51 protein-coding genes (1 of these 51 running past the window's edge) are annotated in these 57,671 nt (G+C 36.8%); 33 read left to right on the plus strand and 18 right to left on the minus strand.

Annotated elements, in window-relative coordinates; all coding sequences use genetic code 11:
• Both M900_RS00135 and M900_RS00140 read left to right on the plus strand, forming a co-directional pair.
• A partial coding sequence (locus M900_RS00135) for a hypothetical protein (protein ID WP_034730539.1) occupies positions 1-290 on the plus strand: 290 nt, incomplete at its 5' end.
• Positions 291-366: 76 nt separating this feature from the next.
• Complete coding sequence (locus M900_RS00140) at positions 367-1,326, plus strand: hypothetical protein (protein ID WP_021272862.1); 960 nt, start codon at positions 367-369, stop codon at positions 1,324-1,326.
• 152 nt (positions 1,327-1,478) lie between these two features.
• Here M900_RS00140 and M900_RS00145 read toward each other — a convergent pair whose 3' ends face one another.
• Entirely contained in the window at positions 1,479-2,117 is a 639-nt protein-coding gene (locus M900_RS00145; RefSeq protein WP_021272838.1) for a hypothetical protein, read from the minus strand.
• Positions 2,118-2,319: 202 nt separating this feature from the next.
• Between M900_RS00145 and fusA the strand changes: the two genes are divergently transcribed.
• From fusA to M900_RS00195, 10 genes are all read left to right on the plus strand, one after another.
• A complete protein-coding gene (fusA, locus tag M900_RS00150; protein WP_021272821.1) occupies positions 2,320-4,485 on the plus strand; it encodes an elongation factor G in 2,166 nt (721 codons plus the stop codon).
• A gap of 158 nt (positions 4,486-4,643) precedes the next feature.
• A complete protein-coding gene (locus M900_RS00155; RefSeq protein WP_021272820.1) occupies positions 4,644-5,234 on the plus strand; it encodes a hypothetical protein in 591 nt (196 codons plus the stop codon).
• On the plus strand, positions 5,234-5,623 hold the full coding sequence (locus tag M900_RS00160; RefSeq protein WP_021272843.1) for a hypothetical protein: 390 nt from the start codon (positions 5,234-5,236) through the stop codon (positions 5,621-5,623). Before M900_RS00155 ends, M900_RS00160 begins: the two co-directional genes overlap by 1 nt.
• Before the next feature lie 226 nt (positions 5,624-5,849).
• Positions 5,850-6,230, plus strand: a complete 381-nt coding sequence (locus tag M900_RS00165; protein WP_021272816.1) for a response regulator — start codon at positions 5,850-5,852, stop codon at positions 6,228-6,230.
• A gap of 65 nt (positions 6,231-6,295) precedes the next feature.
• The gene (locus tag M900_RS00170) at positions 6,296-7,195 is read left to right on the plus strand and encodes a LysR family transcriptional regulator (RefSeq protein WP_021272857.1); all 900 of its coding nucleotides are present in this window, start codon (positions 6,296-6,298) and stop codon (positions 7,193-7,195) included.
• A gap of 62 nt (positions 7,196-7,257) precedes the next feature.
• Positions 7,258-8,349, plus strand: coding sequence for a hypothetical protein (locus M900_RS00175; protein WP_232422274.1), 1,092 nt, complete (start codon positions 7,258-7,260; stop codon positions 8,347-8,349).
• Positions 8,350-8,416: 67 nt separating this feature from the next.
• A complete protein-coding gene (locus M900_RS00180; RefSeq protein WP_021272844.1) occupies positions 8,417-8,833 on the plus strand; it encodes a hypothetical protein in 417 nt (138 codons plus the stop codon).
• 117 nt (positions 8,834-8,950) lie between these two features.
• Positions 8,951-10,753: a hypothetical protein gene (locus M900_RS00185; protein ID WP_021272826.1), complete on the plus strand. Its 1,803-nt coding sequence runs from the start codon at positions 8,951-8,953 to the stop codon at positions 10,751-10,753.
• A gap of 41 nt (positions 10,754-10,794) precedes the next feature.
• Positions 10,795-11,550 (plus strand): DUF3050 domain-containing protein, encoded by a 756-nt coding sequence (locus M900_RS00190; RefSeq protein WP_021272841.1) that lies wholly within the window; start codon positions 10,795-10,797, stop codon positions 11,548-11,550.
• Between the two features lie 98 nt (positions 11,551-11,648).
• Positions 11,649-12,839: a hypothetical protein gene (locus M900_RS00195; RefSeq protein ID WP_021272828.1), complete on the plus strand. Its 1,191-nt coding sequence runs from the start codon at positions 11,649-11,651 to the stop codon at positions 12,837-12,839.
• A gap of 27 nt (positions 12,840-12,866) precedes the next feature.
• Here M900_RS00195 and M900_RS16740 read toward each other — a convergent pair whose 3' ends face one another.
• The 3 genes from M900_RS16740 to M900_RS00210 are packed head-to-tail and all read right to left on the minus strand — an operon-like array spanning position 12,867 to position 16,770.
• Complete coding sequence (locus tag M900_RS16740) at positions 12,867-14,396, minus strand: cytochrome c biogenesis protein (protein ID WP_021272831.1); 1,530 nt, start codon at positions 14,394-14,396, stop codon at positions 12,867-12,869.
• Positions 14,397-14,408: 12 nt separating this feature from the next.
• Positions 14,409-16,034, minus strand: a complete 1,626-nt coding sequence (locus M900_RS00205; protein ID WP_021272822.1) for a cytochrome c biogenesis protein ResB — start codon at positions 16,032-16,034, stop codon at positions 14,409-14,411.
• Positions 16,035-16,089: 55 nt separating this feature from the next.
• A complete protein-coding gene (locus tag M900_RS00210; protein WP_034730544.1) occupies positions 16,090-16,770 on the minus strand; it encodes a heparan-alpha-glucosaminide N-acetyltransferase in 681 nt (226 codons plus the stop codon).
• A 47-nt stretch (positions 16,771-16,817) separates the two neighbouring features.
• Between M900_RS00210 and M900_RS00215 the strand changes: the two genes are divergently transcribed.
• On the plus strand, positions 16,818-19,142 hold the full coding sequence (locus M900_RS00215; RefSeq protein WP_021272860.1) for a penicillin acylase family protein: 2,325 nt from the start codon (positions 16,818-16,820) through the stop codon (positions 19,140-19,142).
• Here M900_RS00215 and M900_RS00220 read toward each other — a convergent pair.
• Complete coding sequence (locus tag M900_RS00220; RefSeq protein WP_021272850.1) at positions 19,119-19,724, minus strand: hypothetical protein; 606 nt, start codon at positions 19,722-19,724, stop codon at positions 19,119-19,121. The genes M900_RS00215 and M900_RS00220 overlap by 24 nt on opposite strands.
• Before the next feature lie 63 nt (positions 19,725-19,787).
• On the opposite strand from M900_RS00220, the gene M900_RS00225 reads away from it, so the two are divergent.
• The 3 genes from M900_RS00225 to M900_RS00235 are packed head-to-tail and all read left to right on the plus strand — an operon-like array spanning position 19,788 to position 21,280.
• Positions 19,788-20,435, plus strand: a complete 648-nt coding sequence (locus M900_RS00225; protein ID WP_021272854.1) for a hypothetical protein — start codon at positions 19,788-19,790, stop codon at positions 20,433-20,435.
• Positions 20,436-20,485: 50 nt separating this feature from the next.
• Positions 20,486-20,791 carry a cytochrome c gene (locus M900_RS00230; protein WP_034730557.1) on the plus strand — a complete coding sequence of 102 codons (306 nt, stop codon included), beginning with the start codon at positions 20,486-20,488 and terminating at the stop codon, positions 20,789-20,791.
• A 30-nt stretch (positions 20,792-20,821) separates the two neighbouring features.
• On the plus strand, positions 20,822-21,280 hold the full coding sequence (locus tag M900_RS00235) for a GNAT family acetyltransferase (protein ID WP_021272824.1): 459 nt from the start codon (positions 20,822-20,824) through the stop codon (positions 21,278-21,280).
• A 1-nt stretch (position 21,281) separates the two neighbouring features.
• Here M900_RS00235 and M900_RS00240 read toward each other — a convergent pair whose 3' ends face one another.
• Both M900_RS00240 and M900_RS00245 read right to left on the minus strand, forming a co-directional pair.
• Positions 21,282-22,451, minus strand: coding sequence for a hypothetical protein (locus M900_RS00240; protein WP_157680498.1), 1,170 nt, complete (start codon positions 22,449-22,451; stop codon positions 21,282-21,284).
• Positions 22,420-22,782 (minus strand): response regulator, encoded by a 363-nt coding sequence (locus M900_RS00245; protein WP_021272853.1) that lies wholly within the window; start codon positions 22,780-22,782, stop codon positions 22,420-22,422. The genes M900_RS00240 and M900_RS00245 overlap by 32 nt, the downstream gene beginning before the upstream one ends.
• A 104-nt stretch (positions 22,783-22,886) precedes the next feature.
• Here M900_RS00245 and M900_RS00250 point away from each other — a divergent pair, with 104 nt between their 5' ends.
• From M900_RS00250 to M900_RS00260, 3 genes are read left to right on the plus strand one after another with little or no spacing between them, the layout of a single operon-like run.
• Entirely contained in the window at positions 22,887-27,062 is a 4,176-nt protein-coding gene (locus M900_RS00250) for a bifunctional proline dehydrogenase/L-glutamate gamma-semialdehyde dehydrogenase (RefSeq protein WP_021272851.1), read from the plus strand.
• Complete coding sequence (locus M900_RS00255) at positions 27,062-27,862, plus strand: pyrroline-5-carboxylate reductase (protein ID WP_021272842.1); 801 nt, start codon at positions 27,062-27,064, stop codon at positions 27,860-27,862. The genes M900_RS00250 and M900_RS00255 overlap by 1 nt, the downstream gene beginning before the upstream one ends.
• Positions 27,862-28,371: a PaaI family thioesterase gene (locus M900_RS00260; protein WP_021272818.1), complete on the plus strand. Its 510-nt coding sequence runs from the start codon at positions 27,862-27,864 to the stop codon at positions 28,369-28,371. Before M900_RS00255 ends, M900_RS00260 begins: the two co-directional genes overlap by 1 nt.
• Here M900_RS00260 and M900_RS00265 read toward each other — a convergent pair.
• The 4 genes from M900_RS00265 to M900_RS00280 form a co-directional block, all read right to left on the minus strand.
• Positions 28,368-29,504 carry a hypothetical protein gene (locus M900_RS00265; RefSeq protein WP_021272817.1) on the minus strand — a complete coding sequence of 379 codons (1,137 nt, stop codon included), beginning with the start codon at positions 29,502-29,504 and terminating at the stop codon, positions 28,368-28,370. The genes M900_RS00260 and M900_RS00265 overlap by 4 nt on opposite strands.
• 161 nt (positions 29,505-29,665) lie before the next feature.
• A complete protein-coding gene (locus M900_RS00270; RefSeq protein WP_021272837.1) occupies positions 29,666-30,436 on the minus strand; it encodes a Nif3-like dinuclear metal center hexameric protein in 771 nt (256 codons plus the stop codon).
• Between the two features lies 1 nt (position 30,437).
• On the minus strand, positions 30,438-31,589 hold the full coding sequence (locus M900_RS16745) for a tetratricopeptide repeat protein (RefSeq protein WP_021272852.1): 1,152 nt from the start codon (positions 31,587-31,589) through the stop codon (positions 30,438-30,440).
• 310 nt (positions 31,590-31,899) lie between these two features.
• Positions 31,900-34,401 (minus strand): hypothetical protein, encoded by a 2,502-nt coding sequence (locus M900_RS00280; protein ID WP_021272829.1) that lies wholly within the window; start codon positions 34,399-34,401, stop codon positions 31,900-31,902.
• A gap of 181 nt (positions 34,402-34,582) precedes the next feature.
• On the opposite strand from M900_RS00280, the gene M900_RS00285 reads away from it, so the two are divergent.
• Positions 34,583-35,017: a thioesterase family protein gene (locus tag M900_RS00285; RefSeq protein ID WP_021272848.1), complete on the plus strand. Its 435-nt coding sequence runs from the start codon at positions 34,583-34,585 to the stop codon at positions 35,015-35,017.
• Here M900_RS00285 and M900_RS00290 read toward each other — a convergent pair.
• Together M900_RS00290 and M900_RS00295 are read right to left on the minus strand one after the other, a co-directional pair.
• A complete protein-coding gene (locus M900_RS00290; RefSeq protein ID WP_034730548.1) occupies positions 35,005-35,700 on the minus strand; it encodes a M15 family metallopeptidase in 696 nt (231 codons plus the stop codon). The two genes, M900_RS00285 and M900_RS00290, sit on opposite strands and share 13 nt — an antisense overlap.
• Positions 35,690-37,642 carry a hypothetical protein gene (locus tag M900_RS00295; protein ID WP_021272812.1) on the minus strand — a complete coding sequence of 651 codons (1,953 nt, stop codon included), beginning with the start codon at positions 37,640-37,642 and terminating at the stop codon, positions 35,690-35,692. Before M900_RS00295 ends, M900_RS00290 begins: the two co-directional genes overlap by 11 nt.
• Positions 37,643-37,745: 103 nt before the next feature.
• On the opposite strand from M900_RS00295, the gene M900_RS00300 reads away from it, so the two are divergent.
• Entirely contained in the window at positions 37,746-38,339 is a 594-nt protein-coding gene (locus M900_RS00300) for a YiiX/YebB-like N1pC/P60 family cysteine hydrolase (RefSeq protein WP_021272813.1), read from the plus strand.
• On the opposite strand, the gene M900_RS00305 is transcribed toward M900_RS00300, so the two are convergent.
• From M900_RS00305 to M900_RS16750, 5 genes are all read right to left on the minus strand, one after another.
• Positions 38,336-39,151, minus strand: coding sequence for a hypothetical protein (locus M900_RS00305; RefSeq protein ID WP_021272859.1), 816 nt, complete (start codon positions 39,149-39,151; stop codon positions 38,336-38,338). The two genes, M900_RS00300 and M900_RS00305, sit on opposite strands and share 4 nt — an antisense overlap.
• Entirely contained in the window at positions 39,117-42,440 is a 3,324-nt protein-coding gene (locus M900_RS00310; RefSeq protein ID WP_021272847.1) for a hypothetical protein, read from the minus strand. Before M900_RS00310 ends, M900_RS00305 begins: the two co-directional genes overlap by 35 nt.
• Before the next feature lie 227 nt (positions 42,441-42,667).
• The gene (locus tag M900_RS00315; protein WP_021272835.1) at positions 42,668-43,006 is read right to left on the minus strand and encodes a hypothetical protein; all 339 of its coding nucleotides are present in this window, start codon (positions 43,004-43,006) and stop codon (positions 42,668-42,670) included.
• 214 nt (positions 43,007-43,220) lie between these two features.
• A complete protein-coding gene (locus M900_RS00320) occupies positions 43,221-44,153 on the minus strand; it encodes a CoA transferase (protein ID WP_021272825.1) in 933 nt (310 codons plus the stop codon).
• A 3-nt stretch (positions 44,154-44,156) separates the two neighbouring features.
• Complete coding sequence (locus M900_RS16750; RefSeq protein ID WP_021272834.1) at positions 44,157-46,205, minus strand: thioredoxin domain-containing protein; 2,049 nt, start codon at positions 46,203-46,205, stop codon at positions 44,157-44,159.
• A 189-nt stretch (positions 46,206-46,394) separates the two neighbouring features.
• On the opposite strand from M900_RS16750, the gene M900_RS16755 reads away from it, so the two are divergent.
• The 12 genes from M900_RS16755 to pheT form a co-directional block, all read left to right on the plus strand.
• The gene (locus M900_RS16755; protein ID WP_021272846.1) at positions 46,395-47,357 is read left to right on the plus strand and encodes a lytic transglycosylase domain-containing protein; all 963 of its coding nucleotides are present in this window, start codon (positions 46,395-46,397) and stop codon (positions 47,355-47,357) included.
• An 89-nt stretch (positions 47,358-47,446) separates the two neighbouring features.
• Entirely contained in the window at positions 47,447-48,139 is a 693-nt protein-coding gene (cmk, locus tag M900_RS00335; protein ID WP_021272861.1) for a (d)CMP kinase, read from the plus strand.
• Entirely contained in the window at positions 48,136-49,209 is a 1,074-nt protein-coding gene (locus M900_RS00340) for a glycosyltransferase family 9 protein (RefSeq protein ID WP_021272827.1), read from the plus strand. The genes cmk and M900_RS00340 overlap by 4 nt, the downstream gene beginning before the upstream one ends.
• On the plus strand, positions 49,209-50,231 hold the full coding sequence (locus tag M900_RS00345; RefSeq protein ID WP_021272849.1) for a bifunctional heptose 7-phosphate kinase/heptose 1-phosphate adenyltransferase: 1,023 nt from the start codon (positions 49,209-49,211) through the stop codon (positions 50,229-50,231). Before M900_RS00340 ends, M900_RS00345 begins: the two co-directional genes overlap by 1 nt.
• Entirely contained in the window at positions 50,228-50,758 is a 531-nt protein-coding gene (locus M900_RS16760; protein WP_021272840.1) for a DUF4416 family protein, read from the plus strand. The genes M900_RS00345 and M900_RS16760 overlap by 4 nt, the downstream gene beginning before the upstream one ends.
• Before the next feature lie 69 nt (positions 50,759-50,827).
• The gene (locus M900_RS00355; RefSeq protein ID WP_021272815.1) at positions 50,828-52,585 is read left to right on the plus strand and encodes a S41 family peptidase; all 1,758 of its coding nucleotides are present in this window, start codon (positions 50,828-50,830) and stop codon (positions 52,583-52,585) included.
• A gap of 646 nt (positions 52,586-53,231) precedes the next feature.
• Positions 53,232-54,263, plus strand: coding sequence for a 23S rRNA (adenine(2503)-C(2))-methyltransferase RlmN (rlmN, locus tag M900_RS00360; protein WP_021272858.1), 1,032 nt, complete (start codon positions 53,232-53,234; stop codon positions 54,261-54,263).
• 154 nt (positions 54,264-54,417) lie between these two features.
• Positions 54,418-55,080, plus strand: coding sequence for a hypothetical protein (locus M900_RS00365; protein WP_021272819.1), 663 nt, complete (start codon positions 54,418-54,420; stop codon positions 55,078-55,080).
• Between the two features lie 228 nt (positions 55,081-55,308).
• Positions 55,309-55,905, plus strand: coding sequence for a hypothetical protein (locus M900_RS00370; RefSeq protein ID WP_021272839.1), 597 nt, complete (start codon positions 55,309-55,311; stop codon positions 55,903-55,905).
• Positions 55,906-55,940: 35 nt separating this feature from the next.
• On the plus strand, positions 55,941-56,294 hold the full coding sequence (locus tag M900_RS00375; RefSeq protein WP_021272855.1) for a DUF3703 domain-containing protein: 354 nt from the start codon (positions 55,941-55,943) through the stop codon (positions 56,292-56,294).
• Positions 56,295-56,392: 98 nt separating this feature from the next.
• A complete protein-coding gene (gene pheS, locus M900_RS00380) occupies positions 56,393-57,454 on the plus strand; it encodes a phenylalanine--tRNA ligase subunit alpha (RefSeq protein WP_021272814.1) in 1,062 nt (353 codons plus the stop codon).
• Between the two features lie 22 nt (positions 57,455-57,476).
• Positions 57,477-57,671: the 5' portion of a phenylalanine--tRNA ligase subunit beta gene (pheT, locus tag M900_RS00385; RefSeq protein WP_021272845.1), read on the plus strand. 2,229 nt of this gene lie beyond the right edge of the window; the window shows 195 of its 2,424 coding nt (coding positions 1-195); its start codon is at positions 57,477-57,479; its stop codon lies beyond the right edge, outside the window.

Genomic DNA, 57,671 nt, shown 5'->3' on the forward strand with positions numbered 1-57,671 from the left:
AAAAAGTTCTGCGTGGGCGTGATGGAAATGATACTTTTCTTCATTCGCAGTTATTTACATTTGAAACAAAAGAATTGTTTATGAAAGGTGTAAAGAATCAGAGAAAGTTTCTTCGCGATACATTGATGACAAGCTATTTGAGTTACTCATCAATGGAAAGACAGAGAGTAGGCATGACAAAATATGGAAGAAGTATCTGGGTAAAAACTGACAAAGTTGCATTGGGTTTAGAGTTTTTCTCCGGTGAATGGCACATTAGTCAATTGATTGCACTATCTTACTTACGATAAGTCGCTTTTTCTTTTTTTGGCAGGAGAATTATGCAAGATTGATCTCTAGTTTTTATTTTTGTTAATGGATTAGATTATGAATAAATTTTTGTTACTACTGATATTTTCAATTTCGATTTTTGCGAAGACGGATATTTCTTTGAATAGTGATGGTGCGGAGAAATACTTTACACCTCTTGAGATGAAGCAGGCCTTGACTTGGAAAATATACTTCTCTGGAGATAAAAAAGATGGAGTTTCCAAAGTTTTACCAATGAAGCTTTACGAAACAAAAGACTTGAATGGGAAGGTAATAGGAGAAATTAACGAAAAGGGACTTTTCTTCAAAGGGAAAAAAATCTGTCATTTTGAGAAGGTTCACGGAGGTCTAAATCTCTTGATTGATGAGAGACCTTTGAAGAATGATGATTGGGATGTTGTGAAGAGCTATGGGATGAATACAAAGCACTTGTGTGAATCATACCCTTTAAGAAGAGGTTTATATGCTTCAAAGAGTCTTGAGCAATCAGAATATGAGATGGAAGTTATTGTTAGTGATGGAAAGGTTGGAACATATGATCATGAGGGAACATCATATTATTTTAAGATAGATCATATGGAGAAAGAGGCCTCTAGGATAGAAAAAGATACAGAGACAATCTTGAAGGAAAAACTTTCAGATGATGAAATGAAGGCGCTGAATAAGTCCTTGGTAGAACTAAGGAGATTTTTAAAAACGGCAACACTTGAGCAGTTGTATGAGAGAGTTCTCAACGGCAGGGATGGTAATGATGTATTAGTCCATAAGAGGATTTTTACATTTAAGACGAAGAAGGACTTTTTTAATAAGCTAAAAAATAAGCACAATGATATAATTAAGAATGCTATTAAATTAACGTATTTATCTTTTGCTCACTTTGATAAAGGGTCTTATGGAATAAATACTGATGATAATCTCGCATTTGGGATCACTGGCAAAGAGCTATCTGTTTCCTATGCTTTAGTGGGGAGAGAGTGGAAAATTAGCCAATTAATAGCACTTTCCTATTTGAAATGAAATTTAAATAATGATCAGAATATTACTTATAACTCTATATACTCTACTTCTTTTTGCGAAGACGGATATTTCTTTGAATAGTGATGGTGCGGAGAAGTCTATTTATAAAAAAGAAATGAGAGGCTGAAATCGACCTCTCTTTAAAATCCAGTTTAGTCTTCGATATTATCCCAATCAAAATCTTTACCAAGCGTCACACCTGAAACTGTTTTTGTAATCTCTTTCTTAATAAACGGAAATTGCACAGGAACCATCTCATCAAATTCAGTTTCGTATGCAATAGTGATCGTCTTAGGACATGCCCCAAGCAGAGTCGTGAGGTGATAATCCTTTGGCATTTCTGGAATCCCCATTAGGGCATCTTCTTCTTCCATTGCCTGCTCAAGCATTGGGTTCATAGGTGGTTTCTCAGCACTATCTTTAACGATAATGGCCCCTTTAAGCTTCTCCGGTGGAATCTCTGCCGTTAAATTCCAGCTTTGGAAGTTAAAGAAATCGAGATAGAACATCGACTTTTGAAACTTGAATTTCCTTGGCATCAGCAGGGACTGAATAAACTTACGAGTCGAAGGATCTTTGGCCTTACGTGCGAATTTATCTGCCAGTTTCGCATCTTCAATACGAATAATATAGGCCCCAGGGTCTTTAGTTGATAGAAATAGGATAGATTGAAATGCAATACTGAAAAGCGTGTATAATTTGTGCTGATTCAGTAAAATATGTTTGTGCTCTGTTTCAATTATCGTTTTTACCGATTCATATAGATCTTGTTTACTAATATCGCCGCTCATAGAAGTCTCCTCGAACCTATAATATCTAAGGATTTACGGTATTTTTGTCAACTTAGATTTTTCAAAATATTTTGAACGATTTTCAAAATTTTTTTCACCTTCCTAATTGACTCATTCACAGTAATTCACTAAGATGCACCCTGAATATCTTGTAAAATTGAGACATCTTAATTAATTAATCAACTAATACGTGGAGAACGCAATGATTAACAACAAACTTATGGCGAAGACTCGTAACATCGGGATCTCAGCTCACATTGACTCTGGTAAGACAACTCTTACAGAGCGTATTCTTTTTTACTGTGACATGATTCACAAGATCGAAGATGTTCGTGGTGGTGGTGATGGTGCAAAGATGGACCACATGGAACTTGAAAAAGAAAAAGGGATTACAATTACATCTGCTGCTACGACAGTATTTTGGAAAGGTCTCGAAGGTAAGGGTACAACTTATGCTGACGGTGTAGATAAAGATACACGTGTTAACATTATCGATACTCCGGGCCACGTTGACTTTACAGTAGAAGTAGAGCGTTCACTACGCGTTCTTGACGGAGCTATTCTAGTTCTTTGTTCAGTATCTGGTGTTCAGTCTCAGTCTATTACAGTTGACAGACAGATGAAGAGATATAACGTTCCAAGACTTGCTTTCTTAAACAAGATGGACCGTATGGGAGCAAACCCATTCAATGGTAGAGATGCTCTTATTGAAAAACTAAACCACAACGCAGTTCTTATGCAAATGCCAATCGGTGCAGAAGATCAATTCTCAGGTGTTGTAGATCTAGTTACTAAGAAGGCTTATTACTTCGACGGTGATAACGGTGAAAACGTTAGAGTTGAAGAGTGTCCAGCTGATCTAGTAGATCAAATGGAAGAGCTTAGAGCTGAAATGATCGACAAAGTTTCTGAATACAAAGACGAAGTAATGGAAAAATACCTTGAAGGTGAAGAGCCATCTGAGGAAGAATTACACGAGTGTATCAAAATTGGTGTTCAGTCACTTCAACTAACTCCAGTATTCATGGGATCAGCATTTAAGAACAAAGGTGTTCAAGTTCTTCTAGAAGCAGTTGCTAGATACTTACCATCTCCACTTACTTGTGCTCTTCCAACAGCTCAAGATTCTGAAACAGATTCAAAAGTTGAAATCACTCCAGATCCAGAACAAGATCTACTTGCGATGGCATTCAAGATTACTGATGAGCAATTTGGACAGTTAACTTATACAAGAATTTATAGAGGAACTCTAAACAAGGGTGACACTGTTTTTAACACAAGAACTGGTAAGAAAGTTCGTGTTGGACGTATGGTTCGTATGAACTCAAATGATAGAGAGAATATCGATTCAGCTCACGCTGGTGATATCATCGCTATCGTTGGTATCGACTGTGCTTCAGGGGATACTTTTGTTGGTGACGACAGAAACATTAACCTTTCTCTTGAAGGTATTCACGTTCCAGTACCAGTTATTGAGCTTTCAATTTCTTGTAAAGATAAGAACGAACAAGCAAAAATGTCTAAAGGTCTTGCAAAATTCCTTAAAGAAGATCCAACTTTCCACGTATTCACAGATGAAGAATCTGGTGAAACAAGAATCGCTGGTATGGGTGAGCTTCACTTAGAAATTTATGTTGAAAGACTTAAGCGTGAGTTCGGTGCAAACGTAACTGTTGGTGCTCCTCAGGTTAACTACAGAGAGACAATCAGACAGGAAGCAAAATTTGATTACACTCACAAGAAGCAAACAGGTGGTTCTGGTCAGTTCGGTCAAGTTGTTGGTTGGTTAAAGCCACTTCCAGATGATAGAAAAGATAAAGAAGACCAAGTATTCAAGTTCAACAACGAAATTAAAGGGGGATCTATTCCTTCAGAATTCATTGGAGCTTGTGAGAAAGGTTTCCAAGACGTTATGGACAAAGGTCCTCTTGCCGCTTTCCCAGTTATTAACTGTGAAATTTTCCTACAAGACGGTAAGTCACACGACGTTGACTCTTCAGATATGGCATTCCGTATTGCTGCTAGACAAGCGATGAGACAAGCGATCAGAAACGCTTCTCCAGTAATTATGGAACCAGTAATGAAAGTTGAAGTAACAACTCCAGATGAGTACCAAGGTTCTGTAATTGGTGACCTTTCTTCTAGAAGAGGGATGATCCAAGGTTCTGAAACTGATCCAGGTGGAGAAGTTATTATCGTTGCAGAAGTTCCACTTTCTGAAATGTTTGGTTACTCAAATGACCTACGTTCTATGTCTGCTGGTAAAGCAACTTATACAATGGAATTTGCTAGATACGTTGATTGTCCATCAAATATCCAAGAAGAAGTTATGACAAAAAGAAAAGAAAAACTTGCTTCAGACGATTAATCCAAAGCTTAAATTTTTCAATACGAGGGCCCACTTATGTGGGCCTTTTTATTTGTGGCCGACTAATCTTTTTACACCCTTTGTAACTTATTCACTTTAATACAGCTCCGTAGACAAATTGTTTATCATAAACAAAAACCTCTTTATGGAGCCTTTGCATGAAAAGCCTACTGATAACTTTATTGATTGCATCTAATATGTCTTCTTTTGCTATTGGAGGAAGTCTACTTAGAAACTTCACAAAACCTTTTGCTAAGATTGGAATCGGATCTACTTCTGAGAAGTCGGTCAATAAGGTAAAGCATATTAGAAAGTTTTTAAACGCATCTGATCTCAGAAAAAGTGAATTGGATAAAGTTGAAATTAAAACAGTCCTTCCTCATTTTCCTGGCTCGGTATTAGAGAGCAATTACGAAAAAATTACTGAGCTAGAAGACCTTGGTTATGAACTAAGAAATAGTATCGTGGAGTTTTTAGAGCGCGGAAAAGTGAAAAACGATGCCGAAGTACTACTCCTTGCCAGACAGATCGAGGATTTTAATTTTCTTCTCGCCTCTGTTACGGTGTCTCTGGTTAAAGAGCCTAATATTGCTGATGTAAAAGAAGTAATTAATATTATAAGTGATATTACTAAGCATATTCCTGATATGAAAGTAAATGGAAGCTATCTTATCGTTTCCGCATTTATGGATTTTCAAGATGTGTTAACTAAAAGTGCAAAAAATATCACAAAAGGACTGGGTAAATAATGAGAGCTTTTCTAGTATTAATGATTGCAGTTATAACATCTTCTACCTTTGCAAAGGTCGCTGACTCTGCTGAACTTGGATGCCAACTCTACCTTGGTGAACAGAAAGTTTTTCACGACCTAAGAAAATTTAATATCGGTGAAGCAGATGGAAATGGTGTACGTGTCCTGGATGCTTATCTGGCCGAGAAAGAGGGAATCAAAGGCACTTGTACAATAGCTGGTGAAACTCTTGGATGCATTGTTAAGAACTCAAAGGGTAAGACAATTGAAGTTTTTATCGATCTTGATGGCAAGAGCACTGGTGAGGTTGAAGGGGAAGTCGTACATGAAGGCCTTATCTTCGCAAGATCCCATCAGGTAAGCTGTGATATCTTAAACTTGAAATAAGCTAAACTGCTCCCGTTAAATGGGGATGAATTTTCATTCAACCCAAGAGCTTCGGGAGCTTAAAACCCCAAAAATTGGGCAGTTCAGAAAAAATCGAGATATCTACTCAATGATATTCAGTATATTTCAGTTTTATCCCCATTTAAGTGAAGCAGTTATCATAAAATTTATTGTCTAGAATCAAACCTTTCTATAAACTGTATTTAATCCTCAAATTGGAATAGGTATGAGTTTAAATTTGATTATTGTAGATGATGAAGTCGATATTTTTATCCTTTACGAACTATTCTTAAAAAAAGAAATTGCAGCTGGCCAAGTTGCTCTTAAGTGCTTCTCAAGTGCCGGGGACTGCATTAAATACCTCGAGAGCGAGGAGATTAATTGCGCTAAGTCGTTAGTTCTAAGCGATATTAATATGCCTGAGATGGACGGTTACGAGCTCCTTAGCAAGGCGAGAGAACTCTATTCTGATCTACCTATCTATATGGTTACAGCTTACTCTCGAGAGGACTATGTGGAGAAGGCAATGAACCTTGGAGGCCAAGGCCTCATCCCTAAGCCTGTCGACTTTAATGAACTAAAAAATCTAATTTCTTCCCACTTTTAGAATTATCTAGCTTTTTGGCCGATTTTAGTATAAGGTTAAACTAATATATAATATAAGGGCTAAAAATGATTGAAACCAGTCAACTGCATACGCTTGTGGCCGTGGCCAGAGCGCAAAGTTTTTCAAAGGCAGCTGAAGAGCTTGGGGTTACCCAATCTGCTATTTCTCAGTCTGTGAAAAATCTCGAAAACAAGTTAGAAGTAAAACTTTTTAAAAGATCTGGCAAGAAGGTTGTTCTTACTGGTGAAGGCGAGAAGCTATTTACTCTTGCTTCAAACTTCTTATCGCATCTTGATGAGGCCCTTGTTGATATTCAAAATGCCAAGAATACGATGAGTGGAACAGTTCGCATTGGAACACTTATTGGTGTTGGAAAATCTTGGCTCGCACCAGAACTTCTAAGTTTTGCGAAAGAGTACCCTGAGCTATCTGTATCAATAAGTCTCGGCTTTCATGAAGAGCTGATTCGCGAGTTTGAAAACTATCGTCTTGATTTCCTTATTCTTCCTGAAGGAGCACTACCAACAGTTGGAGAGAAGAAACTTTTAAGTGAAGAAACGGTAACTCTTGTATATCCAAAAGGTAACCCGTTTGGGATCACTAAGGATATGACGATTGATGATCTTGCAAAAATTCCTACCGTGCTTTTTGAAAGGGAAGATCAATTATTTCAAAATTGGTGTCGTGCTAAATTTGGGAAACTTCCAAAGTCTAAGAATGTAAAATATACGATTAATTCACATGGAAATATGCTCCAGGCCGTTAGAGAAGGGCTTGGTATTGCTGTTGTTCCAAATCATGTTTTGAAAAGATCTTTTTATAAAGAACAAGTTGAAACTCTTGGTAACTTTTTTGATGTTGATCATGGAAAGTTCTATCTTGTATATCATAAAGATGCGACTGAGCTAGTACGTATCAAAAAGACGCTTGAGAGATTAACGTCGGAGAAGAACCCATTTCTATAAAATTTGATTCTCAAAAATTCTTTGAGCAAATTCCAACTCCTGTTTACGAGTTTCTTGTTGAGATATCTCGTAAGGGATTTTGCCTAACTCTCGTAGGCGGAAGTGTTCGCGACTTCCTATTAACGGGAAGACTTTCTCATGATCTTGACTTTGAGATCAAGCACCTCTTTGAATACGATGAAGCAAGGTGGATGAGAATGCTGCAAAACCTTTTTGATAAACTACAAGATGAATTTAATGTAAGCATCAAGCATAAAGGGGTAGGGGTTTATACACTCGAGTTGTCTGGCTTTGACTTAGAGTTTTCATCTCCTCGTATTGAAATTTTTAAAGCAGGTGAGATTGGGCATTTAAACTTTGAGCCAAAATTTATTTCAAATCTTTCAACAGCAGAGGCGTTTAAAAGAAGAGATTTTACCTTCAATGCAATTGGAATATTTTTTGGCGTCGCAGGTGCTGACGACGAATTCACGATTGTCGATCCTTATAATGGTGTTGATGCACTTGAAGCAAAAGAATTAAGAGCGATCTCTTCAGACTTCTTTTTAGACCCTGTACGCTTTTTAAGAATGATTCGCTTTAGTGAGAAATTTAACTTTTCAATCGGTGATAGTCTAAAAAAAGAACTTGGAAAATTTAATCTCCAGGGCCTAGGAATATTTCACTTTTATCAGGAGTTTAAAAAATCGAAGTCGATCAATTTTTTTAGTATATTTTTTAAGCTTGTCTTAGAACATAATATTTCTTTAAGTAAGGAAATTGAAAAATTACGCTTTTTAAAAGATTTACGAGATATCTCAACTGGTGATCGAGGGGAGTTATTCTTTGCGCTCCAATCGTTTACAATTGAACAAAAAACCATTCTCATTGAGTGCTTTAATTTAAAGAAGAAGCTATTTCAGGGCTATTTAAAGTCATTTCAGATAATCGAAAAGTATCGACACGAAGGAACAATTGATGAAGAACTTGTAAGTACTTTTGAAGTCATTTATGAGGCAAACCTGGCAACTGAATTTTCTATTATCGATGAAATGAAATATAGAGAATTTTTAACACTTATAAAAAATAAACCAAAGTTTCAAAATCAAAATGATAAAAACTCTTTTTATCAATCTCTTGTGACCTCTTTAGCTAGGCAAAATTCTCCTAAATAAATAACCACTGGCTTTTATAACAGATTTCTGTCAAAATTAAACTGGGTAAATTCTTCGTGGAGAAATTATGGTAGATATACATTCAATCATTAAGACTCATCGAAATAAAGTTGATGAAGGTGAAATCGTTAACCTCGATTTTGATGAACCAACTACTTCTGAAATCCCAGATGTTTTCTTTGATAACATTCTTGTAAATTTTAAACTTTCACGCCTAGAGACAATAGTACTGATGTACCTTTACCGAAAGGTATGGTGTCGATCAAATATGTATCAAAAGCATGGTATCTCTCAACTCTTGTCTTTGACTGACATGGTTAAGCAATTAGACTTTAAGATTGAAGAGATTCACTCAGCAATACGCAAGCTAGAAAATTTTGGATTTATCGTTACGATTCGTATTGGACAGTACTTTGTTCGTCGTTACTTCACGAAAGATCTTGATGCTCAGTTTGGACAAACTTACGACGATTTTGAGGTATAGCCCACTTTTGTTGGCTCTCTAATTTTTGATAGATAGTTAAATCTTACCCATTTAGCTCCAACTAGTTCATTTTCTTTCAAAATGATAGAATAAAGTAATCTTTATTTTAGGTGAGCAATGGCGAATACGCAAAAAAACATTCTTTACATTGGTTCCGACAAGGGTTACTGGTCTAACCTTACTCATCGCTTTAAGTTGAACTATCAACATGTTGAGTTTGATTTTATTAATCTACCTCCATGTAATATGGACACTGTGAATTCTCAGATCCTTGAATGTCTCGATATTAATCCGTCCTTTGTTTATCTTGATTTATCAAAGACTGAACAACCTCTTTATCAACTGGGTCAATACCTTAAGAGAACAACTGCTTTTGCTAATACGCCAGTTATCGGACTTATAGAGGATATTAATAAGCTTGAAGAAACTCTTCTTCTTGGTTTTGATTTTGTCTTTATCAAGTGCGCTGAGATTCATGATGTAATTTACCATCCATATTTTAAACGATTCCCTAAAGAAGCCCTTAAGAAAGATTTCGCCCTTGCTCGTACAACAATCGAATCAAAAGTTGTTGAGACGATGCGAATTGGATATTTTGCTGAAGACTATATGCATATTGAGTGTGATAGCGATTTTAACGTTGGTGATATTTTAAAAATTAAAACTTCGCTTCCTGAAGATTGTGTAAAGTCTAAATATTTCACAGTTAAACATAAGTCAGAACGTGACCTATATTACTCATATCGTTTTTCATACGACCTCGAATATAAGCTTATTGATGATCTCGTTTTTAATAATGAAGACATAGAAGAGGCCAATAAGATTGCAGATGAAAAAGTTCGTAAAAATGCTATTGATCATATTCAAAAAGGTCGAAATCTAAAAATTGAAGAACATGAAAAAAATAAAATAAAGTTAAAGAAGAATCTTAAGGCGTGGATTAATGATAATAAAGACGCCAAGGTCGCAAAGAGAACAAAGGTTCTTATTGTCGATGAAAATCTCTCTTTTTTAACATCTGAAAAACGAAGACTAGATTCTTTCCCTTGCACAATAAGGATAGAAACTGCTTTAAGCGATGACTTTATTCAAATTGATCACTACCTTCCTCAGTTAATTGTTTTTAAAATTCCTGAAGTCGTTCTCTCTGCACAGGAAGAAATGCTTCCAGAGGATAAGCAACATGAAATTAAAGTTAGAAACGAATCTAAGCTAACAGAATTTTTTTCAAGACTAGTTTCGAAAGTAAATTCGATTGAAGATTATACTCCATTTATTATTATTTTTAATTGTAAGAGCTTCACCTCAAAAGCTTTCCAGGATACTTTTCGCTATGACTTTATCTTAACCAATCCGAATCGTATTGATCTTGATATGATTTTGAAAATGGCAGATCTTTATCAGACTAAGCAAGACGAGAAGTTTAAAAAAGTTGTGCAGGATAAAATTGCCAAACTAAGAAAAGAAGATCCACTAAAGTATGGAAAGCTGAATATTTCAGACTTTGAAGAAAATCGTTTCTACGTAAGTAAGAAGCATAAACTTTCAAGAGCTTCATATGAGCAGGTTATTCAAATCAAAGCGATAAGTGAGTCAGAAGTTTACTTTTTAACAGAATATGCATTAGAGCTTGGAAATTATCGTTTGAGTGATCCCTTTCCTATGGTTATTAGACTTGTTCCTCAAGATGGAAAACCATTTCAACAGCAGGATGGAAAACTTCTCTACAAAAGTTTAATTCATTCGATTGGAGAAAATGAGAAGAAGGAATTGAGACGCCATATCAATGATGTTTATACGTCGCACAAAAAAGAAGAGCGTGAAAAAGAAGAAGCGGAATTTCAGGAGCTTAATAAGAAGGTCCTTGAAGAGGCCCTTGAGAAAGAGAAAAATGATAAACATGATCAAGACAAAGAGTGAATTCACTTTTAAATATCCCTAAAATTGTGTAGTTTCTTTCTATGAACTACTCAAATACTCTAGAACAGCTACATAAGAGCTTACAAGAACACCCATTATACAAGGCCCTAAATTCAATTGAAGACCTTCAGGTTTTCATGTCTTGGCATGCATTTGCTGTTTGGGATTTCATGTCGCTTTTAAAATCACTGCAAAATACAATTACATGTACAACTCTTCCTTGGAGACCAAGTCCATATCCAAAAGATGTTGTGAGATTTATCAATGAGATCGTAGTCGGAGAAGAGTCTGACAGTTGTCTTGATGGCGGTTATATTGATCATTTTTCAATGTATGTAGAGGCGATGAAAGAAGTTGGGGCACCAGTTGATGGTTTAAATTACGTCATTGAGACTTGTGACTTTTCAATTCTTCCAGCTCCAATTAGAAGCTTTGTTGAATTTAATATTGGTCTAGCTCAAAATGGATTGCCTCATGAGGTTGCAGCAGCGTTCTTCTATGGTAGGGAAAATTTGATTCCAGATATCTTTGAACCAATCGTTTCTGAAATTAATGAAAAGTCACTAAATTGTCCAAACTTCAAGTACTACCTCGAAAGACATATTGAACTTGATGGTGGAGAGCACGGACATCTCGCTAAGAAATGTTTAGATTCATTAACTGGGCATGATGCAGAACTTGAAAGACAGGCATTTGAAGCGGCAAAGACTTCCTTACTACTTAGAGAAAAAATGTGGACTTATATTCTAGGGGAAATTCAAAGGTCGACTAGTAAGGCTTCTCTAGCTATTCACTAGAAAAACTCTTCTTTTCTTACATTTAGTACCAAAGAATACGTGTCCCGATTAAACTAGAAAGATAAAAGTATTTTTTGGTATTTTCATGGAGGAAAATGATGAGAAAACTAGTTGTCCTAGGGGCAGTTATCCTTTCTTTTGCTACTCAAGCAGGCCTAGAAAGTTTTAATAATAGATTTGAATTTGTAAGAGAAGATGGAAAGCTTATCGCGGTAAGAGACCGTTCACTGAGTTCAAAATTTTCAATCAAGACTTATATTTCATACATCAAGAATGAGCTTTTAAAAGAGCAGGCATTGATGAATAGTTTTCAAGGTGATTACGAAAATGAAATCAAAAACCTTTTCTCTGATGGAGAGTCTCTTCGTGGAGAAAACAATGAAAGAGTTAATCATATCGTAAATTCAATGAAGGCACTTGGTCCTGTTGATTTTGAAGCAATTTTTTCAAATGAAAATTTTGTTGAAGTTATGGAAAGCTTTGAAGGTAAACTAAGAGAAGCGATCTTCTATATTGATCCACAACTTGTTGCAAAACCTGATAACGCATCATTTTTCTATAAGAGAAATGTAACTCACAAAGTTGTATCGTGGGCCTTAAACTTTGCTGCAAAAAAATTAAGTACAGTTCCACTACTTAATACTGCTTCATATGCAATCGTTCAAATTGAAAAGATGATGACGACTCGTAGAATGTACCAACAAAATATGCTTCTTCATTATCTTGAAGTAAATGAAGCATCAGAACTTGGTCTTACAAAAGAAGAAGCTGACAGTATCTTCTCTTCAATCTATGAATCGAGAATTGAATGGTATGCATTCTGGGAATCAACTGATGCGAAATTAGATTGGACACACTTTGGATCAAATCGTTTCTATCAAAACTGGAGACTTGGAACGAATAAAATTAGAAGCTTCAAAGGAATCTATGACTCGATGGATGAGAGAGTTAACTTTGCTTTCAATGAAGTAACTTATAAAGGAGAGCGTGTACTTGTTAACCTTGTAAATAATCAAAACATGATAGACTCAAAGCCTGCTATTGCATACTCATTTGATAATCCAAAGAAGATTAAGAGAACGAGAGCGGTTTTAACTCTCGCAAGACTTGGACTAAGCTTTGTATCTCTACCGGCCATGATCAAAGATATTGTTCAGGACTACATGAAGTCGTACTATGAGCAACAACAAATTACAGAAGGTGCTTTAATGGCATACTTCGAACAAAATGATATGACTGATGAAGCTAAGAACGTAAGATCTCAATTTATAAATCCATATTCATTCTAAAAAAAAGGCCACTTCGGTGGCCTTTTTCTATGCTACTTGTTTCGGTTCACTTTTTATTGTTATACCTAAAATTATCAATTGTACGGCAAAGAAGCTTCCAAGAAAGATTGCTCCCCCTTCAGAAAACCCATATGAGTGAAGTCCTGAAGCTAAAATATAGTTAACGCCAAACCATGCCATCATAACACTCATAAAAGCTGCCGCGACAAGTGGTGCGAACCTCTTTGGTGGAATCCAATTCGTATATTTTCCGTGGAGGATTGCCATATAAAAACAAAGTACAATCAGTGACCATGTTTCCTTTGGGTCCCATCCCCAGAAACGCCCCCACGAGTAATCTGCCCATACTCCACCAAGAATAATTCCTGCGGCCAGCATCGTTACTCCATACTTTAAAGAAGTATAAATGACATCATTATAATAAACTTCATCTTTGTGTGTGAGGTGACCAAATTTCTTTTTGATAATTATCGTATTAGCAAGAATCCAACTCAGTGCGAGTGCCCCATAAGACATAATGATTGTCGTTACGTGCGTACTTAGCCAGAAGTTATCACGAAGAACTGGTACGAGTGGGCTAATGCTTGGTGATACCATTGAACCCGCAAAAGTAATCATCATAAGCGTACAGAGATTGTAGGCAAGACCCATATAGATAAAGACTTTTTCCTTCTTAAAATGTCCAATGATAAGAGCAAGTAGAAGAGATCCGAACCCTGAAAAGATAACAGTCTCATACATATTTGTAATCGGTGCTCTTTCTGAAATATAAACTCTAAGTCCAAGGTATGTAAGTTGGATGAGAACTGTTAAAACCGAAAGTCCAAGTGAAATATAGAATCTCTTAAATAGTACAAGGGCCGCAAGCGCTAAAATTGTCGTAAGCATTGCCCAACCAGTAAGAGAGGCCTTGTCAAAGTAATACTCAACTAAATATTTGTCTCCTTCAACCTGGATATACTCTTTCTTTGCTTCTTCAAAAGCATAAAGAAAAGGTGTCTGGCTAATTTTAGCTAGAGATTCAATTTTTTCCTGAGTAAGGAAAGAAGCAAGGGGAATCCAAGTCATCTCAGTTCCATTCGCCATTGGTAGTAGCCAGTTATTACTTGAAGTAATTTCTGAATAGAGACTAATTTTAGAAAGTAATTTTCCAAGATCTTTCTTGTAGCTACCTTCATCTTTTTGTCTCATCCATTCTGATCTAAGTTCACCTTGCATTGAGACTAATTCAGAAAGTGGCATTTCATGCTTTCCACCGAGAAATTCTCTTGTCTGGCTGTGGTCGATCGTCGTTGTTGCATTAAGGTTAACAGGTAGTCCGAATCCTTGTGCTGACAAAAGACAATAAGCTGTTGTCGCCTTATAGTCACCAACCTTACTCTTTCCGACAAGATGTTTAATTGATTCTTTTGCGTGGACACTCAGTGGCTTAATACGCCCACCTTGAAGGATTGGAAGCTTTCCTAGCTCTTCGTTACAAAAATATGTTTCTGAAGGTGCCTGGGCAAAAACAGTATGTAATTGTAGAAGAGCGAGTATAAAAACAATAAATTTCATATCATCTCCGATTTAGGCTTTAAGGCCTAGGATATCATTTTCTTTAGTCTTTTTTCTGTTGTTTAAATAATAGTGCCAAGTTGCTCCAAATACTAAAAGTAGAGAACCGAGGTATTTTAAAAAACGTCCTTGGTCTACGTTAACACTTAATGTAGAGCTGTACTGTCCTGTTTGCTCATCCTGTGAGTAAGATGCTTGATAGAATGTAAAGCCATCATACTTTAGAGGATTATTCATATAAACGTGATGCTCAGATGTACCATTATTTTTAAATAGTGTTACAAAGCTTTCATAACTTGCAGGATTGTTTGTTCCTGGATCTTTGTCCATCTTAAATTTTGAAAGAGTTAATTCAAATGGCAGCAGAAATGACTTCTTCGTCATATAGATATCAACTTTCTTCCCATCAATGAGTAGACTCACTGGTCTCTCACTTGTTACCCAGTAAGTTTGTCCACGAATATTGATCTTTGCGGCACGAACTTCACCTTTTATTAGTGCGCCTTTTGATTGAATAGGTGTCGTTGCTACAGGGATATAAGTTGGAACTAGCTCATTAGAATGTTTCAAAAGTGTAAGTTCAAATCCCATCCAAGGAAGATCCATTTTCTTTTTGTCATTAAACTCTTGAATAACCCATTTCTTTTCATCCTTTTCAAAGAAGGCCGCTTGTTCTCCAAATAGGAAGAGGTGTGGCTTTTCTTCAAATAGTTTCTTTGAGAAAACTCTTACTGGTGCACCACTAATTGGTTTTAACTCTGCGTCGAGGGCCCAAGGAGAAACATCTGGAATAAAGGAGTAAACAGTATCTTTTTCTCTAAAAGCGAAGAATCTCTTTTGTGTAGAAGTTTCTTTAATAGGTATTTTTAATTCTTCTGGCGTTGAACATTTTGCAGTTCTTGAGTCCCAGATGATAAGCCCAGATGGGTTGTTTTGCTTAAAGCACTCAATCATCGCATGTGGCAGATATGTAATATTCAAAAGACCCATTGTTAAAGAAGCTTTAAAGTCATAGGCCTCTGGGTGAAGTGAAAGAGTGAAGTCTTGTGCAACATTTGGATTGGCCACATTATAACTAGAAGAATGTGTGTTTGAAGAGGCCGTTGGCACAGACTCCTTAACCCACTCAAGTTTCTTTTCTGCAAACGGTAGGTAGCTTACAACTTCGATGTCATTGTACTTAATTCCAAGTTCTTTTTCCTTGGCGACATATGGCAGATTCAAAGTGGCACGTTTGTTGTCTTCTTCTGAAATGATTTCAATAACATCATCGTTTAAAACAATTTGGCGTGTCGGAGTCATAGGGTTTAAATGAATTGTTCCATCAATCCCGGCGATATATGTCGCAAAAGATCCAATTCCAATTATTATTAGACCAGTATGGATAACATAGAAACCGTAAAGTCTCTTTTTCAATGGCAGGCGTATAAGAGTTGCAAATAAAATACTTAAGAACATAAAGAACTGAAGCAGCATAAAAAGAGGGGTCTTATAGATTAGTCGATTGGCATAATCTGTTCCATACCAACTTTCCATGAAAGTTCCGATGATCATCATGATTGTAAAAATTAAGATAATGACAACAGCAAACTTTAATCCACCTATTGTCTTTTCAATTTTATGATAAATACTTTGCATTTATTGATCCTAAATTAAGAATTTCAGTAGTTTTGATTTATCACAATGGTGATAACTAGGCCATGAAAACCGAAATAAGATAGACGATTCCAAAGAGGATCGGCTGGTGAATGATGTAGATTTTGAACGCATGTTGTCCAAGAAAAACTAACGGCTTAGATGCGTTATTGTAAGGGATGTAAGCCTTGTAGAAGCTAAATCCTGAACAATAAATACCAATTAGTGATACAGCGAGCCATGGAAAAATGGGAATATAATCCATTGAGGCGTGGGAAAGCTCAAAAAAAGGAATTTGTTTATTCATGACCTCAAGCGCCAAAAGAAAGATCGCAACAATAAGGCCTGTTTTCTTAAATTTTAGAAATGGGACACAGATAATGCTTAAAAAGAAGATACAATGAAGTGTTCCAAAATAAATCCAGTTCTTTGGAAAGGCAAAATACGTAAAGAGACTGATAAGTAATGCTCCAATACCAATCTTTGCCAGTCTATGGAGGTATGGCCTTAGCCTTAAGCCTTTTTTATGAGCAAGTGCAAGGGACATTCCAACACTAAAAAGAAAGAGTGTAACAATCACTCGCGGAAGAACAAACCAGAACGTGTCTTTTTGAAAGTCAATGTTAACAAATTTGAAGAGATCGAGGTCATAGAAGAGATGAAAGAAAATCATCAAAGTTACAGCGACTCCTCTGATTATATCGAGTAATAAATATCTTTCATTTTTTGACCCAGTCATTACTCAATTGTATACTTTCGAAAGTTATTTTTAAAGAGGTAAAAGTCGTGAAGAAGGTTTCAAAATATATTGCATACACAATTATCACTCTTGTTCTTGGAGTTGTTTTATTTTTTTACATTAGTTTGAAAATATCTGTCCCGGTTATGACAGGAGAGGTGCTTCTTGACGGTATTTCAAGTGATGTCAAAATTGTTCGTGACAATGAGGGAATACCTCATATCTACGCAAAGAATAAGCAAGATATGCTCTTTGCCCTCGGCTTCGTAATGGGCAGTGATAGGCTTTTTCAATACGACATGATTAGAAGAGCGGGAGCAGGTAGAACTGCTGAGATCATTGGTAGTAAAACTCTTCCTGTTGATATCCTTTTTAGGACCATCGCGAGTAACGCCAATTTTAAAGAAAAGGTAAATAATCTTCCAGAAAATATTAAGGTTGAATTGAACTCATTTTATTCTGGTATTAATTACTATCTGAAGAATTATCCGAAACCGATTGAATATAGAATTCTAGGCGTAGACCCGGAGCCGTTCTCAATTGAGGATGCATATAGTGTTTATCTCTACCTTGCGTATAGTTTTTCACCCATGCTTAAAGATAAGCCAATGTATGATGTCATTAATAAAACTGTGCAGGGCAGAGATCTCAATCTTCTGCATTCGAATAAGATTAAGGGTAAAACGATTACTACTGTGATAGAGGAGAAGGCATCATCTCTCGTATCATCTACTTATGCAAATCTTCTAAATATTGATCAATTACTCTCTTTCTTATCACCGATAGAAGGTTCTAATGCTTGGGTTATCTCTGGAAAGCTTACAAAGAGCGGGGCGCCGATTCTTTCCTCTGATCCCCACATCACTTTTTCTGCGCCCAACCTTTGGTATGAGGCCCATACAATAATTGAGGATGGAGAGTCATTCTATGGCCACTTCTTACCTCTCATTCCATTCCCTGCAATGGGACACAACTTTCATCATGGGTGGGGTCTAACGATGTCCTATAATGATGATATGGACTTAAACTATGAAAATGATCAAAAATTTGAACAGAGAAAGTCACTCATTAAAGTAAGAGGTGAAGACGACTATGAATTATCTGTTGCTGTGACTAAGCATGGTCCATTGATTAATGATATTGTTCAGAGAAAAGAATTGATCTCGATGAGCTGGGGATTATATGAGAAATCAAATAGGCCAATTCAGGCCTTCTATCACCTTGCCAATGCAAAAACGATGGAAGAGCTCAAAACGGCTGTGTCGATGGCGAAGTCACCTGGGATGAATATTCTTTATGCAGACAAAGAAGGTAATATTGGACATTTTATACTAGGGTCTCTTTTTAAAAGAAATGCCAATACTCCATCAACAGCTATAAAAGACGAATTTGATTTTGGTGGACTCTATGACTACGAACTTTCTCCCCACCGCGTGAATCCAGATAATCAAATGCTAATCTCAACAAATGATAGACCGGATCATGCGAAGATTGAGGTGAGAGGAATTTGGTATCCAAAAAATCGTCATGATACAGTAGAGCACCTTTTAAAAGAGAGAGAATCTTGGACAATGGAGATGATGGAAAAAGTTCAGACATCGTCATTGGATATTTTTGCGCTTGATATAAGAGACACAATTATTGCTGATCTCGAAAGTTCTTTAGGGCTAGACGAGTTAGAAAAATTGGCCCTTGAAGCGCTTAAGGCCTGGAATGGTGAGAGTGAAATTTCTAGTATTGGTGCTACAATTTACAATCATTTTAATTACCTGGTAATGCCAGAAATTACTGATGAAATGAATGAGAAAGAAAGATTTCAATATTGTACGACTACTTCATCTTGGTACTTCTTACAAAGGCTTCTAAAGTCTCCTAATAACCCTTGGTGGGATATCTCGACTACGACAGAAGTTGAGAAACGAAGTGATATAGTTTTAAAGGTATTTAAGTCAACTGTTGCGGATCTTTCACAGAAGCTTGGTGGCGATGTCAAACTTTGGAACTGGGGGCGCTTGCATACAATAGAATTTCCACATCCATTTGGAATGAATAAAGTGTTAGGAAAAGTTTTTAATATTGGCCCTTTTCCTGTTGAAGGCGCGATCAATGACATTAATCATTTTCGCAGAAAAGGATGTCAAAATGGTCACGATGTAAAATCTGGTCCTAGTACACGACGAATTGTAGATTTTGCAGATCCTAGTACAAGCCTTGGAATATTGCCGCTTGGAAACTCTGGCCATATGCTAAGTCCATTTTATGATAACCAAAGAGAGAGATTTTTAAAGGGTGAGTACCGCTTGCAGTTAATGAAGGAAGCAGATATTGAAAAAAACAAGGCCTTCGAATTACTCATTAAAAAAAATAACTAAAGTCGTGTGATTTGTATTCGTTATTTCAAATTTTCCATGGGCTTCATTGCTTATTCCATGTGAAGAGAGAGGGCGAATACATTTTTTTAGAAGAGGATATTTTACCTTTCCCGAAATCGTGAGAATATTATTGTCTATTGAGAAGACACTAAATACACCGTGATGATTTAGCTTTTCAAAGGTTTGATTAGTTATCAAAATTTGTGAGTCTACATACATTCTAAATGGATGCGGACCTTTGCTTTTTACTATTCCAATTATTGTAAGAATATTTGCAAACTCGTGATCTTTTCTACCTCCGAGGAAGCCGTTGAGTCTTACGTTGGAATATTGATTTTCGTTTACAATTTTGAGAGCATACTCGAGGTCACTTTCGTCCTTGTCGCGTGGAAGCTTCGTCGTCATTGAGGTTTCTGTTATATTCGAGTCATTGTCGCCAATAATATTCTTTATTTTTTTAAATGAAGAAAGTGTGTCGTAAACGCGATTAAGCCCACCATCAATAATGATAGTATCAAGCTCATAGTCAATAGGAGTATTGCTATCCATTGGACCAATAAATTGAATAATCTTACTTGTCATGAAATCTCATTTTCATTTCATAATGATAAGCTTATATTGTACCTCTAAATAAGGACACTGTATATGATTTCAAACGTTGCTAAAAATCTTATCGATAAATATACCAATAAAATATCTTCATCTTATGACATTCATTACACAGATGAACTCTTTCAGGGCGCCGAATTTTCGCTCATTCTTAATGAGGACAAAATAGGGGATATCTTCTATAGGCCAGGTGAAAGCGCGGAATTAGATGCTTTAGTCTTGGCCTCTCTCGAACTTGGAAAGAAGATTGGTCCAAAATATTTTGCGATGGCGAACTTTAGGGAGATTGAAAATTTTCTTCGCGATGATGTAACTAAATTCGCATGGGAGCGTGTTCTTGCTTATAAGGAGTCTTGGGAAGCTGCACAAATCGTATTACTTCGTGGACTCATTTATTCTGTGCTACTAAAGAGTGGGCTTAATTTTGTGCAATTTCCTACAAATTATGAGGAGCGTACACAGTTAATACAAACTCAATTTGTTCATATTAATAACGTCCTTGGTTCTTTTGGTTTGGGGCACATTGATATTGTCGCTCTTGAGGATAGTAACCTATATGTTCATTATGAATTAGTCCGTGGACAACCAAATTCTAGTGATCTTTTCCTGGCCCTGTTGGATGGGGTAAGTGAGTATTTGAGTTTTTGCTACGGGTCAAACAGTATAAAATTGGTTGCTCAATAAGTGATAAACAGTTAATATCAAGGGTAGTTATGTTTGAGGGGTTTTTAAAAATGAAGAATATTTCAAAAGTTTTATTAGTAATATCAATGTTATCTGCACAGAATATTTTTGCTGCTGACGCTGCAGCTGGTAAGTCACTTTACGCAAAATGTGTTGCTTGTCACGGACAAAATGGAGAGGGAAACCCTTCTCAAAAAGCTCCACGAATCGCTGGTCAACATGACTGGTATATTTACTCATCGCTTGTTGCTTTTAAAAAAGGTGAGAGAAAGAACCCAACAATGCTTCCATTTATTAAGAATCTTTCTGATAAAGATTACCAAGACTTGGCAGCTTACGTTTCTCAAATGAAATAATATTAAGACAACATCTTAAAAGGAAGTAATATGCAAGGGAATGCTAATCAACTTGTCTTTAATGAAGTAACTAAAGCAGACGATATTCAAAAAGTTTTTGACTACAATATCGATGCTTTCTCGGATAGTCCTGATTTTAAATGGACTCTTGATGACATTAAAAAAGAAGTTAAAGATGGATGGCATCTTTACTCTGTTATTCTAAATGGCGAAATCATCTCAGCTGCCTTTTGTAAGCTTGAAGGTGAAGTTCTACACAGTAAGAATACTTCAATTAAAATTCAGCACCAGGGTTCTGGTTATTCACATCGAATTATGGAATTCTTTGAGTCGAGAGCTAAAGAACTTAAGTCTTCATCGATTGTTCACTACTGTGCGATTGATAACTTTAGACAATATGCCCTTAATGAAAGCCATGGTTATGTTAAGACTTCTCGTAAACTTGGCAAGCTTGGACACACTACGGAGTGGATCAAACTACTTAAGTAAGCTAAATCTTCTTGGCCTTAATATATCTTTGTATTAGGGCCTCTGATACCCAATTCTTTTTCTTAGACCTTTCAATAAACTTGTCACAGTAAAGAGTAGGGTTTCCTTTCGGGAAGCTTCTCGCACCACTATAATAATCAATGCAAGCACGAGTATAGACCTCGAAGTATTCTGGAAAGTTCTTGTTGATATAGGTAATGATGACATCACTTCTTTTTTGATCGGAGATATTAACAATGTCATCAGGTAGGGTTTGAAATGACTTTATATTTTCAAGAACTGTCTCTCTTAATTTGTGATCCTGTGATAGGCCGCTAAGCTTATTCCAGGCAAAATTAAAAACGTCACCAATTGCAGGTCCGTTAAGTAGATAAAGAGTAAGTGCTGTGGCCTCGAACTTTTCATCTGTCATTTGAAAGGCCTTGAGGTACTTATAAAGCTTTTCGCGTTCTGAATTATTCTTAGTTGTAATAGTTTCTTTTTTTAGTTCACTAGCAATTGCCTTGCGACAACTTTCATCCATGATGTGAGCAACATTCTTAAATGTTTGGTCAGTACTATCTTGCGAAGAAACTGTTTTAATGAGAAGAGCTTTGATATTTTTAAAATTCTCCATTTTAGAACAGTAAATCTTTGAACTATCGTCATTCAATATAGAGATAAGGACTTGGTCGGCAATCTCACTTGAAATTACTTGTGCTAGGTGAAAGAGTTGTTGGTCTATCTCGACAAATCTTTTGCTGCTAGACCAGTACTCTTGTAATTTCGACTGGCAATTGCTTTTTGAATCGACACAGACCTGGAAGAACCCAAGGGCATATTTTGCAAAAATAAACTGAGCATAGTGATCTGTTTTGAGTGTTGCATTTGAGAGATAACCTAGAATCGAGTCAAAGGTTTGATTGCTAAATTCTTTTTTCTCTGTCGCTGTCTTAATAGAGAGGGCCAGCATCTCTAACGTCATTTTCTTCCAATCTTCATCTCTTTGAGTTGGCCTAATATCAAGATAATGGTCCAGATATTCTTGATATGATTTCTGCTTAAAAAGTACCTTAAGGTCGTCTTTTGTATAAGTCTCTCTTGCAATGGTATTTGCACATAAAGAGATGAGAAGAATTATAGCGATTCGGTGAAGCATCTTAGTTATTACAAAGCTTTTCAATTGTTTCAATAAGATCTTTTCGTTTAAAAGGCTTAGATACCATCATGACTCTTCCATTGTACTTGGAGAGATCAATCCCATAGGCATCATCACCTGTTGCAAGAATTGCTAGGACCTCAGGACGAGTAGTTAAGACTTGTTCGATAAGTTCCTGTCCATTTATTTCTGGCATAATATTGTCTGTGATTAAGATCGTATAATCGTGATTTGAAGAGATAAAACTTAGGGCATCATTTGGATTGAAAAAGATTTCAACATTGTATCCTTTTGAGATAAGCGAAGTGCCAGATAGTGTTGCAATTTTCTCGTCGTCATCAACTAAAACAATGTTTGCTGCCATGTGTAATCCGTTCGTTTTTAATTTCCAAGTAATCAATTATATGAGAAATAGTATATCGTTAAAATTTCAAAATAACAAAATCATTTCGTTTTTAGGAGCGTTGAATGTCGAATATGCTTTTCGATCACCATTTACTAAATATTACTAATATAGCACTCGATTCTGGTTGGAGTTTATTCTTCTATCCTGAGTTTTCCAAAGTTATCTTAAATAAGGATAATTCTAAATTAGTTTCAGGGTTTGAAGCAGAGTTAAGTTCTTTTTTTAAACTTCAAAAAAGTTTTAAAGCACAAGTTCATGTTAATGGTGTCCATCTTCTTGTAAGCGTTGATGCTCAGTCAAAAGAAGTTAGGCTTGGTACGGCCAGGCTAGCAAATGAAATTTTTCTTCTTGATCAAATTGAATCAAGTCTTGATAGCGAAGTGATCAACTTACGTGAATCAAATTCAGTTTACCTTGCTTTCAAAAAACACGTTGAGCTTATTAATTCAATTCCAGTTTCTTCTCATCCTGGAATAAGTAAGATCGTCGCGGCCCATGGAGATCTAACTCCACTTGAAGAGCTCGAAAGTGAAGAAGTCCTCTCTCGCGTCAAGGTAATTACGGAAAATCTACTAAAGAATGTTGAATCATATAAGCCAATTCTTTTTGAAAAAATATCAGACTTTGCCCTTTCTTTAACGGCACGTTTTGCACTTCTTAGAATTCACTTGTTAAAGTTTATTGCTATTCTTCCATCTCTTGACTATGACAAGTCTGGTGTTGAGGTGAAGAAAATTTTACTTGAGTCCCTTGAGAGGCTTTTAGTCGATAGCCGTAAGGCCCGTACTAATAACTTAAAAGGAGAAATGGCGGCACTTCCTCTGTTTTGGTACTCATTATTTTTTACTGCTTATTTCGTCGCAAAGATTTTCCCGGCAGCGCCTCTCGCAATGTTGATTAGGTTTTCAGTTCGATTTATGGCGAAACGATTCATTGCAGGAGAAACGATTGAGCTAGCGGAAAAGAACTTTGCACAGCTTTTTGCAACTGGACGAGATGTGACTCTTGATCAACTCGGTGAGCTGGTTGTTTCTGAAAAAGAAGCTGATCATTATATGAAGGAAGTTATTAAACTTGTTGAAGGTTTCTCCCTCCATATTAATAGAGGGGAGAAAAATGGAGCAGGTATCCTTAAGGCCCACGTTTCGATTAAAGTCTCTGCTCTTTGCTCTGATTTTAAGCCAGAGGCCTTTGATTACACTTATGCACTTGTGGCCCCTCGCTTAAAGGAAATTCTTCTTAAGGCGAAATTGAATGAAGTTTTTATCAATATCGATGCTGAACATTACCATTATCGTGACATCGTTTTTAAAATTTATCGTAAGGTACTTCTTGAAACTGAAGATCTTAGATCATTTGCTCACACAGGGATCGTAGTTCAAGCATATCTTAGAGATGCAGTTTTCCATTTACGCGAAGTTATTGCTCTCGCGAAAGAACGTGGCATCACTATGCCTGTTCGCCTTGTTAAAGGTGCCTATTGGGATGCTGAAACAGTAGAGGCGACTGCTCATGGGCATAATGCACCTGAATTTTTAAATAAAGAAGAGACAGATATACACTTCAGACAAATGGTAAATGAAATTTTTAAGGCATACCCACATCTTCAAATTTGTCTTGCTAGTCATAATTTCTCTGATCACGCATTTGCTTTTGCTCTAAGAGAAGCAAAATATCCAAATCTTCCTGCTATTGAACATCAGTGTCTTCACATGACATATGAAGCACTTTCGACAGCAATGGCAAAAATGGGGTGGGCCGTAAGAAATTATGTGCCAATTGGAAGTCTTATTGTTGGTATGGCCTATCTCGTTAGACGAATTATGGAGAACTCTTCTCAAGTTGGAGTTCTAACTATTATGCGTTCACATAAGAAGAAAGTTTCACTTCTTTCTCCTTTAACAATTTTTAAAACAAATCTTGATAATAATGCATTAGCATTTGACCAAACAATCACAAATCTTGATGGTGCATTTTTCAACACTCCTCCACTTAGAACATATCTTGATGAGGAAAGAGCAAGTATTGAAGAAGTTTTAAATGACGACTCTTTTTTAGGGACAACGTTTGAAAATGCATTCTCATGTGGAGGAGATGAAATTTCTATTTTTTCTCCTTCCGAGGAAAATAAAGTTGTTGGAAAGATTCATTTTGCCACAGTTGAAGATACCGAAAGAGCACTTAAAGTTTCTGATGAAGCTTTCTATGATGGTGCATGGTCAAACCTTGATTTCTCGTTGAAGTGCACTGTGATGACTAAGGCCGCACTTCTTATGACAATTAGAAGAAATGAACTTTCTCGTCTTATTATGCATGAGTCAGGGAAAGCACTTTCAGAGGCACTTGCCGATGTTGATGAAGCAATTGACTTCATCAATTTCTACATAAGAGACCAAAAGTCCATTCTTGATACTACTGAAGTTGTAGGGCGTGGTGCTGCCGCTGTTATTGCTCCATGGAATTTTCCTTTAGCAATCCCATGTGGAATGATCGTGAGCTCACTAATTGCTGGAAATACTGTTATTTTAAAATCTGCAGAGCAAACCCCACTTATCGCACAAGTTCTTGTTGATCTTCTTCATGAAGCAGGTGTTGATAAGAGTAGCTTAATTCATCTTCCTGGTGTCGGCGAACTTGTAGGTGAGAAGCTAATTAATTCCGAGGAGATTGCTACAATTGTTTTCACTGGATCAAAGGCCGTAGGTGTACATATTGCTAAATGTGCAGCGAAAAGACTTTATAAGAATAAGAAAACAGGTGCTACTTATCAGGTGAGAGTTATTACTGAGATGGGCGGAAAAAACGCTGTTATCGTAACTAATAATGCTGAGCTTGATGAAACCGTTAGTGGTATCCTCTATTCAGCCTTTGCCCATGCTGGTCAGAAATGTTCTGCATGTTCGCGTGTTATCGTTCATAACAAGGTAAAAGAAAAGCTTGCAACTAGATTAAGTGAAGCGGCAATGGATCTTAAAGTTGGAAAGGCAACTGACTTTAGTGCATTTGTTAATCCAATGGTTAATAAAGATGAAAAAACACGCATTATATCTCAAGTAAAAGAAGCTTCTAATGAGGCCGTTCAATTTGGGGGGAAAGTCTACCTGGATAGAAGTAATGAAGAACTTCCTGGTAGCTGTGTTGGTCCCGTTGTTATTGAACTACCTTTTAATCAGGCCATCAAAAAAAGTAGTTTCGCAATGAAAGAACTCTTCGCTCCTGTTATTCACATCATAGGTTATGATACTGCTGAGCAGGCCATTAAAATTTTCAATGGCACTGAATATGGATTAACCGGTGGAATCTTTTCTCAGTCACAAGATGATATTGATTTCTATACTGAGCGAATGCAATGTGGAAATATTTATGTGAATCGTCCAATTACTGGTGCTCGTGTCGCGATTGAGCCATTTGGCGGTTTCAAACTTTCTGGAACTGGTCCAAAGGCCGGAGGTGTCGATTATATTAGAGCATTGAGTGTTGAGGCCCATATTGGTCAATCTGAGCATCCCGCGATTAAACAGTCTTTTGAAAAAGGATCTGATTATCTTGTGGATTTCGCAAAGGTAAGTGGTCTCTATGATGCAAGTCGAGTAGAAAGAGCGATTAGATCTATTGATGAGATCATCTCAAATTTTGGTCCACTCTTTCCAGGTGTTTTTGGAACAGAGAAGTCTCAGTTACAGAATTTACGCCAATGGTTGGTCAATGATTTTCAGACTATTATCAATTCACCACGCGATAATAGAATTATCCCTGGGCAGCTGAACTACTCTCATTTTGATTCATTCAAATCGCAATGTGTTTATCTCTCTCTAGGTGAGAAGGTTACAATTAATTCATTTGCCAATTTTATTATGGCCGTAGCTTGCGGACTTGGAGTGACAGTTCTTTGCTCTAATAATAAGGCCTATATCTGGTGGAAGTATCTTATTGATATACTCGTAAAGAATAGATTCTCTCCTCGAAATATTGAATGCTTCTATGTGAACTTTGATAAGATGAAGAAAGAAGATGGGCAATTTGTTGATGTCTTCATTGTTGATGGCGATGATTCTTCTTACTTAAAAGTTGTAAACTATATGGAGCAATTTATTGGTAAAAAAGCGATGCCGAAAATTATCTATGGACGTGATGAAGTCGCAAGTTCATGCTTTGAGATGATGAGACCTTACGTTAATGAGCGTTCTTTTGCTGTTAACGTGATGAGGCATGGGGCACCAATGGAAGTATCTCTATAATGAAGATCTTAATTCTTGGTGCTGGCAATATGGTTGAGGCCTTCTTTGGGAGAAGTGTCGAGAGTTTTACGAGTGATGAAATTTCGATTACATCACCTAGTAATACAAGCAGTCGTGACTTTGCTAAAAATTATGGAATCAATTTTATAAATTTTGAAAATGCATTTGACGTTGAATACGATGCTTATATTCTTGGGATGAAGCCTCAGGTTTTGTTAGAACAAGCCAAGTTTTTTGGAGAAAAAATTCCTAAGGGAAAATTGATAATTTCGATACTCGCTGGGGTAGATGTAAATAAGCTACAAGGTATATTTTCTACATCACAAGTAATTCGGCTGATGCCCAATACTCCTTCGGCCGTCTCTATGGGGGTTTGTCCTGTTTATGCAACTAGTTCAACTGATGAGCTTTTCTTGGATTATTTCGCAAAGTCACTTCAAAATACAGGACTAATTTTCTTCGTTGATAATGAGGATAAATTAGATAAAATTACTCCATACTCAGGAAGTGGCCCAGCCTACTTTTTTGAAATCGCTCGTATCTATACAGAAAAGCTGATTAGTGAGGGGATTCCTGCTGATCTTGCAAGAGAGGCAATTGCGATGACCATGAAGGGATCGGCCGAGTTAATACTTCAAAGTAATAAATCTCTTGATACTCTTAGAGATAACGTAACTTCCAAGAAAGGAGTTACCTATGAGGCGCTCGCGGAGATGAAAGAAAATAAATTAGAATTGATTCTTAATAGTGCAATTGATCGTGCACACAGAAGAGTTACAGAATTAAAAAAGGGTAGTTAATGTCAGCAATTAAAAAAATCTATAAAGCACTTCCTGAATCTATTAGAGATACAGCTCTCGTTCGTACATTTGGTCTTTTCAAAGTTCCTCTTCTTTTTTGGATATCTCCAACAGTTGTTGAGTTATCAAAAGAGAGATGTGAGGTAAGAATTCCACTAAATCGAAAGACAAAGAATCATTTGAAGTCGATGTACTTTGGGGTTTTAGCTGCTGGTGCCGACTGTGCAGGTGGTTTAGCTGCGATGAAGCTTATTATTGAGAGTGGCCAGAATGTATCATTAGCATTTAAAGATTTTAAAGCAGAATTTCATCAAAGAGCTGAAGCTGATACTCACTTTATCTGTAATCAAGGAAAAGAAATTGCGGATTTTGTTACTAAGGTTGTTGAAAGTGGTGAAAGACATCACATGCCTGTCGAAATTGTAGCAATTTGTCCTAAAATCTCTCAAGAGCCAGTGGCCACATTTACTTTAACATTATCTCTAAAGAATAAATCTAAGAAGTCTTAGCCGGCTTCTTGGTCACTTTGAGTAAGCTCATCACTCTTTGAAATAGCTTCAAGCTTTCTTATTTCTTTCTTTTTAAATATTGTTTCGATCAGAATTGATTCTATAGAGAAGAAGTTTTTCGCTGCACTTTCGAGGTATCTGTCCCCATAGCATGGAATGGTAAATAGAGAGCAGTCTGTGTATCTTTCCTCTTTCAATAGTGAGGCAATGATTGAACAAGCAAGTTCACTTCTTTCTAGCGGAGTAAGATCTTGTGTCACTTCAAATATATCAAAATAGAGACTATTAAGTGTATCTCCTTCTTTTATTTTGCTTCGACCAAATAGGGGAAGGAGAGTACCTGCCATCTTAAAGATATTATCCATCTTTTGAATGTGAACTCTTTTAAGGTCATTCTCCTTACAATTTATAACTGCCAATAGCTTGCCTTCATCATCCCTCGTTAGGTAGCAATTCTTTTTCAAAATTTGATTCTCAATAATATCTTTATCGAGGATTATATTTATATCTTTTTCCTTGCCAATTTTTTGTTTGGCGAGAAAAGTTCTTATCTCTTCAAGTTCACTCAAACTTGCACAAGTTAGTTCTGCAGGAGGCCTTGAAAGAACAGGATATTTCTTAGCGAATATATTGATGATTTTATATTCTGTACTCTTTTTTATAGATATTGATCTACTTAAGCGTTCAAGTATTCCTTCGTGTGTTGAGTTCTCTTTTAGAATGAGTGCATAAAAATACTTACAATCACTGAATTCTGTTATCCTATCCTTGTCTTTTATAATTGCACTAAATGCATTCTGCCATTGCCTTTTCCCCTCTGGGCTTAGTTCTGGTGAAGTTGAGAAATCTCCAACGTAGCACACAGGCTGAATGGCACCGTCAATCAATATCCTTTGGATTGAAAATGTTGCAAAACCTTTTATCTTCTTATCTTCTTTTATGATGAGACAGTATGTATGTTCCTTTGTGAACGCAAAATAATTTTTCACACCTAAAGGATAGTCATAGTTGATCTTTACGCCATTGGTTTGGATAACCATTTTTTCTAAAAAATTATCTATCTCACCGATACCGTCGGTATTGATAATTTCTAGAAACTTATAATTTTGAAGGTATTCTTTGATACTAATCATAAGCTCTCCATTGCTTTATTGTAGAGAAATGAAGAGAAGTGACAATTTATGCTTTTTAAAAAATGGCAATAGCTCGCTAATTCAACAGGATAGGAATAATAGTATTCAAACTTTCAGCTATTTAAATGACTTAGATTGTTTTTACGAATTTGCCTGAATATCTAGGCAGGGTTTGAACTATCGATAAAGACACACTCGACTTCAAAGTTTTTCTCAACAAGTCCCATGAGTGCCTTGATTCCAAACTTTTCAGTTGCATTATGTCCGGCCGCAAACATATGAACATCAGACTCACGTGCTTCATGATAGTCATGCTCACTCATTTCACCCGTTAGGTAGGCATCAAGACCCTCGTTATAAGCATCCTTCCATCCTGAGTTAGCTCCGCCTGTGATAATTCCAACAGATTTAATCTGTGGCCTATCTTCAGCATTTGAGTGAAGAACTGAATGCTCCACCGCTGTCGCGATGATTTCTTTGACTTCTTCTGGTGCTTTCGGTTCTGCAAATACACCTTTTACACCAGTTGGCATCCCTTTATAGTCTCCAAATGGATGAAGGTTTGTGAGCCCTAACTTCTTTGCTAGAGTCGCAGCATTTCCAAATTCAATATGCCCATCTAGAGGAAGATGGTAACCAAAGAGATTTATGTCATTTTGAACTAATGGTTTTATTCTTTTTGCAAAGGATTTTGTAATTGTACGTGGTCCATGGAAGCTCCAAAAAAGACCGTGATGTACAACAAGACATTGGCAGCCCATTTCCACTGCTTTTTCTATTGATTTCTTTTGTGCAGAAACTGCAAAAGCAATTTTAGAAATATGCTCAACGCCCTCTATTTGTAGGCCGTTTGGTCCATAGTCTTTATACTGTTGAGGAGAGAGTATTACATCAAAAAATTTTTCTAATTCACTTCTCTCAATCGTCTTCATTTTAGTTCTCTGGATGCTCAGTAAAGAATTGAGACCTTGTCGTTGCTCTTTCCTTTTCAAATGAAAGCTTAATTTTTTCAACGGTCTCAATTAGCTCTTCATTGTCTGGGCTAATTTCAATGGCCTGTTCGAACTCAATAATGGCCTTCTCATAATTATGAACCATCATGTATGCTCGTCCAGCATTGATATATGGAAATTCCTTGTTTTGATACTTAATTGCTTTCTTTGCTAATTCAAACCACTTTAAAGCTTCTTCTATAGACCCTTCGTTAAGTAGGATTGAGCCAAGGTCATTGTAGGCAGGCCCAAAGTCTGGATCAAGCGAAATTGCTCTTAGGCATAAGCTCTTTGCTTTTTCTGGTTCTCCAAGAAGTGTATAGATCCAAGCAACTAGAGTATTAACTTCCGCTGTATCCTTAAAGCTCTTGGCCTTTAGGAAGTGTTCTAAGGCAAGTTCATGATCCTTTTGGTATGCAGCTTTATGACCAAGAGATAGTGATTCTTCATATTTCTCTTCTCTTTTACTTTCAAGTCCTAGTAGGGAAGTTTTGTTGTCACTGACAACGGCCTTTACTTTCTCAATATCAAGTTGAAAGAGAACCGGAGTTAAGTCTTCTTCCATCTCTTCTTCATCTTCAATATCTTGTCTTCCACCTTCAAGTAGAGAGAATCTTCCAAACTTCTTCACTTCAGTTACTTGCTTTTGAGTGAATGCTGTTTCTGTTTTTACTTCACGAATAAGTGAAGTTCTTGGGAGTTGAACATCAATATTTGCAAACTTTGCGGTTAACTCATGAAGTTCTTTTCCATGCTTATAAATGCAATTAATAACAGCTGCCATATCGTTGATGATATTTGCTTTATTAGGTGATAATTTTAAAAATACTTCAACAAACAAGCATAGGTTTTTGAAGTTTGTTTTAGCTGTCTTAATATGCTCGCGATGAATTAATGAAGTATCGTTGTAATTAGTAGAGACAAATTTTGTTTTTACAATTTGCTCAAGTTCTTCTGTCAAATTACTAGCACATGTACGTATTTCCGCACGATGAAATGCACTCGATAGGTCGGTAATCGCGTGAAACAATCTGTCGATATAAGATTTCGCCTGAATTAGTTCACTTAGTAAAATTTCGTGGGCTGAGTTCATTTCAATCCTTTGAGTAGTCTAGGGAATAGCTCTCCGTAGCTAATATGCAAAATTTATTACGATCTTACAATATTAATTCCCCGATATAGAAAAAATCCAAAGTGTGATTGCCATAAGAGTAAAGATCTCTAACCTAAGTAATATTAGATTCTTATGACTTAATGCAGCTATTTGAGTGTTATTTTGTCTCATCAGACCTCCCGTTCTCTATATAATACATAATCAATGCCAATTCTTTACAAGTTAAGTCATTGAAAGTATGAAGATTGGGTTGAGACAAAAGGAAGCCGGGGGCATAATACCCCCAGAATTATTCTTTATCGATTGTACTATATTTTAGAAGACGGTCATCTTTGTTAACTTCAGAGTACTTATTTGTAATCCTTTCAAAGATATTTCCTTTCTTTCCACCAATTCCCTGAGATGCAAGATCACGGAAATTTATTACATTTCCAGCACCCTTGTTTTTACCAAACATTTTTGCAAATGGGTTACCAGTATCTTTCGAGTTGCTCGACTTCTTCGCTCCGCTTCCACCGCTGAAGCTTAGAGAACGACCACCACCTGTGTAGCTAATTTTTGGTGACTTATAACGTGAACCTGAGCTTGGGGCTGCACCGTTTGAGCCTGAGCCTCCACTTAGTCCCGCTGCTGATGCTCCACCTGCACCGCCTCCTCCAGCGCCACTTCCTACTTGAGCGCTAGTTACCTTCGCTTTTGCAGCCGGCCCGTCAACAAAACCTGATGCCTTATCAATTGAACCACCAACAGTTGAAGTCGCAATATCTTCTGGGTCGATAGCAGAGTTTGCGCCACCATTACCAACATCAATTGCACTTCCTTCTCCCGAACCTGCGTCTGCTGTGTTTGTTCCAATTGAACCATTTATGGAGATAGCACCACCGCCACCGATATGAGTTGTAAATCCTGTTCCAAGACCATTACATTCAACCGCCATTGGATTAAGATCACAGAAGTTCATTAGTTCTTCTTGTGAAGCAAATCCTTCCGGTAGGTCAATTACATCTGCGTCTTCAACTTTATTAATAATACTTCCAAGAAGCTTCTTTTGTTTTCCAAGCATTGTTACCGCAACTTGTTCTTTCGCAACTTCAACACCTGCTTCCGCTGCTATTGCATATGCCGTAGAGATAGTACTTTGGTTTTGAAGAATTCCGTGAGCTGTTGTTAAGTTAAATGAAAGCTGGCATTCTTCTTCAGCACTGTTTACTTTTAAGGTTCCTGCTCCTTCTGTTACATATTCTGCTAGTGTTTTATTATCACCTTCGATCTTGATCGAAGCAATACTTCTTAAAAGCTCATCAACTTTCCCTGCGCCTGACTTATTTGTTGAACATAGGTCAATAGCATCTGCGTTTTGCGGCATTTGCTTTGCGAGGGAAACCATCATTAAAAGTTTCGCTGCTTGAAGAGCTCGTCTTTCTTCTGCCATGTCTTGTAGCTTACCAATTCCATCCTTCTGCGCTTTAAGCGCTAGGGTAGATGTATCTTCCTCAGTTGGATTTGCATTCATCATTTTAAGTTGTTGATCCTGTTGGTAGCTTTGAGTTCTAAATTGTTGAACAGCATCGTTACCAGTTTGAACAATCTGAGCACCATTATACGCATTTAAAACATTCATACACTCATCATAGTCGATTGTTTCAGGGCCGACGTTAGAACATTTGATTCTGCCATCAAAAGATTTTTGTACTTGAGCGTTTGGCTTATAATCATCCTCTTTCCATTTCTTTTCACCGCTTGCGAAATTTTCACCTGCTGTAAATGCAAACATGGCACAAGCTCTCGCTTTCATCATTCCATACTTAATTAGTGTCGCGATGTTTTCTTTTTTTTCTTTGTATCGGGCACCCATTAGAATAACAACCATTTTTTGGAAATGATCCTTTGTCAGGTTTACCGGTTCAGACTTAGAAGAAAACATTTCATTCCACGGTTGATCAGCTGCAGCCTGATAAGCAGACTGACACTCTCTAAATTGCTTTGTCCCGTGAGCAATAATATCGTCGCTGTTGAGCTTATTTCCTTCTTTTTCCAGATTTTGTAGCATCTCTTCCATTGAGCCTTGAGGCGTTGCTGCTGTTCCAAGATTACCTTTTGAAGATAGTTCAGCTTTTTGGCTATCAATACCTGACTTCAAGTCAGAACAATCGTGGACTCCTTTTTTCAAGCATTCATTGTATTGAGTTACAACGTTGTCATAATTATAAATTTGTTCTTGAGAGGCCGGAACATATTTTCCTGTAATAGTGTCTTTGTAGCAAGCTTGACCTTGCTTCTGATTACAATTCTTTCCCTCAGCAAGAGTAAAGCGATTTGGAGCAACTGGTTTCACGCTCATCCCTTGTTGCGCTTGGTGAGCAGTACCAGTTCCATCGTAATAATTGTGAATTACCGTTTGAGTCGCAGTACCTTCTTCAGGGGTCGTTTGGGACTTTTTTTCTATTTGAGGTATAATTTCATGTTCAATTTTATTATTTGCAGCGATTAACTCTTCTTTTTGTTTGAGAGCATCTTTTAGATTTCTTCTATGTTGATCGAGCATGGTTCCGTTACCGCTAACACTACTCATTGTGCATAGACCATTATCAGCTAAAATTCCTTCGCACTGTTCTACTTTATTTTGATAATCCTCAATATCTGCTTCAAGATCACGAATTTGACTTGTGTTCTCAGCTAGGAAATGTCGAGCTTCTTCTATAGTTGATATTTCAACGGCCAATACACTAGCACTTTGACTAATACTTAATGTTAGTAATAAAAGTAGAGTATTTGCTGATATTAATTTCATGATTACTTCCTAAAAATTTGTTTCCTAGTACTATTATTCTAATACCTTCTCGGAATTTCCTACTTGAATCTTGATATAAATAGACTGATATTGTTTAAGTAGTTAATAATACATAGCGCACTGATTCTTTTCACCAGGCAATTATTTGTGGCAACATTGATAAAAATGAATTGGAGTATTAATGGAAACAACTGTGCATCGCTATGAAATCCTAATCAACGAAAAACACCTGGACTCTTTTGGCCATGTAAATAATGCTGTCTATCTTGAATTGTACGAAGAGGCCCGTTGGGACCTTATAACAAAAGGTGGATGGGGATTAGATCGTATCCAGAGAGATAAGATTGGGCCAGTAATTACATCGCTAAAAATAGATTTTAAGCGTGAGTTAAAAAATAGAGAAGTTATCACGATTGAGACTTCCTTTGGTGGATTTCGAAATTCTAAAATATCATACCTTGAACAACGAATGCTTAAAGCTGATGGTGCCGTGGCAAATACTATGACAATGGAAGCGGGTCTTTTCGACCTTCGAGAAAGAAAGCTTGTTGATCCAAGTGATGAATGGATGAGAGCTCTTGGTGTTGAAGGTGATTGGCGAAATTATCTTAAATAAATATTTTGAATATATTGCTGGAAAATTTTTTCTGCGTGATTTTTAACAATATCAAGCAGAAGAAATTCTTCTGCATTTTGTTGATCAAGAAATTCTAAAAAATGTTCCAATGTAAATTCGTTGAAATATCTTTGTGCGACATCAAAATCACTAATATGCCACATTTCTGGCGCGACACCTTCTTGGTCAACTTCATATGGCCTAAAGAAACCGAGACCGTCTTCTTCTGCAATTATTCTATCGAAGAAGCATTTCATTTTATAAAACATAGCGCCTTCGCTAAACTCACCAGGGATTAGCTCGATATGATAACCTTCTGGCCATGTGTTCTTGTCTACTACGTCGATATCCGTACCCCAATGGTGGCGGCTTGTTCCAGGAAGTGCCGACCAGCGTAAGATTGCAAAAACAACTTCCTCATCCGTTAGTAAATCATAATTTAGTGCAGTACCATTTGAATCAAGGAGAGTCTTTTCTCCACGGCATTTCTTATTCCATATTGAAAGTTGATTTTCAAAAGATCGAAAAGAGCTTAACACATAGAGATCAATGCCTTCTTGTTTTGCTCTTTCTTTGAGTTTTAAAAACTTTGGATAGGTTTCTTTATGAAAGAGGCGGCTAGTAATCTCATCTGTGATGAGATGGTCCTCTGTCATTCCGTGAATTTCATTTTTATTCTTCATCAATAATTAACTTTTCACTTCCGTCATCAAAAAGTCTTCTTAGTCCTGATTGATTATACCTTTTAGAAATTACATTCCAAATAGAAGCACTCTTATCTGTATTAATATCACTATTTTTATAATCATATTTGACTTGTCCTTCTTGCGCAACATCAGAAAAACTTAACACGCTACTTGTATTGTTTGATGAATCAAAATTCCAATTAGTTTTTGCCTTCGCCTTTGTACTTCCTCTTCTTTTTGAAGAGCTAAGCTTTGGTTGAATAGTTTTAACTGAAGCTGTTGCTGACTGTAGAGCTTCTGTATTTGGTCTAATTTCTGCCATTCTTAAAGAAGGTGGGTTGTAAAGTGCAACACGATTTCCTGATTCTGAAGCAGCACTCTTGGCCTTGCTCAAGATATCATTTGATATTTCATCAACTGACTTTCCTGTTTGTTTTTTTACCATAGGAGAAATTTTGGAAAGTAGGGCCGACTTCGCTTTCTTTGCAATAGCTGCTTGCGCATCAAGATCTGATTCAACCGCGCCTGAGCTTGAGTTCCCTTGATTAAGACTTTCAACACCACTTACTGCTGCTCCAATATTCATCGGGCCGAGGCCTGAAAATGCACCTGAAGGCATGTTAATTTTCATACAGGCATTTTCACCACTTTTATTTTTCATTCTCTTACACTGACATCCAGGATCAAATTTTCCATCAACATAAACACAACCTTTTGCTGCTGCAAGGCCTGATCCTCGAAGAGCATCTTCTGATTCTGCCCATAGGCTATCAGGTGTTTTCCATAGATTTTGGCAAGTCTGCGAGTTTGTGCGGTTAGGATTTTTTGCTCCCTTATCTGTATAGCAGTAACAATAAGGCTTAGAAAGATCCTCTCTTCCATCTGGGCAGTAGTTAGAAATACTTGCCATGTACTTCTCTCGTAAATCCTGAATCATTCCCACGTTACTTTCCGCTTCTTTTGCTTTCTTTGCCATTTCAGATGATAAGGCAAAAGACTGAACTGCAGCTATACCACCTGCCGCAATAACTCCGATAGGGGTGTCAAGAAATTTGGATACATAACTAAGACCATCCCCAACACTTCCTGCAATTTTAGAGATGCCTGAAGGAGCAGGAGCTTCTCCTGCTGGTTGTGTTTCGGTAGCTTTTATTTGGTCAGTCGGCTTTGCGTCTGAGCCTGCTCCGGCTTCCCCGCCACTGTCAGCAGTTGTGTCGCTTTCTTCACTCTTACTACAAGGCTCAGTGAACGCTCCACCTTTTTGATATGCTTCGTAAACGGCCATCGCAACAGAAGCCGTGTAACCAAGGCCTAACATCTGATAGAGTTTCTTATTGTCTTTTGCATACTTGCCAAGATAATTTTGTTCTTTCTCAAGATAATCAAATGCTGTTAGTTGAGCATCTTTCATTGTATCTTTTTCCGATGCTTCTTTATTAAACTCATCGGCCATCTTTTTTACATCTTTTTCTACATCATCCTCAAAAGCGACGTTCTTCACAAATCCTGCGAGTGAAGTTGCCCCAAAGATTTTTGTAGACCAACAGCTGCTCTTCCAAGAGCTTGCGCCAAAGACTTGCCAAACAGCAAGAGAGGCAAAGAGACCCGACTCAATTGTTTGAAGAGTTTTCCCTTTTGTAACATCTGAGCTATTAACATCATCTCCATACTTATTTCTTGTTTTCTTTTCCTGATCTTTTGCCGCTTTTTCATAACATGAAGCTCTTTGCTCTGAAGCAAGTTCTTCACATGCTTTATATTCTGCCTGATTTTTTAATGTTGATTCTGTAGAAACGCATCTATTTAATGCGGTATCGAAGCGCTGACCCTGCGGACAATCTGTAGAAGAGCCCTCATCTGCGCCAACTTGAAAAGATATTAGGAGCAGGTTAAGTACCAAAGATATTTGTAAATACTTACGAATTTTATTATGCTTCATACTTTTTCCTTAAAATTCTATTCCTCTTCTAGTATAAGAGCTAAAGTGGCGTCGGGTCTATGGCCGCTATTTGTACAAATTGTATTAAATAATCGGAATTATTATGTTTTTACTTAAGTTTTTGCGAAATATTACCCTCTCGATCATTGTATTTGGTTGCCTGAATATTGTGGCAAGAGATTACCAAGACTTACAAGTAGGGGATGTCCTACTTCTTGATCTCGACTGCTACTCATGTCAGAGAATTGAGGATGAGACTTTTGGTCCTTACTCTCATTCAGGAATAGTTGTTGAGGTTAATGGGGAGCTGGTTATCGCTCAGGCCTTATCGACAGTGCATCACTTAAGAGTGTCAGCATTTCTTAAGTTCTCTCCAAAGAAAGCACTACACTTACGACCGAAGAAAATGACAAATTCGAAGCAAAAAAATCTTAGTCATAATTATATGAATAAGTTTTATGGAGCTGAATTTGATCATGACTTCTTATGGGATAATGATTCATTTTATTGTTCTGAATTTTTATTTAAGTTGCTAGACTCTGTAAACGTTTTGAGTGACTTAAAAGCGCTTCCTATGAACTTTGAAAGAAATTATGATTTTTGGAATATTTATTTTGATCACGGTGTCCCACAAGGGGAGATTGGAATTTCTCCAAATGACTTCTATAGAAGTTCAGATTTTGAAATTTTAAATTAAAATGTAAGAGGGGAAAGCTTCCCCTCTATCTCAACTTTCTTGGATTTATCTTTTAGACAATTTAAAAAATCATTCTGTGAATTAAAGTTACAAATTTTAAGGGCCTGATTAAGCGCTTTGGCCACTGCATATGAAGAGCCTGTAAAAAGATCATTTTCACCTTTAAAAGGAAAGAAATAGCTTACATGCTCTTGGTACTTATTTTTCTTATCGACATAGGCCGTATCATATTTCGTTTTTGGATAGTAATCACTAATAATTAATATATTCTTATTACTTTTTACTAGTTCTTGTGGGAATAGTTTATGTTCCTCTCTAATCCACTGATCTTGAACACCACTTGCTACAAATACAATATTTTTGAGATCTATTTTTTGGAGTGAAATACTCTTAAGAAAAGGCAAGCCTGCAGCAATCAGAAAGATATCTGTTCTCTTTAGTCGTTCAGTAGAAAATGCATTTTGCCAGTAAATCTCTTTCTGTCTTTTATCTGCATCAAAAACAATTAGTGGCTCAATTATTATTTCTTGTTCAACGTTCTTAATAAGAGTCTCTAGTACTCTTTGACCATGGAATCTTCTGTCGCGGGTGTTCTCTTTAGCACAGTCAAGCTTTAAAGATTTAGTCAGATCCGTCACATCTAAAATGGTTATGTTTTTATGCGGTTTAAGCCTTTGTGGGCAAAAGCCTGTGTCGATGACTGTGATATGTACTTTGGAATAAATTGGTTTTGAAAAAAGAAGAGCGAGTACTACAAAGAGTACTCGCTTAATTAATTTATTTTTGTAATCTGTATGGTTTATGGTGTCCATTTTTACTTGTTAGTTTCCCATGTAGACCTTTATCAAACTTCTTAAGGTTACTCATTTTACCATCGATTTCACTTAGTGGACCAACGATTTTCTTAAATAACTTTTTGAATGTAAATAGTCTCTTTGTAACTGCAGATCTCATCTCTTTTTCAAATGGTTTGTGTTCCTCTAAACCTTCTTTTAAAGAGTGGTATAAGTTATGAGCTGCTAGGTATAAACCAACATTCGACTTATCCGCTTGTTTTCCAAGATTGCTATTGATCTTATTATGCAATAAATTTTTATCATCAGCAACTAAGTCCGCAATATCCTTGTCTCCAAAAATACCGATTGATTCATCGTACATTTTGTTAACTTGGAATACCTCGTCGAAAGCTCTAAGCGCTACAGCTTCCATCTTCTTCTTCGTGACATCACTTGAGAAGTAGTTATTACCATCAACAGTTGCTTTAACATCTGCGATCATATTATCATTTGATTTTGCAAGTGTTTTTGCAACTTCTAGTTCACCTTTGTAGTTTCTCTCGTCTGCTTGAATAACTGCAATGTGTGACTTTAAGTTCTTGTTCATTCTATTGTTTGCAAAAAGCACTTTTGACTTTTCAGAGTTTCCTGCAAAGTGGAATTCTAACTGATTCGCATCTTTGAAGATTGTCTGATGTCTCTTGAATCTTTCTAGTCCGTTTTGGTCAAGTGTTACAATCGCAAGTTCTTCTGAGTTTCTTATCATGTTTTCGATTGTTTCTGTCACTTTTCCCATAGTGTTAACAAGTAGTGCTTTTCCTTTGAGTCCATTTTGTAAAACTTGATCGTTTGCTGTTCTTACAGTTGTATCAAGAATACCAACTTTGTCTAAACCACCATTTTCAGAAAGCAAGTCTTGTATTTCTCTTAGTGAGTCTGAAGCATCAGCAACAATGATTACATCTTTTGAGGCATCAAGGGCCTCTTTTGCTACTACTGAAAGTGCTTGACCTAGCTCACCAACAATTACACCATCTTTTTCAAGGTATGCAGTAATATTAATTGGCTTATAAGCTTGATCTCTATCTTTTACTGAGATTACTGCATCTGTAAGAGTCTTTGAATCTGTTAGATTTCTAATATCGGCAAACTCTTTTGAGATCACACCGTCAGTGTCAGAGTGAATAACAACTTTTACATTGTCATAAACTTTCTTAGAATTGTTTTCAACTTGAACTCTTAGACCGATTGATTTTGATCTAATAAGCTCTCCAGAAAGTCCAAGTCTTGACATTGCTATTGGGTATCTTACTTGACCGTTTGTTATGTTATCACTCTCAAGAATTCCATCTTTAGAAGATGTAAAGTGTCTCGCTTCAATTTCATTTGCAGCACTAGCTGTAATGATTACTTGGTCATTATCAATACTTCCAAGTTTAGAAGAAACGAGTCCTTTAGCAACAGCTGTGATTGTTGCTGTTGTTTGCCCTGGGATTGTTCCTAGGTTATATCCTTGTCCATTTATAAATACTTTTACATCTGTTTTTTCTGCGGCACCAAAGTTTGATATTTTGATATCATAAACCTTGTTTTCTCCAGGAGCAAAAATTCCATCTTCCGAACCAACTCCATTAATACCAACCTCTCTAACTTTGATTGAATCAACTTTTAATACCGAAGACTTAGTGTAAACTTCGCTAACTTTTGTAAACTCAGAAGCACGGTTTTGTTCTTTTATTGTAGGGTAGTTTGCATTGTAAGTAGCCTCACTCGCTTCGGCCCTTGAATCTTGCTCAATTCTTGAGTACTCCGCTTGGTAACTCGTTGCTCTTGAGTTTTCGAAAGATACTTTATAATCTGTTGAGTTAGTGTCTGGAGAGTTAAATGTTTGTTCTTCAGCTCTAGCTCTTGCAGCATTCTTATGTCCAGCGTAGTCTCTATTAAATGCATAGCTCTTAGCTTCGTTGAATGTTTGCTGTCTTAGTTGCGGATAGTCTCTATCTGCAAAGTTTCTGAACATTATTTCATACTGACGTGAGTAGTAGTCACTATATACTTTTTCAATTACATCATTGAAATGTCTTCTATGCGTTCTGTTATATGAAAATTCATAACCATCTTTGTAAGCTTCTTTTAAGATTGCTTCTTTATAAGAGCCTCTGTCGTTATATCTATTTCCTCTTCCTCTGCTATCTGGATAAGTTGGAGTTGTTCTTCCAAAAGCACCTGAAAACGCTCCTCCAAGTAGAACGTCTTTTAATTTCATTGATTCATATTTTGTAATTGCCTGAGAAGCCCCAAGGTTCTTTCCATCATTTGATCCATTTTGAAGCGCTCTGTTCATCCCTTCTTTGCTACCTCTTGCGGCACCTACAGATGAAGCATCAGATGCTTGAGCTTGAGATACACCAGTAGTTGTTCCGTCAGTTGAACCTCTTCTTCTATTTCCTGAGATCGTACCTTCTCTGCTTCCGTCAATACTACCTTGATCAAGAGCATCTCTTGCACCTACTGAATCTCCTTCGGCCTGTGCTTGAGCACGTACTCTTTGTCTTCCTTCTTTTGTTCCATCTTGTTCACCATCAAGAGAACCATCCCTTGTTCCATAGAGAGAACCAAGTTCTTGTGCTAGGTCAGTTGCATCTTCAATTGCATTGTCTTGCCCTCTGCTACTACCTGCGTGGTTAGTTCTAAGAATTTGAATAACAATTTTTCTCTTATATTCGTTTCTTCTCTCTCTTGATTTTGCATGCGCTTCTGAAAGTCTTGCTGCGATTTCTTCAAGCTTCTTTGTCTCAACCTTTACCTGTGCAATTTTTTCATTTGATACTTTATTGGCCTGTTCATTAGAAGCCTTGATTGATTGGATTTCTGTAAGACGTGCTTCAATTGTATTAACTTCAGCAACTACTTTATCAAGCTCAACTTGAAGAGCTGCTTTCTTTGACTCATCTGAAGTTAGTTGGATTTGCTTCTTTAAAGATTGAACTCTAAGGCCAATCTTAAACTTTTCCTTGAGCTTTAAATTAGATTCTTCATCAAGTTGCTTATTTTGTGCCTGACGAGTTTGAATCGCTTTTTCCTCATCAGCAATTATTTTTCTAAATGGTTTTACATTTTCATTAGCTTCATCAGCTCTTTTTTTCGTTTCTTCAACTGAGTTTTCAAGCTTTTCAAGATTTGGATCTTGGCTAAATTTGAATGAAGGGTTTCCTCTGTAATATTCCTTCCAATTTTCAACGATATTTCTATCTTGTTCAAAGTTTTTTGCAAGTGCTAGCGGTGACATTGCTAAGAGTGGAAAAAGTAGAAGTGCTGTTTTCATGCTAATCCTTTTAAACTTTTTGAATCTTCGCCGTATAACTCCTTTATCGGACTCTAGGTTTCATAAAAGTTATTAAGTTTAAAAGCACTTGGGGCATCCGGCTCCAAATTATTTGCTATTATTGTAGTTACCAGTCAGATTGCCAGAAATTTGATCTCAATGGTATTAATTGTTGCGCAGCGTGTAATCTTTTCATTTTGTGTATAAAAAAAGGTCCTTAATAGGACCTAATCTTCATCTTGTGGCATTTTAGCGACTGTCTTATTCATCTTTACATCTTTCTTCTCGATGAAGAAGTATCTGATGGCATTAACTCCAATCTCTTCGCCTGATTTTAGTTGGATAGCAGCTTCTTTAAGAATATCTTCCGCATTACCTCTATATTTATGGGCCTTTGCAAACTCTGATAGGTCATAAAATTCACCATCATATGTTTCAATGGCCATTGCTACTTCTTTTGCCTTGTCCATCACCTCTGGATCAATTCTCTTGATAGAAGTTTTCGCTTGAGTATTAAATGCAAATACCATTGTTGTTAAAGCGATTAATTTTACTAATGTTCTCATTTGTGAACTCCCTAGGCTTAGTCCATGAGAAATTCCTATTCTCAGCTCTTGCCTTTAACCAAACCTCCTATCTGGTAAATTGCCTTCTGATTTATATAAAGCAGGAAGCGTGCCAAAAATGATTATAGGTACTTTTCAAGATTTCGATAGTTTACAGATTTTTAAGTGGAGCATTATGGTATCGGGTGCCAATTGACACCCGAGGTGGGGTTATTTAGTCATTTCTAAGTAGATTAATACAGATGTCATGCCCATCAAGTAGCACCTCAAGCTCAGCGAGGGTTTTTGAAGAGAAGAACTCTCTTAGTTCCTTATGTATTTTCCCAGTTGTTTCAAATCTTTGCTCAAGAGTATAGCTCAGTTTGAAAACTTCACACATTGAGACCCAGAATTTATCTTCAACACAGGCAACGACAATAAAGTGTTCGTCACTACTTTTATAAATATTATAACAAGGGTAGAGGCCATTATGAAGAAAGCGGCTGTCTCCTTGAAGCTCAGTCGGCCAGAAACTTGAGTACATATCTCTTGTTGATTCAAATAGGAAGCTTTCAACTATTTCTGTTTTTCCCGTTTCTTGGGCCTTGAGCATTGTTGCAACGAGATCAAGTGCCATTGTTTGGCCAAAGTTAATGCCAGCAATTGGAAGAAATGGGGGAGCAAGCTCTTTTTCACCTTTATGGTCATGGGTTTTTGCGTGTAATGTAAGAAGGCCCGTCAATGCTAAGGCATTGAGGTCATGCATATTTTGATGATGAGATTTTGATGCCTTCGGAATTACAATAGAAAATGGTTTTTGAAGATCGTTTAGTTGATCAAGACTAACTCCAAGCTTTGCTTGTACCTTTTCTGGAATTGCCATGATCACGGCATCAGCACTTTTAACAAGCTCAGAAATTTTCTTTTGATCATCTGGAGAATTAAAATCAAATCTTTTAATCTCTTTATCTTTATTAATATGCTCGTACCAAACTGGAAAAGAATTATCCATTTCAGCAAAGAGCCCATAAATAAATGGGTCTTTGAAAACCTTATCTTCTATTTTAATAACCTTCGCGCCAAGACTTGCCAGTAGCTTTCCAGCAACTGGCCCTGGGAGTCTGTGGGAAAGATCGATGATAACTTTACCTTCTAGTGGTCTTGTCATTATCTATTCCGCCTGTCCTTGTGGTTTTAGAGTTTCGATAAAATTATCAATCCCTTCACCGTTAAGCTCACATTGTGTTGCTGAACAGATTTCCCATCTCTCTCCATCTTCATGGAAGTCGAAAACAAATCTTGGTAGGAAGTAACCGATAAAGTTTGCAAACTTCTCCTGATCAAGCCAAGCTTTAGGACAACTAATAACTTTATAGGCATCGTTAGGGTATGTAAGCGCTCTTAAGGCCTCTCCTGCTGCTATCGGATTTTTTAGTACCTCGTGTGTTACTTCCTCAATAATTTCATTCATGTCTTGTACGAGATCATTATCTCTAAAAAGAACAGCTGCTCTTCTTGTCAGTGAAATCAAAGTAGAAACAGGAGACTTAAATGATTGATCAAAGCTTGAATATTTTTGATTCGGATATAGTTCAAGTTCATTAGCATTCTTCGCTCTTGTAAGAATTTCTTTTCCATCAATGAACTGGTCTTTGATATAGTTTAATGTATCAAGGAAGTTTTGCTTAAAGATGACATTTCCACTTAATTCATAAATTCTAAGTTGAGCTTCTGCAAAGAATACGTAGTCCTCTAAATACGGAAGTGAACTATCTTTAGTTGTCGTGTGACATAGTCTCTTGGCCCCATCTTCACCTTTAATAAATGTTTTGTATACACCTTCAATAAGTCTATTAAAGATCTGACTTGCCGCTGATCTGATAGGTGCTACTTGGCAGTATTGCATAACATCGCTTAGGGCAGTGATCATTTGAAAGTTCCAGCTCGCGATTCCTTTATTATCAGTCATCGGAGGAATTCTCATTTTTCTCTCCATTAATAACGCTTTTTTCGCCTTTCTTACTAATTCCCACCCTTCGCTTGTGAAGTATTCTTGTGCGCAGTCAGGACTTAGGGAAACAACATTAAGACCAGAATCAAAATTTCCCTGCTCTGTAATATTAAACCACTTGATCAGGTTATCCATATTTTTTGATAGGGCTTCATCTTCTTCATCTGCTCTATTTAATGAGTCAATGAATTCATCTCTTGTAAATGTAAAGTAAAGTCCTTCTACTCCTTCACTGTCAGCGTCTTGAGCTGAGAAGCAGTAGTCTTGTTCATGAAGCATCTCTACGTGAATATACTCAAGTGTATTATAGATCGCATCGAAAACAAGTGGCGAGGGATAGAGTAGACTTAGTTTAGAGAGGACTTTTAAAAATGCAGCTTGGTCGTAAAGCATTTTTTCAAAGTGAGGTACTGTCCAAGTTGCATCTGTTGAATAACGGTGAATTCCACCGCGAACTTGATCTGTGATTCCACCCATTAGTATTCTTTCAAGAGACTTTATAATATGTTCCCCTTGCTCTTTTGGAACAATTCCTTCAAGCATTTGCTCTAAGGCCCATTCATAGAATGCAAATTGTGGAAATTTTGGGGCCTGTCCGTAACCACCATTATCATTGTCTTGGTATTGTTTGAGAACATCTAATATTCCTGATGCCGGAGGGAAGTGCCCTTGAAACTTAACCTTGTCTTTTGGAAGAAAACCTTCCTTTATAGTGTCTGTTGCTCGTTGAGCATTTTCATTTACTACATCTTTATCATTATGAAACGCGCGACTAAGTTCTTTTAAAAGATCTCCAAATGAAGTTTGATCTTTTTTCGCGACTTGTGGAAAATATGTTCCAACAAAATATGGTCTTAGGTCAGGAAGTAGAAAAGCTGACAGTGGCCATCCGCCTGAGCCAGTAAAGAGGTGACACGCTTGTTGGTAGTAAGCGTCGATATCTGGATGCTCTTCACGATCGACTTTAATACAAATAAAATTCTCATTTAAAAACGCCGCAGTCTCTTCATTTTTAAAAGACTCTTCTCCCATTACATGACACCAGTGACATGATGAATATCCAATGCTTAGAAAAATTGGCTTATTTTCTTCCTTTGATTGTAGTAGAGCTTCAGGTCCCCATGACCACCAGTGAACAGGATTCTCTTTATGTTGTAGAAGATATGTGGATTTTTCGGATTTTAATCGATTGAAATTTGTATTTGTCATATGTACTCCATAATTTTTTTCACACCTGAATATTATGCGAGTTAATAAAGAAAATGTCACTAAATAGCTAAAAACATAGAGGATAAAGTGGCACCATTTTAATGGCATCATATTTGAAGCGTGTGAGTGCAGTGTGTCGAGTCAAAAAAGACTAGACTTAAGGGTTCCAATGAAGGTATCAAAATGCCCATGAAAATTGCAGCATATCAAACAATTCTTGATACAGGTAGTCAGGCGTGGGATGTATCCGCCTCAAAGCTACCTCCATTAAAAAGATCAATGCTCTTTTTTGGTATTGTTGGTATCCTCATTTTATCTTTCTACTATTCAGTGAATTCTTCACATCGAAGGGCCGATTCTTTTTATGGGCCACTAACTGTGAAAAACTCGGAAATAAAACCATTCTACCTGGCCCCTGTAGGTGTAAAGAACGAGGCAAGTGAGGCGAGACCTTCTTATGAAAGTTTTAACTTCAAAAAGACTAAGCCATTTTATCGTTCTCTGAACCTTCACTATGTTTCTAACGTTAATAAAACAGTCCTTATTGAAAGCTTACTAAGTACAATGCCGCTTCGAATTCGCGAGTATGCTCAAGATTACATTGAAGAAATTATTCTCTTTAGTGAGCTTAATAATATTGATCCTCTTTGGGCCCTCGCAATCACTTGGACTGAGAGTCACTTCAGACCAAGGGCAAAAAGCCGGGTTTCAGCAATGGGACTAATGCAGATTATGCCTGCCACTGGTGGATTTATAAATGAACTTTTAAATCGTCCAACTGATCGTCGATTAGTTCTTGAACTTTTAAAAGACCCTCGTACAAATATTGAGCTTGGAACTTTTTATCTGAAGAGACTTCTTAATAGATTTAGACTTTCTCATAAGCATGCAACTGTTGCTTATAATATGGGACCTAACTTCGTTTCTTACCGATTAAAAAATTCTCTTCCTGTTGGAGTTAAGAATCAATATCTCGATAAGGTGAATAAGCATTACTTCATTTTACTTTCTGGAGTTAAAAAACTTCAGAAAGAATCTCGTAAAGAAGCATTTAAGAGTGTCCTGACTTACAAACCTGTCATAAAAAATTCAAATTATTTTCTCGGTCTTGATATTTTGACAATGATTTCAGAGCGTTATGCTTTGAACTAATCACTTTTATGGTCCTAAGCGTCTAGTCAAATAACTACAGTCTTTGATATTTTTTACTATCACAAACACACAATGAAGGATTTTATAAAATGTCGCACTGTAGCGTAATTGCAATTGATGGACCTAGTGGTTCAGGTAAATCTACTGTAGCTAAAAGACTGGCCAGTGAATTGGGTATTCTTTATATCGACACTGGTGCAATGTTTAGAGCTCTGGCTTATAGTGCAAATGAGCGAGATATTGATCTTGATAGTGACTATGAAGTTTCAAAGTTTCTCGAGCAGATTAATCTCGAATATCAAACCTCTGATGGTGCCCTAATCAAAATTGACGGAGAAGATCTCTCCGAGAAAATTCGTGCCCACCATGTTTCTAAGCTTGCTTCAATCATTTCTCAAATTCCTGCAGTCAGAGAATATTTACTAAAGTTTCAAAGAAGCCTTGCTGAGTCTAAGACATGTGTGATGGAAGGACGTGACATTGGAACAGTGGTATTCCCTGAAGCCTTTAGCAAGTTCTTCATTACTGCTTCAATCGAAATTCGTGCGAAGAGAAGATATGATCAGTTAGTTGAAAATGGTCAAAGTGATGTTGATATGGATCAACTAATAAAAGACGTAGCTAAACGTGATCAAAAAGATATGGGTCGTGAAGTTGCACCACTTAAAAAAGCAGATGATGCTGAACTTGTCGACACATCACAGATGGCCCTTGATAATGTTATTTCTCATCTTGCTGATTCAGTAAAAAAAAAAGCACTCCAATTTGGAATTGATTTGTGAAATATCTCATTAATAGAAGTGATGCCATTGGTGATAATATCTTAACGACTCCAATGGCCCAAGCAATCTTCGAGTTAGATCCCGAAGCTGAAATTGGGATCATTACTTCTTATATTTGTCGTGACCTCTATCACGACCATCCATATATCTCTCGTGTTTTTCATTTCGATAAAAAGGCAAGCTATTGGCACAAGATAAAAAAATCTTTGGTCATCTTTAAAGAGTTTGATCCTGATTTTTATTTCTATGTTGGTGGAAGCCAGACTCCAAATTTTGTGGCCTGGCTTAAAAGTGTACCATTTCGTGGAGGAATTCTTTCTCGTTGGACCACGTTCTTTGTTTTAAATAAAGGAATAAGACAGAAAAGATCACAAGTTGCTCAACATGAAATCTTTTATAATGTTGATCTCTTAAAACACCTTTCTGGATTTGAAAAAGTTGACGATAAGGACTACCTTCCCCAAATTGTTGTGCCTAAGAAAGTCGATGCAATGAAAGATTTTAACGAAGAGCTTAAGTCAGAAGGCTTCGATGATTCCTTGCCATTTATCGTAATTCATCCTGGTATGACTGGTCATACTCTTAATTGGCCATCAAGAAATTATGGAAGACTCATTAAGAGGCTTGCACTTCTTTACCCAAATCAATACAACTTCATTATCTCACATACTCCAAGTGATAACGCTTACCTGCTTGGAACTAAAGATGAGCTTGAAGCCGAGTCTGATTTATCTAAAAATGTTTACTTCTTTGATGGTTCAAAGAAGGGACTTCTAAACTATATGAATGTGATCAAGGAAGCTAAGCTCTTCATTGGTCCAAGTACAGGTACAACGCATATTGCTGCTTCAATGGAAGTTCCTGTCGTTTCAATATTCTCTCCAATCAAGGCGCAGTCAGCACTTCGCTGGGGCCCAAAAGGGAAGGGAAAGATTTACACTGTAACTCCAGATGTTGTTTGCGGGGAAACATTGAAATGTGCAGGGCAGGCTTGTCCTTACTATGAATGTATGTCTAAAATAGAAGTCGACGATCTTTTGATACATATTAAAAAAATTCTGGAGAATTAATGAAATTATCTATAACAACGTCAAGATTTGGCGAGTTAGTAAAACAATTTGAAACAATTAAACCAATCCTTGTCGTTGGTGATGTTGGTATCGATAAATATACTTGGGGAGTCGTTAAAAGAATTTCTCCTGAAGCACCAGTTCCACTACTTGAAGTTAAGAAAGAATGGCTGAAACTTGGACTGAGTGCCAATATCTCAGACAATTTAAAGACTCTTAATGTACAGTCAACTCTTTGTGGTGTTATTGGAGATGATCAAAATGCCAACGTTTTTGAAAATCTACTTGAAGAGTCAAAAATTTCAACTTGGGGAATTGTACGTTGTGATGAAAGACCAACTGTATACAAAGAAAGAGTTGTAACAGAATCACAGCAAATTTGTCGTATTGACTATGAATCAAAAAAACCAATAAACGACGATGTTGCAGAAAAACTTTTTTCTCGTATTAAAGATCTCTCTGAAGATCATGACTCAATTATTCTTGAAGATTACGCGAAGGGGACTTTAACAAAAACTCTTATTCGCAAGCTTATAGACCTTTATAAAGGTACTGGGAAAATTATTGCCGTTGATCCTTCGAGAACAACTCCTCCTGAGTATTATAAAGGAGCAACACTTTTAAAACCAAATCGCAACGAGGCAGAGATTATGGTTTCGGCCCTTGGTTACAGTGATGTTGAAAGTGTTGATGAGATGGCAAAAATTTTAATTGATAAACTTGAGCTTGAAAAACTTGTTATTACACTTGGTCCAGAAGGGATGGCCCTTGTTGATACAAAACTAGGCCCAGAAGTTAAATACATACCAACTGTTGCTAATGAAGTCTTCGATGTTTCAGGTGCAGGGGACACTGCAATCTCTCTACTTGTTTCGGCCTTACAGGCAGGAGCAACTCTTGAAGAAGCAGCATGGATTTCAAATTGTGGTTCAGGTGTTGTTGTTGGAAAGAAAGGGACAGCAACTGTTGATCAAAAAGAATTAATCGAACACTTTGAGTATATTACTAAGAAAATGTCGTGAGCACCCTTCAATTTCCTGAAGATATAACTTTTTTTATTTCAGTACTTTTTAATCATGACTCTATTTCCCTGGCGGAGGTAGAGTCAATTATTCGAGAAAACTTTCAAGATGATTTCTCATCCTATGAATGTAGCTACTTTCCTATGAAGGAATACTACTCCAAAGAAATGGGGCACGAGAAAAGCCTACGACGCTATTTCTTTTTTCTTTCTGACAAAAAATCTCGAGACCATTTAATTGAATATAAGATTCTGAGTGAAAAAATTGAGAAGAATCTATCTCGTGATGGTCATCGCATCGTTAACCTTGACCCAGGTTATATTGGCCTTGATCAGGTTGTTCTCGCTACTGGTAAACCATATTCGCATCGCCTTTACTTAGGACAGGGCGTCTATGGAGAGTTAACTTATACCTATCAAAATTCATCTTATAAAACCTTACAGTGGACTTATCCTGATTACTCAAGTGATGAAACTATCAAACTATTCAATTTTATTAGAACTTTTAACCTCTGCGTCGATTCTTAAATAACTCATTGCCTCTTTCCTTTGATTTTTTCCTCTGATAATTAATCCGATACGAAAAGGAGTATTCATATGAGAAATATGATTTTAGTGGCATTGATCGCCCTTAATGTTTTTGCAATTGATAAAGATAGTTTTTCTGGAACGAAGTTCTGGTATATGGATAAAGCTGATAGAGTCGAGATTGTAACAGATCTTTATAAGCAAACAAAAGCTGAGTATGCGCTTTGGGATTTTAAAAAGAAGAGAATCGGTGTTGATGGAGATAAATTATTTCAAGATGCACTTGCTGTAGAAAATGCAATTTCTGATGTTGAAGGGCCAATTTTAGAAGCTCGTGCAAATCTTGATTTCATTGATAGAGTTAAAAAAATTATTGCTACTTTCCAAGATACACATTTTGGAATTTCAACTAAAGTCTCTATGCCGTGGATTGTCTCAGGTCTAGGAACAAAACTAATTGATGATAAAGTATTTATTACTGAAATCTATCAAAAAGTAATAACTAAGAGTGCTGCGTCTTCTGATAATGGAGATGAACTTCTAGCTATTAAATTAGGTGATGAAGTTCTTGCCGTTGATGGAGTATCTGTTTCAGAAAAAATCAATGAGCTTGTTCCTTATCTTGATGCTTCTTCTGTAGCATTTGCAAGAGAATCGGCAGGAAGATTTCTACTAGAGAGATATTTCAAAATCCCTTCTAAACCATTTTTTGATGTAAAAATTAAATCAGGGGAGAAAGAAAAGGTCGTAAGAGTTCCACTACATTTTTCTGATAATACGCAAGATAGAGTAAGAAGAAGAGATGCAATGTTTTACATGACAAAGCTTGGATTTATTCCTTTAGCTCAAATCCGTACAACTTATGATCAAAGTAAGCATGAGTGGATTGATTCTCGTGATCTTGATTCAAAATCCCTTGTTAAAGAAATGCCTAAAGGTGCAATTGAATTAAATAATTGGACTTCAGCAAAGAATGGCGGATCTTCAATTGTAAGAAGTGGTTTAATACTAGATGCAGGAAAAGTAACAGCTTATATGCAAGTTAATTCATTCTCTGTTTCAACTGTGTATAAAGGAAGCGAGACGACTGACTTTATTTCTGCAATTAGAAACGAAGTGAAGTACTTCAAGGCCCAAAACCTTAACCTTATTCTCGATATTAGAAGTAATGGAGGGGGGCGAAGCACATACCCTGGACAGGTTCTATCTCTACTAACGGAAGAAGGAAAAACTTATAATGGGACAATCAGTGCAAGAAGAATTACTCGTTACATGAGACAACTGTTTGACTATTACAGTTCGGATGAAATTTTCTCTCAAGTTGCAGATGGTGTGAACTGGCAAACGACTGTTAATGAAGTTGAAGATTCAATTTCTGATAGAAGAGAGTATACTCGTGCAATTTATGATGGTGATATTACTGCTGACGAAGAAGTTGGCGGATATAATGGAAAGATTGTTGCCCTTATTTCTCCAAGTTGTATTTCTGCATGTGATAAAATGAGTATGCTTTTAAAAACATCAAAAAGAGCAACGCTTGTAGGTATCTCTGCAAATGGTACAGGGGCCGGGTATTCATCAAACGATAAACTTAATACTCAGTTTACTGATCGTTTCAATGTATTCTCAACTCAAATTCCAAATTATCTATTTGGTTACCCTCCAGCGACTGGGGTTAGTACAACAGATTTTTCTCTTGAGTCTGGATATGAGCTAAATTCTGAAAACGTAGAGGTAAAGGCCGATGTAATTTATGAAGAATCACTCGATGCTGACTATATAAATTACTCAAAGGGATGGATTGAAAAAGCTCTTTCTCTATTCTAAATAAAAAAGCCGCTTTTATTAGCGGCTTTTTTGTCTCTGCCATAAAAGCTCGTCAATAATTCTACTGAATTCGTAAACCCTAAGATTCATACATCCCCTTAAGAGCTTAAAATCTAATTGAATTTAATTTTTTTCATTTTTTTCTTATCCACAAGTACAGAGTTGTTTTAATCTGTTTTTAGAAAACCCGTGGAAAGGGCGAGGATTATTCGAAAGATTTTCCGAGCAAAGCTCTTGTGCTTCAGAATGATTTCTATGCATTAAGAGTTGCCGAAACGGTGCGGAGTCCCTCACTTGTCTGGACTTGAAACTTAGTCTGGTACAATCGATCGGGTCATTTAGGCGTGGAGAGCGCTTGGGTGAAGTGGGGTGTATGATTCGCGTAGGGAGGAATTTTGGGACCATAGCGTCTCTCAATACTTTTACTTTTTAGACATTCACGTATTTGCTTACCAGGGATTAATCCGGCCAGTTTTTGACTACTAGAAGGGGGTAATATTCTTTTTAGGTCGAGTGGTGGTGAGTGAAATGGGGCAAATCATCAGACCCCTAATCTATTGTACTTACAAGCACAAACCTTCATAGGGCCACCGACTAATGTACGTGGCCCTTTTTTATTTGTGCTTTATCAGCTATAGTCCGGCAAATGAAAACATCTTTCTACGACCTTTCTTATCAAGACCTATTTGATATCCTTGAATCAAGGGGATTAAACACGTCTGCGGCCAGTCTACTTTTTAACTGGCACTATAAGAAAAGAGAACATTCCCCGTGCACAGAAAATGTTTCAAAAGATAATATTAAATTTATTGCTGAAAACTTTGACTTTTCTCTACCTAAAATTTCAAAAGTATTTGAGGCCCAAGACCGTACAGTTAAATTTCTTTTCGAACTGAGTGACGGAAATCGTGTTGAAACAGTCCTGATTCCTTTTAATAATAAGTACTCTATTTGTCTCTCGTCTCAAGTGGGATGTGCAATGAACTGTGCTTTTTGTTATACTGGAACGCAAGGCCTTACTCGAAATTTAAAAACTTCAGAGATCGTTGGACAATTTCTTATGGCCTACCATTGGCTTAGGGAAAATCGCCCTGATGAACAAAGAGTTTTAAATATCGTTTTTATGGGACAAGGTGAGCCTCTTCATAATTTTGATCCAGTAAAAAAAGCCTGTGAGATTTTTCTAAGTTCTCACGGAACCTCTCTTGGTCATCAAAAAATCTCAATTTCGACTTCTGGGTACATCCCTGGACTAAAGAGATGGGCTGAGGAAATTCCTGGCGTAAACCTTGCTCTATCTCTGCATTCACCTTTTGCGGCGATTAGGAATGAGCTCATTCCAATCAATAAGAAATTTCCTTTAGAAGAAGTTCTCTCATATATTGATACGGTTCCTCTTCGTAAAAAGCAGTTTGTCACTTACGAGTATCTGGTTATTAAGGATTTTAATGACTCTGCTGAAGATGCCCATGCAACGGCTAAACTTTTAAAAGACAAACGTGCTTTTGTTAATCTTATTCCATTTAATCCATTTCCTGGCACTGACTATAAGCGACCAGAGCTTGAAGTTGTTATGAACTTTAAGGCAGTTCTTGATACTTATAAAATTCCAACTCTCGTGCGAGGAACGAAGGGCGATGACGTTCTCGCTGCCTGTGGACAACTAAACTCTAAGTAAAATTCCCTCTTTGGTTTTGATCGAAGAATAGTCAAATTAATCGAGATCTTTTTTTGTATATTATTTAGACAGGGTTGTTTTATTTACATCTTGTTCAGTAGTCAGTCAGGAATTATGTCATTATAAAAATAATTAATAGATGAGTGAGGTCATAATGAAAAAATTAATTATTGGTGCTGTTTTATTATCTAGTTCTATGTCTGCGGCAGCTACTGACTTTTCTTTTGATAGAAAGTACAGTCTTAAACTTCCTGTTAATTCAGAAAGAATCGGAGCGATTGTAGAATTAAAAGACTATTTTGAACTTAACCCAAAGCTTTCTGGTGTTGCTGTAAAGATAAATAATTTATCATTTCAATATAAAGGTTTTAGTAAATCAGATGTTAAATCAAAAATATGTGTACAGGTTGGAAAACTTGAGTTCTTTAAGGAGAGGTTCGATATTCTCAAAGGACGAGTTTTGTCAGATGCTGTGCCTCGTTTATTAAACAAAGAACAGTCGAGACTAAGTGAACAATTTTCAATTCTAAATACAGGTTTGAGTAATACATTAAGTGACCTCACAAGTTTTTGTGAAGGTGACTTAAATTTGGATGGAAAAGGGATCAGAGATTCCCTAAACGGTTTATCTTCTCTTATTCATGATACAGCATTTAATGTAAACTGGGCATTGGAAAGAGATAGTATCCTTGTGCCACAAGCAAGTGATACTTTTATCGAATATTCTAGAGCAAAACACATTTATGATAACACAGTGGAAACTGAGGAAGATGGTGATACAGGGAAAAAAGAATGCAGGTTTCGTGATCTTTTTTAAAAAATACTCAACTAAAGTAATATAACCATACAAAAGGCAGAGAATATTTCCTCTGCCTTTTTGTTTTACTCCATCTTTTCTAGTCAGCCATTTTTGGCCATCAGTCTTCTCAGTTGTATTGATTATTATATTGTTCATTTTTTTTACACCATTTGTAGATTTTTCAAGTATCAACAAATTTGACTTTATTTCGCTAAAATATACTTATTAGTTAATTTTGAGGTTTCTATGAATATAAAAAAATCACTAGTTTTGCTTACTATTATTTCTACTTTTTCTCTTCCTAGTAACGCAGGAGCGGGAACTATTTTAAAGGCACTTGCTAAGCCATTTGAAAAAGTAGGAAGTATGGTGAATGGAAAGGCCCTTCCTAGTAAGGCGAAGCTTGTCGATCAGTACCTATCCCTTAGTGATGTTAAGCGCTCTCGCCTTGATGAAGTGAATATCCAGGCCCTATCTTCAGGTGGCTCAGGCGCTGTTTTACATAATACGGAATCAAAACTTGTTGAACTTGAATTTCGTGCCATGGATCTCGTCGAAACTTTTGATGATCTTGTTGGTAATTCTAATGCCTCATCTGGACTTAAGGCCTTATTTACTTCACAGGTTAAAGATTTAAGTTTCTTACTTGCTCACATGCATGTGGTTGTCTCTAAGAATAAGGTTTATCCCCATGTCGATAAAATTCTCGATATTATAACGGATCTTGATAAGAGCCTTAGTGGTGCTTATATCACAAACCCAAGCTACGCAACAAAATCAGCTTTAAATGATTTTCTAAAAATACGTAAGAAGGTTTATTCTGACTTAGTTGATCTTAAATAGTTTCTTTTTTTTCTATCGCAATTATAATAACTCTTATGAAACTTGTGATTAGAAACGAATTTAATAAAGAAGTAACTCAAGCTAAGTCCCTTATTCGCAAAGGGGATTTTGAGCTTGCTTTTGTCCATCTCGAACGCGCTCATGTGATCGGCCAGCTCTACGTCATCCCACACACCATATCTCATTACTACATGCTAGTAGTTGGCATCAAAAAGAGAAGCTTCAAAGAGATCTTTGGTCAACTAATTCGTCTACCTCTAGGTGTTTTAGGTTCTGCTGTCGGAATCGTCCCAACTGGTAATACTGGAGGGAGTAATATCTCTGCATTTAAGAAACTTCCAATCCCGTCAGATATCCAAGAAATATTGAATTCAGATGCCTCAAAATAGCCATTTTTTAGGCATCTCGTCTTGATTTTTCACGCCTTGCATGAAAATATTCTTCGTTAAAACTTAACTTTTGACTCAATACATATAAGGAATTTGAAATGATTAACAAATTAGAGAGCGCGCTGGTCTCTTTTAAAAGCGAAATTGCAAGTCTGGTCAAGCAGGCCGATGTTTTAAACCTCAAGGCAAAGTATCTTGGAAAACAAGGTGAGATCTCAGAAATCCTAAAATCTCTAAAGGATGCTACTGTTGAAGAAAAGAAGCTAATTGGACCTAAGGCCAATGAGATCAAGGATACAATTTTAAAGCTTGTTGATGAAACTCTCGCCAATATTGAGCTAAATGAAATTAATGAGAAGCTTCAGGCCAATAGAATTGATATTTCTTTAACTGACGATATGCTTGAGAAAAAGAATGTTCATGGTGGTTTTCATCCAAGAACTCTAATTCGCCAAGAGGTTGAGGATATCTTCCTTTCAATGGGCTTCGAAGTTCTTGATGGCCCACATATTGAAACTGAGTTTTATAACTTTGAGGCCCTCAATATCCCAGGTGATCACCCTGCACGTGATATGCAAGATACTTTCTGGTTTAGAGACGAGTCTTCTCCTGAGGGAAATAAGCATCTTCTTAGAACTCACACTTCGACAATCCAAATTAGAGGGATGATGGACCGTAAGCCTCCATTTAAATTCATCGCTCCAGGAACTGTATTTAGATGTGAGCGTACAGACGCCTCTCACGAGATGGTTTTCCAACAACTCGAAGGGATGATGGTTGGAGAGAATATCTCTGTATCAAACCTTATTTATTTCATGAAACAAACCCTAAAAGAAATCTTCAAAAGAGATGTTGAAGTTCGTCTTCGTCCAGGTTTCTTCCCATTCGTTGAGCCAGGTTTCGAGCTTGATATCAGATGCCAAGTTTGTGCAGGTAAGGGATGTTCTGTATGTAAGCAAGTTGGTTGGGTAGAACTTCTTCCATGTGGAATGGTTCATCCAAACGTCCTTCGCGCTGGTGGAGTTGATCCAGAGAAATATAATGGATTCGCTTTCGGCCTAGGACTTGATCGTCTTGTTATGATGAAATACGGAATCGAGGATATTCGTCACCTACAAAGTGGAGACCTTCGTTTCAATTCACAGTTCAAAGAATACTAAAAAATAAAATAGGAATAAATATATGTTAATAAGCATTGATTGGATTAAAGATTTCGTAAATTTACCAGAGGGCCTAACACCTAAAGAAGTAGGGGAGAAATTCACTCTCGCTACAGCAGAAGTAGAAGATGTCATCTCTATCGGTGAGCACCTTGAAAAAATCACAGTTGTTGAAGTTCTTGAAAAAGAACCACACCCAGAAGCTGATAAGCTAAAC

The sequence above is a fragment of the Bacteriovorax sp. Seq25_V genome, from assembly GCF_000447795.1.
GTDB lineage: Bacteria > Bdellovibrionota > Bacteriovoracia > Bacteriovoracales > Bacteriovoracaceae > Halobacteriovorax_A.

Bases quoted from the DNA above. Each gene is read 5' to 3' on its own strand.
- M900_RS00220 (WP_021272850.1), bottom strand. From the start codon at position 19,724: ATGACAAGTAAGATTATTCAATTTATTGGTCCAATGGATAGCAATACT.
- M900_RS00355 (WP_021272815.1), top strand. From the start codon at position 50,828: ATGAGAAATATGATTTTAGTGGCATTGATCGCCCTTAATGTTTTTGCA.
- M900_RS16755 (WP_021272846.1), top strand. From the start codon at position 46,395: ATGAAAATTGCAGCATATCAAACAATTCTTGATACAGGTAGTCAGGCG.
- M900_RS00205 (WP_021272822.1), bottom strand. From the start codon at position 16,034: ATGCAAAGTATTTATCATAAAATTGAAAAGACAATAGGTGGATTAAAG.
- M900_RS00170 (WP_021272857.1), top strand. From the start codon at position 6,296: ATGATTGAAACCAGTCAACTGCATACGCTTGTGGCCGTGGCCAGAGCG.
- M900_RS00265 (WP_021272817.1), bottom strand. From the start codon at position 29,504: ATGATTAGTATCAAAGAATACCTTCAAAATTATAAGTTTCTAGAAATT.
- M900_RS00195 (WP_021272828.1), top strand. From the start codon at position 11,649: ATGAGAAAACTAGTTGTCCTAGGGGCAGTTATCCTTTCTTTTGCTACT.
- M900_RS00345 (WP_021272849.1), top strand. From the start codon at position 49,209: ATGAAATTATCTATAACAACGTCAAGATTTGGCGAGTTAGTAAAACAA.
- M900_RS00320 (WP_021272825.1), bottom strand. From the start codon at position 44,153: ATGACAAGACCACTAGAAGGTAAAGTTATCATCGATCTTTCCCACAGA.
- M900_RS00310 (WP_021272847.1), bottom strand. From the start codon at position 42,440: ATGAAAACAGCACTTCTACTTTTTCCACTCTTAGCAATGTCACCGCTA.
- fusA (WP_021272821.1), top strand. From the start codon at position 2,320: ATGATTAACAACAAACTTATGGCGAAGACTCGTAACATCGGGATCTCA.
- M900_RS00210 (WP_034730544.1), bottom strand. From the start codon at position 16,770: ATGACTGGGTCAAAAAATGAAAGATATTTATTACTCGATATAATCAGA.
- M900_RS00140 (WP_021272862.1), top strand. From the start codon at position 367: ATGAATAAATTTTTGTTACTACTGATATTTTCAATTTCGATTTTTGCG.
- M900_RS00160 (WP_021272843.1), top strand. From the start codon at position 5,234: ATGAGAGCTTTTCTAGTATTAATGATTGCAGTTATAACATCTTCTACC.
- M900_RS00185 (WP_021272826.1), top strand. From the start codon at position 8,951: ATGGCGAATACGCAAAAAAACATTCTTTACATTGGTTCCGACAAGGGT.
- M900_RS16750 (WP_021272834.1), bottom strand. From the start codon at position 46,205: ATGACAAATACAAATTTCAATCGATTAAAATCCGAAAAATCCACATAT.
- M900_RS00250 (WP_021272851.1), top strand. From the start codon at position 22,887: ATGTCGAATATGCTTTTCGATCACCATTTACTAAATATTACTAATATA.
- M900_RS00225 (WP_021272854.1), top strand. From the start codon at position 19,788: ATGATTTCAAACGTTGCTAAAAATCTTATCGATAAATATACCAATAAA.
- M900_RS00145 (WP_021272838.1), bottom strand. From the start codon at position 2,117: ATGAGCGGCGATATTAGTAAACAAGATCTATATGAATCGGTAAAAACG.
- rlmN (WP_021272858.1), top strand. From the start codon at position 53,232: ATGAAAACATCTTTCTACGACCTTTCTTATCAAGACCTATTTGATATC.
- M900_RS00155 (WP_021272820.1), top strand. From the start codon at position 4,644: ATGAAAAGCCTACTGATAACTTTATTGATTGCATCTAATATGTCTTCT.
- M900_RS00270 (WP_021272837.1), bottom strand. From the start codon at position 30,436: ATGAAGACGATTGAGAGAAGTGAATTAGAAAAATTTTTTGATGTAATA.
- M900_RS00370 (WP_021272839.1), top strand. From the start codon at position 55,309: ATGAATATAAAAAAATCACTAGTTTTGCTTACTATTATTTCTACTTTT.
- M900_RS00375 (WP_021272855.1), top strand. From the start codon at position 55,941: ATGAAACTTGTGATTAGAAACGAATTTAATAAAGAAGTAACTCAAGCT.
- M900_RS00280 (WP_021272829.1), bottom strand. From the start codon at position 34,401: ATGAAATTAATATCAGCAAATACTCTACTTTTATTACTAACATTAAGT.
- M900_RS00230 (WP_034730557.1), top strand. From the start codon at position 20,486: ATGAAGAATATTTCAAAAGTTTTATTAGTAATATCAATGTTATCTGCA.
- M900_RS00295 (WP_021272812.1), bottom strand. From the start codon at position 37,642: ATGAAGCATAATAAAATTCGTAAGTATTTACAAATATCTTTGGTACTT.
- cmk (WP_021272861.1), top strand. From the start codon at position 47,447: ATGTCGCACTGTAGCGTAATTGCAATTGATGGACCTAGTGGTTCAGGT.
- M900_RS00300 (WP_021272813.1), top strand. From the start codon at position 37,746: ATGTTTTTACTTAAGTTTTTGCGAAATATTACCCTCTCGATCATTGTA.
- M900_RS00315 (WP_021272835.1), bottom strand. From the start codon at position 43,006: ATGAGAACATTAGTAAAATTAATCGCTTTAACAACAATGGTATTTGCA.
- M900_RS00290 (WP_034730548.1), bottom strand. From the start codon at position 35,700: ATGAAGAATAAAAATGAAATTCACGGAATGACAGAGGACCATCTCATC.
- M900_RS00235 (WP_021272824.1), top strand. From the start codon at position 20,822: ATGCAAGGGAATGCTAATCAACTTGTCTTTAATGAAGTAACTAAAGCA.
- M900_RS00305 (WP_021272859.1), bottom strand. From the start codon at position 39,151: ATGGACACCATAAACCATACAGATTACAAAAATAAATTAATTAAGCGA.
- M900_RS00255 (WP_021272842.1), top strand. From the start codon at position 27,062: ATGAAGATCTTAATTCTTGGTGCTGGCAATATGGTTGAGGCCTTCTTT.
- M900_RS00190 (WP_021272841.1), top strand. From the start codon at position 10,795: ATGAACTACTCAAATACTCTAGAACAGCTACATAAGAGCTTACAAGAA.
- pheS (WP_021272814.1), top strand. From the start codon at position 56,393: ATGATTAACAAATTAGAGAGCGCGCTGGTCTCTTTTAAAAGCGAAATT.
- M900_RS00165 (WP_021272816.1), top strand. From the start codon at position 5,850: ATGAGTTTAAATTTGATTATTGTAGATGATGAAGTCGATATTTTTATC.
- M900_RS16745 (WP_021272852.1), bottom strand. From the start codon at position 31,589: ATGAACTCAGCCCACGAAATTTTACTAAGTGAACTAATTCAGGCGAAA.
- M900_RS00365 (WP_021272819.1), top strand. From the start codon at position 54,418: ATGAAAAAATTAATTATTGGTGCTGTTTTATTATCTAGTTCTATGTCT.
- M900_RS00245 (WP_021272853.1), bottom strand. From the start codon at position 22,782: ATGGCAGCAAACATTGTTTTAGTTGATGACGACGAGAAAATTGCAACA.
- M900_RS16740 (WP_021272831.1), bottom strand. From the start codon at position 14,396: ATGAAATTTATTGTTTTTATACTCGCTCTTCTACAATTACATACTGTT.
- M900_RS00285 (WP_021272848.1), top strand. From the start codon at position 34,583: ATGGAAACAACTGTGCATCGCTATGAAATCCTAATCAACGAAAAACAC.
- M900_RS00180 (WP_021272844.1), top strand. From the start codon at position 8,417: ATGGTAGATATACATTCAATCATTAAGACTCATCGAAATAAAGTTGAT.
- M900_RS00260 (WP_021272818.1), top strand. From the start codon at position 27,862: ATGTCAGCAATTAAAAAAATCTATAAAGCACTTCCTGAATCTATTAGA.